A 49,923-nucleotide genomic window follows, 5' to 3' on the forward strand; every position below is an offset into this window, starting at 1 on the left:
GCGCACCCGCCGAGCCCGTGACCATCACGTCCGTCTCCGTCCAGTAGCCGCACCCGCGGCGTCGTCACGGTCCGCCCGCGCGGGGAGTGCAATAGGCTTGTCGTCACTGCCCGTTCGCGGCCGAGCGCGGTCTTCGGCCCTCCGGCCGTCGAGCCCCACCGGCCGACGACGCGACGGGCACCGAGAAGCACGACATCGAACAGCAAGGTGAGGCTCCGAGCGATGAGTGACCAGCAGCCGTGGGGACGGGTCGGCGACGACGGGACGGTCTACGTCCGCGTCGGCGACGGGGAGCGAGAGGTCGGCCAGTACCCCGATGCGACTCCCGAGGAGGCGCTCGCCTACTACGAGCGCAAGTACACGGAGCTCGCCGGGCAGGTCTCCCTGCTCGAGCAGCGCGCCAAGCGGGGCGCACCCGCCGGAGACGTCGCACGCACGGTGCAGTCGCTGTCCGCGGCCATCGCGCAGGCGAACGCGGTCGGCGACCTCGAGTCGCTGCAGACCCGGGTCGACGCGCTGAGCGGCTCCGTCGAGGATCTGACCGAGCAGCAGGCGGCCGAGTCCAAGGCCGCGCTGTCCGAGGCCCTCGCCTACCGCGAGGCCATCGTCGCCGAGGCCGAGGCCCTGGCGGCGGTCGACCCGGCGAAGACGCAGTGGAAGCAGGCCAGCGCCGCTATCGACGACCTCTTCGCCCGCTGGCAGAACCACCAGCAGCAGGGTCCGCGCCTTCCCAAGAACGACGCGAACGAGCTGTGGCGCCGCTTCCGCGGTGCGCGCACCACGATCGAGCAGAACCGCAAGGCGTTCTTCGCCGACCTCGACTCCGCGCACCGCGAGGCCAAGCAGGCCAAGCAGGCGCTGATCGACCAGGCCGAGGCGCTGGTGCCCCAGGGCGCGGACGCCATCCCGGACTACCGGGCGCTCCTCGAGCGCTGGCGTGTCGCAGGCCGGGCCGGCAAGCGGTTCGACGACGCGCTCTGGGCCCGCTTCAAGGCCGCCGGCGACGCGATCTACGGCGCCAAGGCCGAGATCGTCGCGCAGGAGAGCGTCGAGTACACCGAGAACCTCGACCTCAAGCTCGCCCTCCTCGAGGAGGCGGAGCCGCTCCTGCAGGAGCAGGACCGCGAGAAGGCCAAGCGGGTGCTGCTCTCGATCCAGGAGCGCTGGGACGCCGTCGGCCGCGTGCCGCGCGAGCAGGTGCGCACGGTCGAGGACCGCCTCCGCAAGGTCGAGGCGCACGTCCGCAAGCTCGACGAGGAGCACTGGAACCGGAGCAACCCGGAGCGCAAGGCCCGCTCCGAGGGCCTCGCCTCGCAGCTGACCGCCGCGATCCAGAAGCTCCAGGACGAGCTCGACGAGGCGAAAGCGCGCGGCGACCGCGACGCGATCGCCCAGGCTCAGGAGGCGCTCGACGCCCGCAAGGTCTGGCTCGACGCGATCGGCTAGACCCGCTCCGGCGGATCCCTCCACAGATCCGCTCGCGACGCTCCGGAGGGGAGGCGCATCGGCCAGCATGGCCGGATGCGCCTCCCCTCCGTCCTCCTCCCCGGGCATCTCCCCCTCGCAGAGCTGTGCGCCGCACGCCTCGACGGCGAGCTGGTCGCGCTCGACGAGGGCTTCCTCGTCGCGGACCTGCCCCTGGGGGCGTCCGAGCGGGCAGCCTCCCTGCGCTCGCTGCTCCCCCGCGGCGCCGTCGCCGATCGTCTCTCCGCCGCCTGGGTGCACGGAGCGACGCACGACCCGCCGCCGGTGCACAGCGCCTCCATCGACCGGCGGAAGCGCCGACAGGTGCCGTCGAACCCCCGCCTGCGCTGCCATGAAGTGCTGCTCGACGAGGACGACGTCGTCCTCCTCGGCGGGACGCCGGTCACGTCGCCTGCCCGAACGCTGATCGACCTCGCCCGGACGGAGGACGCGGGCTCGATCCTCCGGGCGCTCTCGCGCAGCACCCGGACCGGGCTGGCCGCCGTCGTCGCGAGACTCGAGGAGGGCAGCGCCGTCGCCGGACGGAGGATCGTCGGACGACGGCTGCGGGCGGCACTCGACGAGACGCCGCCCGGAGATCAGCCCCCGTTGACCCGGTAGACGTCGTAGACGGCGTCGATCCGGCGCACGGCGTTCAGCACGCGGTCCAGGTGGGTCGTGTCGCCCATCTCGAAGACGAACCGGCTGATCGCCAGCCGGTCGCTCGAGGTCGAGACCGTCGCCGAGAGGATGTTGACGTGGTGCTCCGAGAGCACGCGCGTCACGTCGCTCAGCAGGCCCGAGCGGTCCAGCGCCTCGACCTGGATCTGCACGAGGAAGATGCTCTTGGAGGACGGTGCCCACTCGACGTCGACGATCCGCTCCGGCTCCTTCAGCAGCTCCTGCACGTTGTGGCAGTTCGCCTGGTGCACGGAGACGCCGGCTCCCCGCGTCACGAATCCGACGATCTGGTCGCCCGGAACCGGGGTGCAGCACTTCGCGAGCTTGACCAGGATGTCCGGCGCGCCCTTCACGAGGACGCCCGACTCGCTGCTCCGGCTCCGCGGCCGGGGCGAGCGCGGGAGGGTGACCTCGTTCTCGTCCGACTCCGGATCGCCCTGGATGGAGGAGACGACCTTCTCGAGCACCGACTGTGTCGAGACGTGGCCCTCGCCGACGGCCGCGTAGAGCGCCTCGACGTCGTTGTAGCGCAGCTGGCTGGCCACCTCGGTGAAGGTGTCCTGGCTCATCAGCTTCTGCAGCGGGAGGTTCTGCTTCCGCATCGCCCGGGCGATGGAGTCCTTGCCCTGCTCGATCGCCTCGTCGCGCCGCTCCTTGGTGAACCACTGGCGGATCTTGTTGCGGGCCCGCGGGCTCTGGACGAAGTGGAGCCAGTCCTGGCTCGGTCCCGAGTCGGGGTTCTTCGAGGTGAAGACCTCGACCACGTCGCCCGTCGTCAGAGCGGACTCCAGCGGCACGAGGCGCCCGTTGACCTTGGCGCCCATCGTCCGGTGCCCGACCTCGGTGTGCACCGCGTAGGCGAAGTCGACCGGGGTCGCGCCGGTCGGCAGGCCGATCACGCGTCCCTTCGGGGTGAAGACGTAGACCTCCTTGGCGCCGATCTCGAAGCGGAGGGAGTCGAGGAACTCGTTCGGGTCGGTGGTCTCCGACTGCCAGTCCGAGAGGTGCGCGAGCCAGGCGAGGTCGGTGTCGTTCGATCCGGAGGTGGGCACCTTGCCGGTGGCCATCTGCTCCTTGTACTTCCAGTGCGCCGCGATGCCGAACTCCGCGTGCTGGTGCATCTCGTTGGTGCGGATCTGGATCTCGACCGCACGGCCCTTCGGCCCGACCACCGTCGTGTGCAGCGACTGGTAGAGGTTGAACTTCGGAGTGGCGATGTAGTCCTTGAACCGGCCCGGCATCGGCGTCCAGCGGGCGTGGATCGAGCCGAGCACGGCGTAGCAGTCGCGCACCGAGTTCACGAGGACGCGGATGCCGACCAGGTCGTAGATCTCGTCGAAATCGCGACCGCGGACGACCATCTTCTGGTAGATCGAGTAGTACTGCTTCGGCCGGCCGACGACGCGACCGCGGATCCGCCCGGCCCGCAGGTCCTCGCTGATCAGGTCGATGACGTTCTGCACGAACTCCTCGCGCTGCGGCGTCCGCCGCTTCACCAGGCTCTCGATCTCGTTGTAGATCTTGGGGTAGAGCACCGCGAAGGACAGGTCCTCGAGCTCCCACTTGATGGCCTGGATGCCGAGGCGGTGCGCCAGCGGCGCGTAGATCTCGAGGGTCTCAGTGGCCTTGCGGGCCGCGGACTCGGCGGGGACGAAGCCCCAGGTCCGCGCGTTGTGGAGGCGGTCGGCGAGCTTGATGATCAGGACGCGGATGTCCTTCGACATCGCCACGATCATCTTGCGGACGGTCTCGGCCTGCGCGCTGTCGCCGTACTTGACCTTGTCGAGCTTGGTGACGCCGTCGACGAGCATCGCGACCTCGTCGCCGAAGTCCGCGCGGAGCTCGTCGAGCTGGTAGTCGGTGTCCTCGACGGTGTCGTGCAGCAGCGCGGCCGCGATCGTCTTCGAGCCGATGCCGAGATCGGCGAGGATCTGCGCGACGGCCAGCGGATGCGTGATGTACGGCTCACCGCTGCGGCGCTTCTGGTTCGCGTGCGCCCGCTCGGCGACCGAGTACGCGCGCTCGATGAGCGCGATGTCGCTCTTGGGGTGGTGCATCCGGACGGTGCGGACGAGGGTGTCGACGGCGCCGGAGGGCTGCGCACGCGAGAAGATCCGCGGGACCAGTCTGCGCAGGGCAGCGGTCGAGGACGTCGTCGTCGTTTCCGTCACGCGAGGATCTCCATCGCCCCATTATCGCCCGTGCGGACGATGCCGATGACCGTTCCGCCCGGGGCGGACGGTACCGGCGTCAGCCGATGCGTCCCGGACGCCCCTCGCCGTCGACCACGTCGCCGCCCGCCGCGGCCCAGGCGGTCATGCCGGCGTCGACGTTGGCGACCTCGTAGCCGGCGCCGTCGAGGGCCTGCGTCACCATCGCGGAGCGGACTCCGGAGTGGCAGACCACCAGGATCGCCGTATCGGCCGGGAGCTCGTCCTGCCGGGCGCCGATCTCCCCCATCGGGATGTGGTGGGCGGCAGGAGCGTGCCCCGCCGCCCATTCGTGCGGCTCGCGGACGTCGAGCAGCCAGACCTCGTCGCGCTGGACGAGTCCGACGGCGTCGGCCGCGGTGACCTGGGCGTAGTCGGCCACGGCTCAGCCCTGGACGGCCGGCGCCGCCGGAGCGGTCGCCTTCGCCCGGGCCGACTCCACGCGCTTGTCGTGCTTCGCGATCTCGCTCTCCCGGCTGCGCAGCTGCGCGTACAGCGGCGCCGCGACGAAGATCGTCGAGTAGGTGCCGACGATGATGCCGATCAGCAGGGCGAGCGAGATGTCGCGGAGGGTGCCCGCGCCGAGGACGAACGCTCCGATCACGAGGATCGCGGCCACCGGGAGGGCGGCGACGATCGAGGTGTTGATCGAGCGCACCAGGGTCTGGTTCTCGGCCAGGTTCACCGTCTCGGAGAAGGTGCGGGTCGTGCTGCCGAGAGCCTCCGCCGTGTTCTCGCGGATCTTGTCGAAGACCACGACGGTGTCGTAGAGCGAGTAGCCGAGGATCGTCAGCAGTCCGATCACCGCCGCCGGCGAGACCTCGGTGCCGGTGATGCCGTAGACGCCCGCGACGATCACCAGGTCGTGAAGGAGCGCGACGATCGCGGCGAGCGACATCTTCCACGTCCGGAAGTACGCCCACATGGCCAGGGCCGCGAGGACGACGAAGATCACCAGGCCGCGCAGGGCCTGCTGGGTCACGTCGTTGCCCCACGCCGCTCCGATGAAGGAGGAGGCGACCTGGTCGGCGGGGACGTCGTACGCCTCCGACAGAGCGTTCTTGACCGCGGTCGACTCGTCGGTCGAGAGCTGTCCGGTCTGCACGCGGATGGAGTCGTCGCCGACGATCGACACGCGCGGAACGGTCTCCGGCGCGACGGTGGTGACGGCGTCCGTGGCCGTCGCCTGCTCCAGGCTCGCCGGTGAGGACACCGTGAACTGCGAGCCGCCGGTGAACTCGATGCCGAAGTTGAAGCCGCCGCGGGCGACGGTCCCGAGCAGCGTGATCAGGATCAGGGCGAGCGAGACGAGGTACCACGTGCGGCGCCGGCCGACGAAGTCGATCGATCGCGCACCGGTGTAGAGGTCGTTTCCGAACTGCGAGAAGCTGGCCATCACGCGTCCTTCCCGTTCGAGTCGTTGGAGTCGCGCAGGCCGGCCGCCTCGGCGGCCTTCCGCTCGGCGATGGTCTGGCGCTTGGCCGCCTCGCGGGACGCGGAGGCGCGCTTGCCGGCGACCACCTGGTCCTGCGGACGGAAGGCCGCACGGCCGCGGTAGACCGCTCCGAGCGCCCGGGGATCCAGGCCCGAGGCCTTGTGCCCCTCGGCGAAGAACGGTCTGGTGGCCATCAGCTGCAGGATCGGGTGGGTGAACAGAGCCACCACGATCAGGTCGATGATCGTCGTGATCCCGAGGGTGAGCGCGAAGCCGCGGACGCTGCCGACGGCGAGGAGGAAGAGCACCACCGCGGCGAGCAGGTTCACCATGTCGGACGCGAAGATCGTGCGCAGAGCGCGCCGCCAGCCGGACTCGACGGCGGACTCGAGGCCGCGCCCGTCGCGCAGCTCGTCGCGGATGCGCTCGAAGTACACGATGAACGAGTCGGCCGTGATGCCGATCGCGACGATCAGACCCGCGACCCCCGCGAGCGAGAGGCGCAGTCCCTCCCGCCAGGACAGCAGCGTGACGACGAGATAGGTGACGATCGCCGCGACGAGCAGCGAGGCGATCGTGACGGCTCCGAGCACGCGGTACTGCGCGATGGAGTAGACGATGACGAGGATCAGGCCGATGAGGCCGGCGAGCAGGCCGCTGGCGAGCTGAGCGGAGCCGAGCGTCGCCGAGATGCTGTCGGAGCTCTGCACCTGGAAGCCGATCGGCAGCGCGCCGTACTTGAGCTGGTCGGCGAGCGACTTCGACGACTCCTGGGTGAAGGAGCCCGAGATCTGCGCGTTGCCGTCGGTGATCGCGGCGTTCGTCGACGGGGCCGAGATGACCCGGCCGTCGAGCACGATCGCGAACTGGTTCTGCGCACCCTGCAGCGCCACGAGGCGCGAGGTCACGTCGCCGAAGGCCTGCGTGCCCTGGTCGTCGAACGAGAGGTTGACGGCCCAGGTGCCGGTGCTGGCGCCGGAGGAGGTCGTCATCAGGCCGTTCGAGGCGTCCGAGATGTCCTCGCCGGTGATCTCCACCGGGCCGAGGACGTACTTGACGGTCCCGCTGTCGTCACAGGTGATGAGCGGCTGGTCGGCCGGCGCGAGGTTCGGGTCCTGGCCGCTGAGGAAGGCGCAGTCGAAGGCGGTGTACTGCGCCTCGAGAGCCGGAGTGAGGTAGGCGAGGTCGCTCGCGTTCGTCGGCGAGGTGGTCGGCTCCGTCGAGAGGGACGGATCCACGGGCGTCGGAGTGGGCGAGGACGTCGCGTCGCCCCCGACCGAGCTGTTGGTGGCCTGGCTCGCGACGAGGACGGGGCGGAAGTCGAGCTTCGCCGACGCCTCGATGCGCTGGAGGGTCTCGTCGTCCGGCGTGCCCGGGATCGAGACGACGATGTTGCTCGAGCCCTGGGTCGTGATCTCGGCCTCGGAGACGCCGGACGCGTCGATGCGCTGGCGGATGATCGAGACGGCCTGCGTCAGCTGCTCCGACGAGACGGTGTCGCCGTCGTTGAGCTGCGGCTGCAGGACGATCTGCGTGCCGCCCTCGAGGTCGAGAGCGAGCTTCGGCGTCCAGGAGCCGCCGCCCCAGAGGACGGCCGCCGTGTTGAGTCCGACGAGAGCGAGGATCAGGACACCGAGCCAGCTCAGGGAGCGGCGGGCCTTCCGGACGGGGGTTGATGCGGCCACCCAGGGCTCAGCTTTCTCTTCGGTCGACGGTGATCGTCCCGGGTTCGCCCGGGCGTGGAGAAGGGCGGGCGGGCGTCGATGCGCCCGGCCCGCCCAGGAGACTACTGCGCGTCGGGACGGCGGTCGCGCTCCACCGGGTCCACCAGCGGGTCGCGGTGGGCGGAGTCGCGCTCGCCGAACTCGGGCGAGCCGGTCGCGCTCAGCGGGTCGGCCTCGTCCTCGGCCTCGACGACGACGGCGTTCTCGCTCGGGTCGATGAGGCGGGCGATCGCCTGACGGTGGATGGTCAGCAGCGTGCCGGGGGTCGACTCGATGACGATCTTGTTCGCCTCGTCGTCGATCGACACGACGGTGCCGAAGAGGCCGGAGCCGGTCATCAGCTCCACCCCCGGCTGGAGGTTGTTCTTCATGCTCTCCGCGTCGCGCTGGCGCTTCTTGTTGTTGCGGAACATGAAGATGATCATCACGGCGAGCAGCAGGACGAGCAGGATGATCGTCGGATCCATGGGTGGGCCTTCCGGAGTGGATGGGCGATCCGCCGCGCGGCCTCAGGTCGAGGCGGAGCGGATCGAGCGGCCCGTCGGGCCTAGAGAATCATAGATCATCGGGGAACAGGGGCGGCTGAGCCGCCGTCCCCCGGGGGTCGATGCCGAAGTGGCGGTAGGCGGCCGGGGTCGCCACCCGGCCGCGCGGCGTCCGCGTCAGCAGGCCGATCCGCACGAGGAACGGCTCGACGACGGCCTCGACCGTCTCGGCCTCCTCCCCCACCGACACGGCGAGGGTGTTCAGACCGACCGGCCCACCGTCGAAACGGGTCAGCACGATCTCCATCACGGCGCGGTCGAGGCGGTCGAGTCCGAGCGCGTCCACGTCGTAGAGCTCCAGCGCCGCGCGGACGGCGATCACGTCGGCACGGCCGCCGTGGACCAGGGCGAAGTCCCGCACCCGCCGGAGCAGGCGGTTGGCGATGCGCGGGGTGCCGCGGCAGCGGCCGGCGATCTCGGCGATCGCGTCCGCGTCGATGTCGAGCTCGAGCAGCCGTGCCGCCCGGGCGAGGACCTGCCGCAGCTCGTCCTCCACGTAGAACTCGAGGTGCGCGGTGAAGCCGAAGCGGTCGCGGAGCGGGTTGGGCAGCAGGCCGGAGCGGGTCGTGGCGCCGACGAGCGTGAACGGGGCGAGATCCAGCGGGACGGACGTCGCTCCCGCCCCCTTGCCGACCATGATGTCGATCCGGAAGTCCTCCATCGCGAGGTAGAGCATCTCCTCCGCGGAGCGCGCCATGCGGTGGATCTCGTCGATGAAGAGGATCTCGCCGGGCAGCAGCGAGGACAGTACGGCGGCGAGGTCGCCCGCGTGCTGGATCGCGGGGCCGCTGGAGAGCCGCAGGGGCGAGGAGCTCTCCTCCGCCACGATCATCGCGAGGGTCGTCTTGCCGAGCCCGGGCGGGCCCGCCAGCAGGATGTGGTCGGGCGTCCGGCCCTGCATGGCCGCGGCCTTGAGCAGCAGCTCGAGCTGGCCGCGCACCTTGCGCTGGCCGACGAACTCACTGAGATTCCTGGGGCGCAGGGCACCCTCGAAGGCGACCTCGGCCTCCGAGGCGACCTCGGCGCCCAGCACCTCGTCGCTCACGAGCGGGCCGCCGGTCCGAGGCGGGCGAGAGCGAGCCGCAGCAGCGCCTGCACGTTCGCGGCGTCGGAGGCCTGCGCGTCGAGCAGGATCTCATCGACCACGTCGGCCGCGGTGCGCTCGGGCCAGCCGAGGCCGACGAGCGCCGCGAGCACGTTCTGCGCGGCGGTGGCGGCGGGACCGGAGCCGCGGGCGGCGCGCGGCCGCACGGTCACCTTGCCGGCGAGCGAGAGGATGATCAGCTTGGCCGTCTTCGGGCCGATGCCGCTGACCTTCCGGAACACCCCGTCGTCCTCGTCGGCGACCGCCTGCGCGATCCGGTCCGGCTCGACCGCACCGAGCACGCCGAGGGCGGACTTGGGGCCGACGCCGGTCACGCCGATCAGCAGCTCGAAGATCTCGAGCTGCTCCTCGTCGGGGAAGCCGTAGAGGGTGAGCGAGTCCTCGCGGACGACGAGCACGGTGCTGACCGTCGTCTCGTCGCCGACGCGCATCTCGAGCGCGTGCTGCGGGGTCACGTTCACCGCGTAGCCGACGCCGTGGACGTCGAGGACGGCGAGGCTCCCGCGGGCGGAGAGGACGGTGCCGCGGAGAGAGGAGATCACCGAGTCAGTCTAGATGCTCGAACAGGCGTTCGACTCGCGGCCTCGGCGGCGCGCCACGCACGCTGTGCTGCTGTGCCGCCCGTCGCCCCGTCGGCACCGGCTCCCGCCGACCCGGAGGTCGGCGCGAGCGGGGTCCGCCAGGCGTGGCAGACGGCCAGGGCGAGGGCGTCGGCCGCGTCGGCCGGCCGCGGGGGGGCGTCGAGCCGGAGGACGCGCTGGATCATCGCCGTGACCTGACGCTTGTCCGCGGCTCCGTAGCCGGTGACGGCGGCCTTCACCTCGCTCGGCGTGTGCATCCCGACCGGGAGCCCGCGCCGGGCCGCCGCGACGAGGGCGACGCCGCTGATCTGCGCGATGCCCATGACGGTGCTGACGTTGTTCTGCGCGAAGACCCGCTCGATCGCGACGGCGTCGGGGCGGTGCTCGTCGAGCAGCGCCTCGAGCCCGTCGCCCAGGGCCAGCAGGCGGCGCTCCAGCGCGTCGTCCGGCGGCGTGCGGAGCACCGTCACGTGCACGAGGGTCGCGCGGCGGTCGCGCGAGACGTCGACGATGCCGACGCCGCAGCGGGTGAGCCCGGGGTCGATCCCGAGGACGCGCATCAGGCCGCCCTCCGGGATCGGGCCGGGCTCACCGCGTCACTCCTCGTTCTCGAGCTCGGCACGCACCTCGGCCGTGATGTCGAGGTTGGTGTAGACGTTCTGCACGTCGTCCGAGTCCTCGAGCGCATCGATCAGGCGGAAGACCTTGCGGGCCGTCTCAGCGTCGGCCTCGACCTGGAGGGAGGCGACGAACTCGATGTCGGCGGAGTCGTAGTCGATGCCCGCGTCCTGCAGCGCGGAGCGGGCCGGGACGAGCTCGCTCGGCTCGACGCGGACCTCGAAGCTCTCGCCGTGGTCGAGGACGTCGTCGACGCCGAAGTCGAGGACCGCGCCGAGCACGTCGTCCTCGGTGACGCTCTCGCCGTGGGGCACGGAGATGACGCCCTTGCGCGCGAAGTTGTAGGCGACGCTGCCCGGGTCGGCCATGGTGCCGCCGTTGCGGGTCATCGCAGTGCGGACGTCCGCCGCGGCGCGGTTCTTGTTGTCGGTGAGGCACTCGACGAGCAGGGCGATGCCGTTGGGGCCGTACGCCTCGTACATGATCGTCGTGTAGTCGATGACCTCGCCGGTGAGACCGGCGCCGCGCTTGATCGCGCGGTCGATGTTGTCGTTCGGCACCGAGGTCTTCTTCGCCTTCTGCACGGCGTCGACGAGCGTCGGGTTGCCGGAGAGGTCGGCGCCGCCGGTCTTGGCGGCCACCTCGATGTTCTTGATCAGCTTGGCGAAGGACTTCGCGCGGCGCGAGTCCTTGATCGCCTTCTGGTGCTTGGTCGTGGCCCACTTGGAATGCCCGGACACGGTGCTCCCTCGGAAATCTCGTTGCGTGCGGCCCCCGAGGGCGCCGCTGATGGCAGGGGCCAGTCTATTCGAGAGCCGGTCCCCGCCCGGCTCTCCGCGGTCGGCCCGACGAAGTGGTCGCGCAGGTGGAGCGGGAAGCGTCCGGCTACGTCGATCCGCTGGCACGCGGATCGCCGGTCCGCCTCGCACACGAGCCGGTCCCCGCCCGGCTCTCCGCGGTCGGCCCGACGAGGTGGTCGCGCAGGTGGAGCGGGAAGCGTCCGGCTACGTCGATCCGCTGGCACGCGGATCGCCGGTCCGCCTCGCACACGTGCCGGTCTCCGCCCGGCTCGGCGAGACCGCCGAGCCGTTCACCCCCGCCGACGAGCTCTCGCCCTCCCGTCGAGCCGCTGCACCGCCGAACCAGCGATCCGCGTGCCGGCGGATCGCGCGAGGCGGACGCGACCCGCTCCACCCGCCCCGCCACCCCCGGAAGCCGACCGCGGCGAGACGGCGGGGACCGGCACGCCGCAAGCACCGCCGAACGCACGATCCGCGTGCCAGCGGATCGCTGTAGGCGGACGCTTCCCGCTCCACCCAGCCCGCCACCCCCGGAAGCCGACCGCGGCGAGCCGGGCAGGGACCGGCTCGCCACAAGCACCGCCGAACCGGCGATCCGCGTGCCAGCGGATCGCTGTAGGCGGACGCGACCCGCTCCACCCAGCCCGCCACCCCAGGAAGCCGACCGCGGCGAGCCGGGCGGGGACCGGCTCGCCACAAGCACCGCCGAACCGGCGATCCGCGTGCCAGCGGATCGCTGTAGGCGGACGCTTCCCGCTCCACCCAGCCCGCCACCCCAGGAAGCCGACCGCGGCGAGCCGGGCGGGGACCGGCTCGCTATTTGAGCAGCCGCGAGAGGACGCGATCGGCGAGGACCTTGCCGCCGGTCTGGCAGGTGGGGCAGTACTGGAGCGTGGAGTCGTGGTAGATCACCTGGCGGATCGTGTCGCCGCAGACGGGGCAGGCCTCTCCTGTGCGGCCGTGGACGCGCATGCCGAGCTTCTTCTCGCGCTTGAGGTCGGCCGCGTGCAGGCCCTCGGCGCGGGCGAGCGCCTCCTCGAGGGTGTAGCGCAGCGCCGCGGAGAGGCGGTCCAGCTCGTCGGCGGTGAGCGCGGCGGGCTTGAACGGCGACATGCGCGCCACATGGAGGATCTCGTCGGAGTAGGCGTTGCCGATGCCCGCGATGCGGGACTGGTCGCGGAGGACGCCCTGCAGCTGCGCCCGGCCCGCCGTAGCGAGGATCGCGCCGAGGATCTCCTCGGTGAACTCCGGGTCCAGCGGATCGGGGCCCAGTCTGGCGACGCCCGGGACGTCGAGCGGATCGGCGACGATCGACAGCGCGAGGCTCTTCTTGGTGCCGGCCTCCGTGACGTCGAACCCCGACCCGTCGTCGAGGACCAGTCGCGCGGCGAGCGGGCCCCGGCCGGGCTTCACCGGCGCTGTCGGCCGCTCGGGCCGCCACCGGACCCAGCCGGCGCGGGCGAGGTGCAGGAGGACGTGGGCCTCGCCGACGGCGATGTCGAGGAACTTGCCGTGCCGCGACACTCCGTGGACGGTCTCGCCGGACAGGGCCGACGGCGGGATGGCCACGGTCTTGAGGGCGGAGATCGCGAACACGTCGAGCCGCTCCAGGACTCGTCCGCCCAGGCGGGCGTCGAGATCGAGCGCGAGGGCCTGGACCTCGGGGAGTTCGGGCATGCGACCACCCTGGCCCGCGGTTCCCGCACCGTCCACCCCTGGCGGACGGGACGGCGACGGCTCAGTCGCCGAAGCGCGTCGCCGCGACCTTCCGCAGGAACAGCTCGTGGAAGCGGTAGTCGCCGGTGATCTCGGGGTGGAAGGCCGTCCCGAGGAGGTTGCCCTGCTCGACCGCGACGACCCGCCCGTCGGCGACGCTGGCGAGAGCGGTCGCCCGCTCCCCCAGCTCCTCCACGACCGGTGCGCGGATGAAGACCGCGTGCACCGGCGGACCGCCGATCGCCGGCACGTCGAGATCGGTCTCGAAGGAGTCGAGCTGGTTGCCGAACGCGTTCCTCCGGACCGACACGTCCAGGCCGCCGAAGCTGCTCTGGCCGTCGATGCGGTCGAGGACCCGGTCGGCCAGCATGATCAGCCCGGCGCAGGTGCCGTAGACGGGCATCCCCGCACTGATCGCCTCGACGACCGGCCCCGCGAGCCCGAAGAGGCGCGACAGCTTGTCCATCACTGTGGACTCGCCACCCGGGATGACCAGACCCGCGACGGTGGCGAGCTCCTCCGGGCGGCGCACCAGCACCACCTCGGCGCCCAGCTCGCGCAGGACGTGCGCGTGCTCGCGGAAGTCGCCCTGCAGCGCGAGGACGCCGACGCGGAGCCCCTCGAGCGACTCCCGCGTCAGTCCAGCGCCGGCGAGCGGCGCGTCGGCGCTACCAGCCACGCTCGGCGAGGCGGTGCGGCGCGGGCACGTCGGCCACGTTGATGCCGACCATCGCCTCGCCCAGACCGCGCGAGGCCTCCGCGACGACCTTCGCGTCGTCGAAGAAGGTGGTCGCCTTCACGATCGCGGCCGCGCGCTTGGCGGGCTCGCCCGACTTGAAGACGCCGGAGCCGACGAACACGCCGTCGGCGCCCAGCTGCATCATCAGCGCCGCGTCGGCCGGGGTCGCGACCCCGCCAGCGGTGAAGAGGACGACGGGGAGCTTGCCGGTCCGGGCGATCTCGACGACCAGGTCGTAGGGGGCCTGCAGCTCCTTGGCCGCGACGTAGAGCTCGTCCTTGGTCATCGCCTTCAGGCGGTTGACCTCGCCGGAGATCGTGCGGATGTGCTTGGTCGCCTCGGAGACGTCGCCGGTGCCGGCCTCGCCCTTCGAGCGGATCATCGCGGCGCCCTCGGTGATGCGGCGCAGCGCCTCGCCCAAGTTGGTCGCTCCGCAGACGAAGGGGACGGTGAAGTTCCACTTGTCGATGTGGTTCACGTAGTCGGCGGGCGACAGGACCTCGGATTCGTCGATGTAGTCGACGCCGAGCTCCTGGAGGATCTGCGCCTCGACGAAGTGGCCGATGCGCGCCTTCGCCATGACGGGGATCGACACGGCGGAGACGATGCCGTCGATCAGGTCGGGGTCGCTCATGCGCGCGACGCCGCCCTGCGAGCGGATGTCGGCGGGGACGCGCTCGAGCGCCATCACGGCGACCGCACCGGCGTCCTCCGCGATGCGGGCCTGCTCGGCGTTGACGACGTCCATGATGACGCCGCCCTTGAGCATCTCGGCGAGACCGCGCTTGACGCGGCTCGAGCCGAACTGCTCGGGAGCGGACGAGGACGGAGTAGTGGTGTCGGTCATGTTCGCGAGTCCTGTTCTGTGCGGCGACTTCCGCCGACGGCAGCTCCGAGTCTACGAGACGGCGCCCGCCGCCCGCGGCGCTGGACAGGGGGCCGGGCGGCGGTCTAGAGGCTCGGCCAGGCCGCCGCGAGGCTCGCCCGCACGTCGCCGAGCAGCTGCGGAAGGGCCTTCGTGCGGGCGATGATCGGGAAGAAGTTCGCGTCGGTCGCCCAGCGCGGGACCACGTGCTGGTGCAGGTGCGCGGCGATCCCCGCTCCCGCGACCGCGCCCTGGTTCATCCCGAGGTTGAAGCCGTCGTTGCGGGAGACCGAGCGGACGACGCGCATCGCCGTCTGCGTGAGCGCTCCGATCTCGGCCACTTCCTCGGGAGTGGCCTCGTCGTAGAGCGGGATGTGCCGGTACGGGCAGACCAGGAGGTGGCCGGAGTTGTACGGGAACAGGTTGAGCAGGACGTAGGCGTGCTCCCCGCGCGCGACGATGAGGGCCTCCTCGTCGCTCAGCGTCGGCGCCACGCAGAAGGGGCAGTCGTCGGCTCCGGGCTGCCCCTTCTGGATGTAGACCATCCGGTGCGGGGTCCACAGGCGCTGGAACTCGTCGGGCACCCCGGCGAGGTGCGCCGAGCCCTCCGCTCCCTCGGGCACGACGCCGTCCGAGCCGTCGCCCACGCTCAGACCTGCGCCTTCGAGGCGACGGCCTCGCGGATGCGTGCGACGGCGTCGGCGACCGGGATCCCGTTCTCCTGCGTGCCGTCGCGGAAGCGGAAGCTGACGGCTCCGGCGTCGCGGTCCTTCTCCCCCACGATCATCTGGAACGGCACCTTCTGCAGCGTGGCGTTGCGGATCTTCTTCTGCATCCGGTCGCTGGAGTAGTCGATCTCGGCGCGGATGCCCGAGCGCTTGAGCTCGCCGACGACCTCCTCGAGGTAGGGCAGGTACTCGTCGGCGATCGGGATGCCCACGACCTGGACCGGCGACAGCCAGACCGGGAACGCCCCGGCGTAGTGCTCCGTGAGGATGGCGAAGAAGCGCTCGATGGAGCCGAAGAGCGCGCGGTGGATCATGACGGGCCGCTTCTTCGAGCCGTCCGAGGCCGTGTACTCGAGCTCGAACCGCTCGGGCTGGTTGAAGTCGAGCTGGATGGTCGACATCTGCCAGGTGCGGCCGATGGCGTCGCGTGCCTGCACCGAGATCTTCGGCCCGTAGAACGCCGCTCCACCCGGATCCGGCACCAGCTCGAGACCGGAGGCGACGGCGACCGCGCGCAGCGACTCGATCGCCTCCTCCCACTGCTCGGGCGCACCGACGAACTTCGGGTTGCCCTCCTCGTTCGTGGACAGCTCGAGGTAGAAGTCGTCGAGGCCGTAGTCGCGCAGCACCTGGAGCACGAACTCGAGGTTGCGGGTCAGCTCGGCCGACACGTCCTCCTGCGCGACGTAGATGTGGGCGTCGTCCTGGGTGAGACCGCGCACGCGGGTGAGGCCCTGCAGGGTGCCGCTCTTCTCGTAGCGGTACACCGTGCCGAACTCGGCCAGGCGCAGCGGGAGCTCGCGGTAGCTCCGGCCGCGCGAGCGGAAGATCAGGTTGTGGAACGGGCAGTTCATGGGCTTGAGGTAGTAGTCCTGCCCCTGACGGGTGACGTTGCCGTCCTCGTCCTGCAGCTCGTCGAGGTGCATCGGGGGGAACATCCCCTCGGAGTACCACTGCAGGTGCCCGCTCGTGAGGAACAGGTCGCCCTTGGTGATGTGCGGCGTGTAGACGAGCTCGTAGTCGTGCGCGAGCAGCTGCTCGCGCATGTACTGCTCGATCTCGTAGCGGATGATCCCGCCCTTGGGGTGGAAGACCGCGAGGCCGGAGCCGATCTCGTCCGGGAAGGAGAACAGGTCGAGCTCGTGGCCGAGCTTGCGGTGGTCGCGGCGCGCCGCCTCCTCGAGGCGGGCCTGGTGCTCGCGCAGCTCGTCCTTCGTGGGCCACGCGGTCCCGTAGACGCGCTGCAGCTGCGGGTTCTTCTCCGAGCCGCGCCAGTAGGCGGCCGCGTTCCGGGTCAGGGCGTAGCCGTTGCCGATCATGCGGGTGTTGGGCAGGTGCGGGCCGCGGCAGAGGTCCTTCCAGACCGTCTCTCCGGAGCGCGGGTCGACGTTGTCGTAGATGGTGAGCTCGGCGCCGCCGACCTCGACGCTCTCGTCCTCGGCGCCGCCGCCCTTGATCCCGATCAGCTCGAGCTTGTAGGGCTCGCCGGCGAGCTCGGCACGCGCCTCCTCCTCGGACACGACGCGGCGCACGAACCGCTGGCCCTGGCGCACGATGCGGTCCATCGCCTTCTCGAGCGCCTTCATCGCCTCGGGCGTGAAGGGCTCCTCGACGTCGAAGTCGTAGTAGAAGCCGTCGGTGACGGGCGGGCCGATGCCCAGCTTCGCCTCCGGGTTGATCTGCTGCACCGCCTGCGCGAGCACGTGAGCCGCGGAGTGGCGGAGGATGTTCAGCCCGTCCGGCGAGGAGATGAGCACCGGCTCGATGCGGTCGCCCGGCACGACGTCGGCGGCGAGGTCCTTGAGCTCGCCGTTGACGCGGATCGCGACCACGGCCCGGTCGGTGAAGTGCGTGAATCCCGTGCCCGCCTCGGTGACGACCGGGTGGGACTCGTTCTCTGCGGGATTCGACGGTTCGTGAGACACGTGCGGGCACTCCTCGGGCTCGGTTGACCCCTCGACTGTAGTCGGCGGCGGCCCCTACCCGAGCGCGTCGCGCACGCGGGCGTCGAGCGCGCGCAGAGCGGAGGCGAGCTCGTCCCGGTCGGCGCCGGGGAGCACGAGCGAGCTGCGCTCCAGCTGGTGCAGGAGGACCTCCTCCAGGCCGGGCGGCAGGGAGTCCACGGCGAGCGCCCCCTCGAGTGCGGCGAGGACGGCGACGACGGCCACCGCGTCCCGTGCCGCGAGTCTGCGTGCGCTGATCTCCATGGTCTCCGTCCGAGTCGTCCGACCCCGTCACCCTGCCGACAGCACGTGCCCCGGACAGGGGCGCGGGGGCGACCGGTGCGCAATCCGTCCAGGTGGCATCCTGGTCCGATGGGTGCCGGTCCTGCTCTGCAGCGCTTCACGCGATCCGGGGCCGACCTGGAGGAGGCGCGGCGCTTCTACAGCGACGGCTACGGCGGGTCGGGATTCCGGACGGAGACGGTCGAGCGGCCCTTCTCCTTCCGCTACGACGTCTCCGGGAGCGAGGGCGTGAGCCTGCGGACGTCCGTGTTCCGCGGCTCCGTGTCCGGGGGGCTGCGGCCGGAGGGCGAGTACATCGTCTCGTGGTTCCTCTCGGGCACGAGCGTTATGGACCCGGAGGGCGATCGGATCGTCCACCGGCCGGGGTGGCCGGTCGTGTTCCCGAGCGCGCGTCCGTTCGAGTTCGTCTCCCGCGACTTCCAGCAGCGGCTCGTGCACGTGGCCGCCGGCCTCCTCGAGCAGGTCGCGTCCGAGTCAGGCGACGGCGTGCCGCTGCCGCTCGTCTTCGACCACCGCTCGATCGCCTCCGCCTCGGCGCTGCCGGGCTGGTGGCGGGCGGTCGACGACTTCGCGGGCGTCCTGCGGTCGGGCCGAGAGGCGACCGCGCTGCAGCTCGTGGCGGCCGAGCGCGGTGTCGCTCTGCACCTGCTCGCGACCTTCGCGCACCGGCCGGTCGTGGTGCCGGCGCAGGTGCTGCGCCCGGGGCTCGAGCACCTCCTGCGGGCGGCGGAGTTCCTGCACGCGTTCGCCGCGTCGCCGATCACCGTGGCCGACATCGCTGCGGCGGCGGGACTGACCCCGCGCGCTCTGCAGGCCGCGTTCCGGCGGCACTTCGACGACACTCCGCTCGGCTACCTGCGCGGCGTGCGCCTCGACCGGGCGCGCGTCGAGCTGCGCGAGGGTGCTCCGGGCGAGGAGACCGTGCGCGCCGTCTCCGCGCGCTGGGGCTTCCTCAACCAGGGCCGCTTCTCGGGGGCGTACCACCGCCGTTTCGGCGAGTACCCGGTGGAGACCCTGCGCCGCTGATCCTCAGGCGCCGGGAGCGAGGTCGCGGGCGTAGCAGACCGAGTGCTCGGACCCGATGTAGGCGCCGAACGGCGGGATGGCGTGGTAGCCCTCCCGGAGGTAGAACCGCATCGCATCGGGCTGGAGCGTCCCGGTCTCCAGCACCAGGCGCGTCGTGCCCAGGGCGGCGGCCCGCTCCTCGAGGGCGCGCAGGACGGCCGTGGCCGCTCCGGTGCCGCGGGCGGCGCGGTCGGCGAACATCCGCTTCACCTCGATGGCGCCCGGTCCGAGGACGTCGTCGTCGAGAGGTCGCAGCCCGCCGCAGGCCACGGCCGTGCCGCTCGCGTCGCGGGCGAGGAGGAAGACGGGCACGTCGTCGGCCGAGGGCGGGGTGCCGGGCTCGTGGTCGTCGCTGCCGTAGCGCTCGTCGAGCTCGCGGCGCTGGGCGTCGCGCAGACGCTCGGCGTCCGGGTGGGTCCACGCCACCTCGTCGATGGTCCAGCTCATGACGGCTCCTCCCGGTCGCGCGGCGGGCGCGGCCGAGGCCATTCTGCCGCGCCCTCTCCCTCTCGTCCGCCCGGTGGCAACCCCTTCCGCGCCCGGCCGCGACAGGCGTCGACTGGAGGACCACCGACGAAAGGACGCACCGTGCTCTCCGACTCCCCCATCGGCCCTGTTCTGCTCTCCCGCGACCTCGCCGCCTCCCGCGCCTTCTACGCCGGCTCCCTGGGACTGGAGGTCCTCGAGGAGAGCGAGTCGGCGATCGCCTACTCCTGCGGCGGCACGCGGCTCACTGTCACCGCCAGCACCACGGGCTCGAAGGACGAGCAGACCAAGGCGGCCTGGCGCGTGGCCGACCTGCGGGCCGAGCTGGACGCGCTGGCGGCCCGGGGCGTCGCTCCGGAGGACTACGACAGCGACGAGCTGCGCACCGAGAACGGCGTGGCCGACCGCGGCAGCGTCTGGGCGGCCTGGATCCTCGATCCCGACGGGAACGCGCTCGGCATCGAGCAGCCGAAGAGCTGATCGGCGCCGCTCTAGACTCGCCCCATGCCCGACGACTCCGCTCCGCTGCCCGCGCCCGGGTGGTATCCGCACCCGGCCGACCTCGGTTCGGAGCTCTACTGGGACGGTGCGGCGTGGACCGACCGGTCCCGCCCGTCCTCCTCGGCACCCGCTCCCGCCTACGGCACGCCCGAGGGCGCTCCGGAGCAGGAGCTGTACGCCTACCCGTCCGCTCCGTCCTCCGCGGCGGGCCGCAACCCGATGGCGATCGCGAGCCTCGTGCTCGGCGTCCTGAGCCTGCTGATCAATCCGCTGCTGATCCCCTCGATCCTCGCCATCGTCTTCTCGGCGAAGGGCCGGGCGGCCGCTCCGGTCGTCGGAGGCGGTCGCGGGCTCGCGACGGCCGGACTCGTCACCGGGATCCTCGGCCTGGTGTCGGGCGTCTTCACCATCGTGGGCAACCTCTCGGCCGGGGTCTCCGGCCTGGCCGGCTGACCGGGGTGCCGCGGCCCTCGACGCCCCGATGACCGTGCGCCGGAGCGCTCCCTGGCTCCTCGTCGTGGCGGTCGCCCTGGTCGCCCTGGTCCTGCGCGGTCCGATCGTCGCCGTCGCACCGATCATCGACGCGGTGCGCGAGGACCTCGCGCTGTCCGCGGGCCTGGCGGGGATCCTCACCAGCATCCCCGTCCTCTGCTTCGCCCTGGCGACTCCGCTCGCCCTCCTGGTGATCCGCCGCGCGGGCCCCGACGCCGCGGTCACCGTCACGGTGATCGGCGTCGCGCTCGGCACGATCGTCCGCTCGATCGGCGACGTGGGGCCGGCCGTCGCGGGCACGATCCTGATCGGCGTCTCCATCACGATCGGCAACGTCGTGCTCCCCGTCGTGATCCGGCGGGACGTCGCTCCCGCGCGCGTCGACCTCACGACGGGCGTCTACACCGCGGCCCTCAACATCGGCTCGACGATCACCTCGCTCGGCACCGCTCCGCTCGCTCTGGCGCTCGGCTGGCGCGGCGGCCTGCTCGTCTGGCTCGCCCTCAACGCCCTCGCGCTGACCGGCTGGCTCCTGGCGGTGGGTCCCCGAGCCGCCCTGCGTCCGGCTCCCCGCCCCTCCCGCGCCGACCGCGCACCGGCCGCACCGGCTCCGCGGATCTTCCGCAGCGCGACCGTGCTGGCGCTCGCGCTCTGCTTCTCGAGCCAGGCGTTCTCGTACTACGGAGTGACTGCCTGGCTCCCCTCGCTGCTCGTCGACCGCAACGGCTTCTCGATCGCGACCGCGGGCGCGAGCGCCTCGGTGTTCCAGCTCGCCGCGGTCGCCGGGGCCCTCGGCGTCCCGCTCCTGGTCCGCAGGCTCGGCCCCCTGGGGAGCATCGTTCTCGTCGGCCTCCTCTGGTGCACGGTGCCGGCGGGGCTGCTGCTCGCCCCGCAGCTCTGGGCGCTCTGGTGCGTGCTGGGCGGCGCGGCTCAGGGCGGAGGCTTCACGGTGGTGTTCGTGCTCGTCGTGCGGCTCTCCCGCTCCGACGCCCACGCGTCGCGGCTCTCGGCCACGGTGCAGGGCATCGGCTACGCGGTGGCCGCCACCGCCCCGACCGTCATCGGATTCGCGCACGACGCGAGCGGCGGCTGGGAGGCGCCCCTGCTGACCGTCCTCGCCGCGACCTGCTCCTTCCTCTTCTTCGGCACCCTCGCCGCCGCGCGCCAGCGCCGAGCCTGACCCCGACACGGTCGGCCCCGCCGTCAAGGGGGCCGTCCGACGACTGTCGGCCCCGTAGCGTGTCCGCATGGCCGAGCAGAGCACGACCCGCGAGAAGACAGCGCCCGATCCCGACGATTCCCGGAAGCCCGACGACGTCACCGACATCACCAGGCGCTCCTGGTTCTACGTCCTCAAGAAGACGGCCCGCGAGTTCGGCGCCGACCAGTGCACCGACCTCGCCGCCGCGCTCACCTACTACGCCGTGCTCGCGCTCTTCCCCGCCCTGCTCGCGATCGTGTCGGTGCTGGGGCTCTTCGGCCAGGCCCAGGCCACCACCGATCTGGTCCTCGACCTGATCGGCAACCTCGCGTCGAGCGAGGTCGTCGACCTGCTGCGCGACCCGATCCAGGCGCTGACCAGCTCATCCGCCGCGGGTCTGGCCTTCGTGACCGGTGTCGTCGGAGCGATCTGGTCCGCCTCCGGCTACGTCGGCGCCTTCGGCCGCGCGATGAACCGCGTCTACCAGATCGACGAGGGACGCCCCTTCTGGAAGCTCCGCCCGACGATGCTCGGCGTGACCGTGGTGACGGTCGTCCTGATCGTGATCGCGGCGCTCATCCTGGTGCTCAGCGGACCGGTCGCGACCGCCGTCGGCGACGTCGTGGGCCTGGGTCCCGCCGCCCTCACCGTGTGGAACATCGCGAAGTGGCCGGTGCTCGTGGTCATCGCGATCGGGATCGTCGCGATCCTCTACTACTGGGCGCCCAACATCCGCCAGCCGAAGTTCCGCTGGATCAGCCTCGGGTCGATCGTCGCCCTCGCGATCTGGCTCATCGCCTCGACCGGCTTCGCGTTCTACGTGGCCAACTTCTCCAACTACAACAAGACCTACGGCTCGCTCGGCGCCGTGATCGTCTTCCTCCTCTGGATCTGGATCACCAACATCGCTCTGCTCTTCGGCGCGGAGTTCGACGCCGAGCTCGAGCGCGGACGCGAGCTGCAGGCGGGCATCGAGGCGGAGGAGACCATCCAGCTCCCCCCGCGCGACACCGCCGCGAGCGACAAGAAGGCGGCCGTGCACGAGAAGGACGTCCGCGACGGGCGCTGGCTGCGCCTGGCGAGCGAGAACCGCAGCGACGACGGCGCGGCCGAGGACGACGAGGCCGCGAAGAAGAAGTGACTCAGGACTCGGACGACCAGAGCGCGCGGTAGTAGGCCGCGCGCTCGTCGTCCGGATCCGCTCCGTACTCCGCGAGGAGAAGCGGGGTGTGACCGGGGCCGTAGTTCCAGCCGAGGCTGACTGCGGCGACCGCCAGATCCGCCCAGCGGTCGCCCACGCCCAGGTCGCCGACGTCGACCGTGCCGCTCCAGCGTCCGTCGTCGTCGACGAGCGTGTTCGGAGCGCACGCGTCGCCGTGCACCACGACCGGATCCACGAGCTCCGGTGCCGCGCCGAGCGCCGACGGCCGGCGCGCGAACCAGGAGTCGCCGCGCAGCTCCTCGGGCATCGCGTCGACGGGGAGCGCGTGGACCGCCCGCAGGCCGGCCGCGATCGCGCGGACGGCCTCCTCCGGCCGGGCCGTCCACTCCGGATCGACGGCGCTCCGCCCGGGCAGCGGCGCGGTGAGGAGCCACTGCCCCTCCTCGTCCTCGCCCGCCTCCAGGATCCGGGGTGCGTCGATCCGCCCCTCCAGCCAGCGCAGACGCGCGAGCTCTCGCCGGAGGTCGACGCCCGTGGACCGGGGATTCCACTTCAGGTACCCGGCGTCCACGCGGAAGGTCAGCCCGTCGAGCTCGTTGCGCCAGACGAGCGCCGGATCGGCGCCGCCGTTCAGGCCCCTCGCCAGCGACGGGATCCGAACGCCCTCGAGCGAGGACTGCCGTGCGAGATCCGGTCCGCTCATGCCCCCAGGGTAGGCGCCGCGATCCTGAGAGGATCCGCATGCCGCGGACCGCGCCACCCGCCTCCTCCGAGCAGCGCGCCCGTACCCTGACGGGCGTGCCGGAGCAGCCGCCCGGCGCGATCCGGTGACGAGGGAGCCTCCGTGACGCAGAGCGACGACGACCGCGGGCCCGCGCAGCCCGACTTCTCGAAGGAGCAGGAGGGCTACCGCCCCGGGCTCAAGCCCCGGCAGCTGCAGATGATCGCCATCGGCGGCGCGATCGGCACCGGCCTCTTCCTCGGCGCCGGCGGCCGCCTCGCCACCGCAGGTCCCTCGCTGGTCGTCGTCTACGCGGTCTGCGGCGTCTTCGCGTACCTGATCCTCCGCGCGCTCGGCGAGCTGGTCCTGCACCGGCCGAGCTCGGGCTCCTTCATCTCCTACGCCCGCGAGTTCCTGGGCGAGAAGGCCGCCTTCGTCGCCGGCTGGATGTACTTCCTGAACTGGGCGATGACCGCGATCGCCGACGTCACCGCGGTGGCCCTGTACGTGAAGTACTGGTCGCTCTTCTCCTCCGTGCCCCAGTGGCTCCTCGCACTCATCGCCCTGGTCGTCGTGCTCTCGCTGAACCTCGTCTCGGTCAAGGTCTTCGGAGAGCTGGAGTTCTGGTTCGCGCTGATCAAGGTCACGGCGCTCGTGGTCTTCCTGGTGATCGGCGTCGTCGTGCTCGCCGCGGGCTGGCCGCTGCAGTCCGGCGGCGTCGCCGTGGACCCCGGGATCAGCCTCTGGAACGACAACGGCGGCATCCTGCCCGGCGGCCTGATCGCCAGCGTCCTGGTCGTCCAGGGCGTGGTGTTCGCCTACTCCGGAGTCGAGCTGGTCGGCACGGCGGCGGGCGAGACCGCGGAGCCGGCGAAGGTCATCCCGCGCGCGATCAACTCGGTCATCCTGCGCATCGCCGTCTTCTACGTCGGCTCGGTGCTGCTGCTGACGCTGCTGCTGCCCTACACGGCCTACTCGAAGGGCGAGAGCCCGTTCGTCACGTTCTTCAGCTCGCTGGGCGACGGCTCCTCGGGCGAGATCGCCGGATCGATCATGAACTTCGTCGTCCTGACGGCCGCGCTCTCCAGCATCAACGCCGGGCTCTACTCCACCGGCCGCATCCTCCGCTCCATGGCGCTCAACGGCTCCGCCCCCGCCTTCACCGGCCGGATGAACAAGCAGGGCGTGCCCTACGGCGGCATCCTGCTCACGGCGAGCATCACCCTGATCGGGATCGTGCTCAACCTCTTCGTGCCGTCCGAGGCCTTCGAGATCGTCCTCAACGTCTCGGCGCTGGGGATCGTCACGGGCTGGGGCATGATCGTCCTCTGCCAGATGCAGCTGCAGCGCTGGGCGGCCCAGGGGCGCCTGGAGCGCCCGTCCTTCCGGATGCCCGGCGCCCCGGTGACCTCGTGGCTCACCCTGGCGTTCCTGGTGATCGTCGTGGTCCTGATCGCCGTCGACTTCCCGACCGGCACCTGGACCGTGGGCATCGTCGCGGTGATCGGGGTGCCCGCCCTGATCGTGGGCTGGCACGTCGCGAAGCCGCGCATCCTGGCGATCGCCTCCGCCCGCGACGGCTTCACCGGCGCCCACCCCGTCATCGCCGCCCGCCCGGCCTCCGAGGCCAAGCGCGACGAGAACGAGCGGCGCCGCGAGTAGGGCGGGTCAGCGCCGGCGGAGGTAGCGCAGGAGCAGCGTGTCGCCGGCGCTGAGCACGTGCGCCAGGTGCTGCGGGCGCGGTCCGGGGACGTCGCCACGGGCGAGCCGCCCGGAGTCCCCCGCCTCGAGCGTCGGAGCGACGGTCAGGCAGAGCTCGTCGACGGCGTCCGCGGCGAGGAGGGTCCCCAGCAGCGACGGACCGCCCTCGCAGTGGATCCGGCCGAGCCTTCGCTCCGCGAGCTGCGCCCGCATCCGCGTCGCGTCGAGCTCTGCGTCGCCGCAGACGAGCACGTCGGCGACCTCGGCGAGCTCCGCGCGGCGGCGGGCCGGTGAGGAGCCGGTGGTCACGACGATCGGGCGCACCGGCGCCTCGGTGAAGATCCGCGAGGCGGGATCGAGGTCGAGCGACCCTGAGACGATCGCGAAGACGGGCTGCGGGGCGAGCCCGCTGCCGAGCCGGGCCTGCACGGACTCGTCGCTCAGCACCATCGGGCCGTAGCCCTCGGTCCGCACCGTGCCGGCCGCGACGAGCACGACGTCGGCGAGCCGGCGGAGCAGGTCGAACACGCGCAGGTCCGCCGCGCCCCCGAGGTCTCCCGAGACGCCGTCGCGGGTGACCGCTCCGTCGACGCTCGCGACGAAGTTGACCCGGAGCCACTGCTCGCCCGCACCGTCCGCGTAGAGGGCCAGCAGAGCCTCGTCGGACAGGTCCTGTCCGGCCGGCGACAGGCCGTCGATGCGGGCGCTCACGCCGTCGGCTCCACGTTGTGGCGGAGGAAGGCGGGCGCTCGCCAGCCGAGCACCGCCTCCGTCATCCGCACGGCGTCGACCGCCTGGCGCACGTCGTGCATCCGCACGATCCGCGCGCCGTTCAGGATGCAGATCACCGCGGCGGCGAGGGAGCCCTCGAGGCGCTCCCCCTGCGGCCGGTCCAGCGCCTCCCCGATGAAGTCCTTGTTGGACACCGCGGCGAGCACCGGGAAGCCGAGCGCGGCCACCTCGCCCAGCCGGCGGGTGAGCTCGAGCGTGTGCAGGGTGTTCTTGTTCAGGTCGTGGCCCGGATCGACGACGATCCTCTCGGCAGGCACCCCACCCGAGAGCGCGCGATCGACGCGGCCGCGCAGGTGGTCGACCACGGTCGCCACGACGTCGTCGTACTCGGGCCTCTCCGGCTCGCTGCGGGGAGCGCCCACGCTGTGGGTGATGACGAGCTGGGCGGAGGAGGAGGCGACGACCTCGAGCATCCGGGGATCGTGCAGCCCGCTCGTGTCGTTGATGACGGAGGCGCCTGCGGCGATGCTCGCGCGCGCCACCTCGGCGCTCGTCGTGTCCACCGAGACGACCACGTCGCTCCGCTCCGCGATGCCCGCCACGACGGGCACGACACGGTCGAGCTCCTCCTGGAGCGTGACGGCGGGGCCGCGGCCGAACGGCACACCGCCGATGTCGACCCAGTCGGCGCCGAGCTCCGCGGCGCGCACGGCGGCCGCGATGGCGCTGTCCAGGGCGAAGGTGGAGCCCTTGTCGTAGAAGGAGTCGGGCGTGCGGTTCACGACCGCCATCACGGCCACCTGCCGCTCGAAGTCGAACTCTCGTCCGCCGATGTGCCGCGTGGTCATGGGCGCGTCCCTCCCGCTCGGAGCGCCGGGAGAAGGCCGGCGCCGCTCACCCTAGACGAGCGGAGTCGGCGGAGGCTGGAGCGGTCCGCCCTCGAGCAGCGCCTGGAAGAGGACGTGGTCCTGCCACTCCCCGGCGATCCGCAGGTAGCGCCTCGCGACGCCGATCCGCTCGAAGCCGTTGCGCTGCAGCACGGTCTGCGAGCCGACGTTGTGGAGGAGCGTCCCGGCCTGCACGCGGTGCAGCCCCAGATCCTCCCGCGCGGTCCGCAGGACGGCTCCGACTGCGCTGGTCATCACGCCGCGGCCCTGCCGACCGCTGTCGAGCCAGTAGCCGAGATCGGCGCTGTCGAAGGCGCCGCGGACGATGTTCGCGAGAGTCAGCCGACCGACGATCACGCCGCCCGCGTCGAGGACGAGCGGGAGCACGCTGCCGGCCCGGTGCGCGGCGAGCGCGTCCGCGACGGCGTCGGTCTGGCCCCCCGCCTCGAAGAAGCGCGACGAGCGCGTCGGCTCCCAGGGCGCGAGGTGCCGGCGGTTGCGCCGGTACGCCGCGGCGAGGGCCGGTCCGTCGTCCCGCGAGACGAGGCGGAGGAGGGTGCCCTGGTCGTCGACGGGGATCGGGGCGGGCATCCTGCGAGGGTAGCGCCGGTGCCGGGAACGACAGAACCCCCGGCCGGGGGCCGGGGGTTCTCGTGGTGGGCGATACTGGGATCGAACCAGTGACCTCTTCCGTGTCAGGGAAGCGCGCTACCGCTGCGCCAATCGCCCGTTGCTCCGTGCGGAGCGCCTCGTTCGGTGAACGATCGAGGTGGATACGGGATTCGAACCCGTGTATACGGCTTTGCAGGCCGCTGCCTCGCCTCTCGGCCAATCCACCGTGTACGGGATTCGGTGTCGGCGGCCCGAGGGCCGACCAGGTGGGAGGCACCCGGAGGTGCCGTCCCGATGACGCCGGTCCGAGGACCGGTGTTCGAGCGGATGACGAGATTCGAACTCGCGACCCTCACCTTGGCAAGGTGATGCGCTACCGCTGCGCCACATCCGCATGTAGGTCGTACTGGTGTTGCCTTCTTACGTGTCGTGCTGTCGTTCTGCCAGTCCGGCGCTTTCGCTGCCCGGCTCGACCTAGAAGAATGTATACGACAGCGGCGCCGGAATCCAAATCGAGCCTGCGCCGATCCCGTCACTCGGAGTCCGATCCGCGTCTTTCCGCGCGAATCCGGCTCGACGCCGTCCGTTCACCCGGGCGTGGCGGGCGTCGGCGGTGCATCCGGACCCCGCGGATCCGCTACGATCGTCTCTCGGGTCGTCCAGCACGTCCCCCTGGGCGATTGGCGCAGTTGGTAGCGCGCTTCCTTCACACGGAAGAGGTCATCGGTTCGAGTCCGGTATCGCCCACCCTCACCCCCGGTCCGTGCTCACGCACGCGGCCGGGGGTTCTCTCGTCCCGCCGCGGCCGTCCTCCGTCGTCGCCGCGCCCAGTCGAAGGAGCCGACCCGCGATGATGGGCCGCTCGCACGCCGTCTCCGGTGCGCTCGCCTGGGCCGTCGCCGCCTCCGTGCCCACCGTCGCCGGGCCCCTCGGCCTCGCGGGTCTCCCGCTGGACCTCCGGCTGGTCGGCCTCGGAGTCGCCGCAGGCTGGGCCCTGGTGCCCGACGCGGACCACGCGAGCGCGACGGTCTCCCGATCGGCGCCAGGTGCCTCCCTGCTCACGGCGACCGCGGGCCGGATCAGCGGAGGGCACCGGCACGGGATGCACTCGCTGCTCGCGGTCGCCGTCGTCTGGTACCTGGTGCCGGTGCTCACGGCGCTGCGCTTCCCGGTGCCGGTCGTCGGCCCCGTCGCCGTGGCCGCCGTCCTCACTCTGCCCGCCCTCGCCTTCGCCGCGAAGGCCGTCCGGGCCGCCCCCTCCTGGCGCATCGCGTGGGCCGGGGCGACCGTCGTCACGGTCCTCCTCGTCGCGCTCGCCGACGGCACCTGGGCGTGGCTCCGGGTCGCCGCGACGCTGGGCTACCTCGTGCACGTGGCCGGCGACGCCCTCACGACCGGCGGGATCAACTGGCTTTGGCCGCTGCGCGTGCGCCTGCCGCGGCGCCTGCGCCGGACGCCGCTGCGCCACGTCTGGACCACCGGCGGCTACGCCGCGCTGCCCGTCCTCGGCTCCGCCGGCTCCTGGCGCGAGACGGTCCTCTACTGGCTGATGTCCGCGGCGACGGTCGTGCTCACCGCCTCGATGATCACGGCCGAGCTGCTGTAGCCCCGGGCGCTCCCCTCAGAAGACCTTCCCCGGGTTCATGATCCCCAGCGGGTCGAACACGGCCTTGATCCCGCGCTGGAGCGCCAGCGAGTCCTCGCCCAGCTCCTCCGCCAGCCAGCGCCGCTTGAGCAGTCCCACGCCGTGCTCGCCCGTGAGCGTGCCGCCGAGGGCCAGGGCCGTGCGGAAGAGCTCCGCGGCGGCCTCCCAGACGTCCTCCCCCACGGGTCCGTCCCCCGCGGGCAGCACGAAGTTCGGGTGCAGGTTCCCGTCCCCCGCGTGGGCGACGGTGGGGATGCTGAGCCCCGTCCGCTCCTCGATGCCGCGGATCGCCGCGAACATCGCCGGCAGCGCGGAGCGGGGCACGCAGACGTCCTCGATCAGCACGCGGCCCTCCGCCTCGAGCGCCGGGTGGAAGGCCCGGCGGACGGCCAGCAGAGCCTCGCCCTCGGCCGGGTCCTCGGTCGCCTCGGCGGCGCCCCCGGAGGCGGTCAGGATCTCGAGGACGCGCTGCGACTCCGCCACCGCTCCTCCGCCGTCCGTCTGGACGAGGAGGTACGCGGCGCCGCGGTCCAGTGCAGCTCCGGTGTAGCGCGAGATCGCGGCGAGCGCCGCCTCGTCCATCAGCTCCATCACGGCGGGACGGAGCCGCGCGGCGGTGATCGCGGCGGAGGCGGCGGCCGCGGCGACGACGCTCGGGAAGTACGCGCCGACGGTGACCACGCGCCCGCTCGGGATCGGGCGGAGCTTCACGGTGGCCTCGACGATGACGCCCAGGGTTCCCTCGGAGCCGGTCAGGAGCGCGGTGAGGTCGTACCCGGTGACTCCCTTCACGCTGCGACGGCCGGTGCGGAGCAGGCGTCCGTCGGGGAGGACGACGGCGAGCCCGAGCACCGCCTCCCGGGTCACGCCGTACTTGGCGCAGAGCAGTCCCCCGGCGTTCGTCGCGATGTTGCCGCCGATGCTCGAGATCGCTCGGCTCGCGGGGTCGGGCGAGAAGACGAGGCCGTGAGGCGCGACGGCGTCCGACAGCGCCTGATTGACGACCCCGGGCTCGACGACCGCCAGCTCGTCCTCGAGCGACACCTCGAGGATGCGGTCCATCGCGGCGGTCGAGAGGACGAGCGCTCCCTCGCTCGCCACTCCCCCGGCAGCGAGGCCCGTTCCCGCTCCCCGCGGCACGACCGGGAGCCGGTGCTCGGTCGCGATGCGCAGCGCCGCCTGCACGTCCTCGACCGAGCGGGCCGCGACGAGCGCGAGCGCGCGACCCGGTGCGGCGAAGCCCGACTTGTCGGTGTGCACGGCGTCGAACTCGGAGCCCTCGGTCAGGACCGCGTCTCCGAGTGCGTCGCACAGCTGTCGGAGGATCTCGTGGTCGTGCATGGTTCACTCCGTGCGGTCGCGGGCGGGTCCTCCCGATCCTTCCACGGGCGGGAGGCAGGATGGCGGGATGACCGGAGAGACGCGATGGCCGCGGTGACGAGCGCGGGGATCCTGCTGCACCGCGAGGGCCCCTCCGGCACCGAGGTGTTCCTCGGGCGGATGGGCGGCCCCTTCTGGACCCGGCGCCCGCGGGCGTGGTCGATCCCGAAGGGCGTGCACACGAGCGACGAGACGCCGCTCGACGCCGCGCGAAGGGAGTTCGAGGAGGAGATCGGTGCTCCTCCGCCCGTCGGGGAGCTGACCCTCCTCGGCGCGTTCCGGCAGAGCGCGGCCAAGACGGTCACGGTCTTCGCCGGGCGCGGAGACGCGGACACGGTCTTCGTCGCGAGCAACACCTTCCAGCTGGAGTGGCCGCGGGGCTCCGGCGTGCTGCGCAGCTTCCCCGAGCTGGAGGACGCCCGGTGGCACCCGATCGACGAGGCCCGCGCGCTGGTGGTGGCCGGGCAGGTCGCCGCCCTCGACGCGCTGGCCGAGCTGCTGGCGGATGCGGACGGCGGGGACCGGGCCGGTACCGCCCCCTAGTCGGCGGTCGCGTAGACGCGCAGGCCCAGCGGCACGATCCGCACCACGGCCTCGTCGAAGCCGTCGCGGGAGCCGTCGAAGCACTCGGTCTCGCCGTCGTGCGCCCACTCGGGGTCGTCTCCCGCGGGCCGGCGCGCGCCGACGGTGATCTCCGGCGTCGAGAACGACTCGACCACGGGTGCCCGCCAGCCGGGCACACGGCCGACCACCGGTGTCGCGGTCCGCCCGAGCAGGAGCGAGAGCGCGCCCCGGGTGCGCGGAGTGCGCCCCGAGTGCAGGATGCGCACGTCGAGGTGTCCGTCGTCGAGACGTCGCCGGGCCAGCGGGGCGGCCGTGCGCGGGTGCTCCTGGTTCACCCCGACGAAGTACGACCAGACGAGCTGCGTGCTCCCGTCGCGCCGGAGCTCGAAGGGGTCGGTGCGCCGGACGACCGAGAGGGCCGCGATCACGGCGGCGAGCGGCTTGCCGATCCGCTTCTCGCGCTTCTCCCGGGCCGCGACGAACTCCGGGTAGACGCCGATCGAGACCGTGTTGAGCACCGTCACCGGGTCTCCTCCGTCCGCGACGACCTCGGCCACGTCGACGTCGCGGCGCTCGCCGATCGTCGCCGCGTCGAGCGCGTCCTGGACGGTCAGCAGCCCCAGCGCCTTCGCGAAGTGGTTCATGGTCCCGCCCGGCAGCACGAGCAGCGTCATCCCCTCGGCTCGGGCGAGAGCGGCACCGACCGACATGGTGCCGTCCCCGCCGTAGATCCCGAGCACCCGGGGCGGAGAGTCCCCCGAGCGCGCCTCGCGCACCACGTCGGCGAGGTCCTCGCCCTCGGTCAGCCGGTGCACGCGCGCCTTCGGGAACCGGGCGCGGACCAGCGGCTCGGGATCGGGGCGGTGCGAGTCCCGGCCCGCGCCGGGGTTGAGGACCACGAGGAGTGCGGCACCGTCCCCCAGCGGGCTGCGGTCGACGGGGGGCCGGGTCGCGCGCTCCGAGACGGGCACGTGGCGCGGCTCGGCCGGCAGGACGGCTCGGCCTATGACCGCGACCGCCGCGCCGAGCGCCGCGCCGCCGAGGACGTCCGAGAGCCAGTGGACGCCGACGTGCAGGCGGGAGAAGGCCACGGCGGCGGCGAGCGGGGCGACCGCCGCCCCCACTCGGGGCGACTCGAGCGCGACCCCGGCGGCGAAGGCGGCGGCGCTCGCCGCGTGCCCCGAGGGGAAGGACGCGGACGTCGGCACCGTCGCCAGGCGCCGGCCGACCGGGACGTCGACGAGGAGCGGCCGGTCGCCGCCGAACACGCGCTTGCCGACCAGGTTCGCGAGCGCGCTGGCCGCGGCGAGCGAGGCGGTCCCCCGCAGAGCCTCGCGGGGACGGCCCGCCAGGAGCAGCAGAACGCCGACGCCGGCCCAGAGGACTCCGTGGTCCGCGGCCCGGGAGAGCCCCACGAGCGCCCCGTCGACGACGGGCGACGGGCGACGGGCGTTCAGCCGCCGCGCCGCGCGCGCGTCCGCCCGGCGCACGACGCGCGGGACGGTGACGAGTCGGCGGAGCAGGACGGACGGGGGTCGGGTTCCGCGGAGTGCCATGCGCTCAGCGTAGGAGGAGGCGCCTCCGCGGTCCCTGGACCGGTCGACGTCGCGCTAGACCTCTCCGAAGCCCGACTCGACCAGATCGACGAGGCGGCCGACCGCCTCCCGGGCCTGCGGCCCCGTCGCCGAGAGGACGACCTCGTCCCCGCGGTCGAGCCCCAGGGACATCACGCCGAGCAGGCTCGTGGCGTCCTTGCCGTTCGCGTCGATCCGGGCGTCGAAGGTGGCGGCGAGCGTCACGAAGTCGGCCGCGGGACGCGCGTGCAGGCCGTTCGGGTTGATCAGGCGGACACGGCGCTGCACGCGCTCGTCATCGGGCGCGGTCTCCTCGTCGGGAGCAGCGGGCGCCTCGCCCCGGGCCGACTCCGCGGCGGCGAGCACCTCGTCCAGCGACGCCCCCGTGCCCGCGGCGACAGCGGCAGCGACGGCCCCCTCCACCAGCGGGGCGTCGGCGATCCGGACCCGGGCGCGCGCGTCGTCGTCCAGGAACTCCACCGCGGTCTCCGCCGTCATGATCGCCGAGCCGAGGTCGCAGAGGACGACGACGCCCTCGCCGGAGTCGGCCTCCGTCAGGGCCGCCGTGATGCGGTCGAAGCTGGTGCCGATGCCGCCGTCGTCCGTCCCGCCCGCGGCGACCAGCGCGACCGAGGCCGCCATCTGCTCCGCGAGCTCGACCAGCCCCTCCGCCAGTCGCGCGCTGTGCGAGACCAGGACCAGCCCGACGCTCACGCCGCCGCCTCGGCCGCCGCGCGGAGCAGGAGCACGGTCGACACGCTTCCGGGGTCGCGGTGCCCGATGGCGCGCTCTCCGAGGTAGCTGGCGCGTCCCTTGCGGGCGACCAGCGGGTCCGTCGACTCCGCTCCGCTCTGCGCCGCCTCCGCCGCCGCAGCGAGGACGTCGGCCGGTGCCGCTCCCTCCTCGGCGGCGGCCGTCGCCGCGTCGACCGCCGGCGTCCACGCGTCCACCATCGTCTTGTCGCCCACCTCGGCCTTGCCGCGGAGCACGATGCCGTCCCTCGCCGCGGCCAGGAGCGCTGCGACGTCCGCGCCCTCGAGCGCGTCCCTGCCCGCGACCGCGGCGGAGGCCTTCAGGAACGCCGTGCCGAACAGCGGGCCCGAGGCGCCGCCGACGGTCGAGATGAGCGTCGTCGCGACCAGCTTGAGCACGTCCGCCGGGACCCCCTGCTCCGGCGCGGCGTCCAGCTTCGCGACCACGGCCTGGAAGCCGCGGTCCATGTTCTCGCCGTGGTCCCCGTCGCCGATCGCCCGGTCGAGCGTGATCAGCTCGACCCGGTGCTCCGCGATCGCCTCGGCGGCGCGGCGGATCCACGCCGTCGCCCACGCCGCGTCGAGCCCGGCTCCCTGTGCGTCCTGCATCGTCGTCTCCTCCTCGTGCGCCGCTCCTGCGGCCGTCGTCCCGGTCATGGTGTGCGCGCTGGCGCTCAGCGTCCCCACCGCAGCGCCGCGGTCTGCACCGGGGAGTCCCACAGCTCGGTCAGGGCGTCGTCGAGCTTGAGGACGGTGAGCGAGAAGCCCTGCATCTCGAGCGACGTCGTGTAGTTGCCGACGAGGCTGCGCGTGACGGTGATCCCCTTCTCGGCCAGCGCTTCGGCTGCGCGGCGGTAGGCGAGGTACAGCTCGATCTGCGGCGTGCCCCCCATGCCGTTCACGAGGAGGAGCACGTCGTCCCCGGAGGAGAACGGCAGGTCCTCCAGGATCGGGCCCAGGATCCGGTCGACGATGCGGTCGGCCGGCTCCAGCGCGATCTTCTCCCGGCCGGGCTCGCCGTGGATGCCGATGCCGATCTCGATCTCGTCCTCGCCCAGCTCGAAGCTCGGCTCGCCCGCGTGCGGGACGATGCACGGCGTGAGCGCGACGCCCATCGAGCGCACGTTCGCGATCACCGTCTCTGCGATCGTCGCGACCTCGTCGAGGGAGTCGCCCCGCTCGGCAGCGGCGCCCGCGATCCGCTCGACCAGCACGGTGCCGGCCACGCCGCGACGGCCCGCGGTGTAGAGCGAGTCCTTCACCGCGACGTCGTCGTCGACGATCACGCTGCGCACCTCGATCCCCTCGGCGCCGGCGAGGTCGGCCGCGGTCTCGAAGTTCAGGACGTCGCCCGTGTAGTTCTTCACGATGTGCAGCACCCCTGCGCCGCCGTCGACGGCCTGCGTGGCCGCGACGATCGGGTCGGGCGTGGGCGAGGTGAAGACGGGACCGGGGACGGCGGCGTCCAGCATCCCGAACCCGACGAAGCCCGCGTGCAGCGGCTCGTGCCCGCTGCCGCCTCCGCTGACGATGCCCACCTTGCCCGAGCGGGGCGCATCGGCCCGCACCACGAACAGGGGATCGGACACCACCCGCACCAGGTCGGCGTGCGCCAGGCCGAAACCGGCCACCGACTCCATGACGACGTTCTTCGGGTCGTTGATGAGCTTCTTCATCGAGGTCTCCTCCAGGATCGGGCCACCACTCGGGCGTCCCGTGACCTGCGGGCGATCCGGCGCGTGGTGGATCGCCGCCCGCACCGTCGCGGACAGCAGCCCCACGTTACGCCCTGCGCTCGCGCCTACGGCAGCGGGACGACGGCGCGCTGCGTCTCGCGGACCCACTCCTCGAGCTTGGCCGTGGCGGCCCCGGAGTCGACGGCCTCCGCCGCGCGGTCCATCGACGTCCGCAGGCGCTCCAGGATGGGCGTGCGCACCAGGTCCGGGTCGCGCGCCAGGTCGAACGCCGCGAGGCCCGCGGCTGCGTTCAGGAGGACGATGTCGCGGACGGGGCCGCCGTCCCCCGCGAGCACCGAGCGCACCACGCTCGCGTTGTAGGCGGCGTCGCGGCCGCGCAGCTCGTCGATGCGCGCCCGGGGCAGACCCAGGTCGCGCGGGTCGAGGTCGTGCTCGACCACGGAGCCGCGCGACACCTCCCAGATGTGGCTGTGACCCGTGGTCGTGAGCTCGTCGAGGCCGTCGTCCCCGCGGAACACCAGAGCCGTCGCCCCGCGCGTCTGGAACACGCCGACGACCAGCGGCACCCGGTCGAGGTGCGCCACACCGACCGCCGACGCCTCGGGACGCGCCGGGTTGCAGAGCGGGCCGAGGAAGTTGAACACCGTCGGCACGCCCAGCTCGGCGCGCACCGGGCCGGCGTGCCGGAAGCCGGGGTGGAAGAGGGACGCGAAGACGAAGGCGATCCCCGTCCGCCGGAACACCTCGGCCACCCTCTCGGGAGAGAGGGAGAGGTCGACCCCGAGTGCCGCGAGCACGTCGGACGACCCGGAGGAGGAGGACGCGGCCTTGTTCCCGTGCTTCACGACGGGCGTGCCGGCGGCGGCCGCGATGATCGAGGCGGTGGAGGAGATGTTGACGGTCCCGAAGCGGTCCCCGCCCGTCCCGACGATGTCCAGGGCCATCGGATCCACGTCCAGCGGCACCGCGTGGTCGAGGATCGCGTCGCGGAAGCCGACGATCTCGTCGACCGTCTCGCCCTTCGCCCGGAGGGCCACCAGCAGTCCCGCGAGCTGCGCCGGAGTCGCCGCGCCCTCCATCACCTGCTCCATGGCCCACGTCGCGTCGGAGACGCTCAGATCGGAGGACTCGAGGAGTGCGCTGAGAACGTGCGGCCAGGACAGGGTTTCCGACATGGCTCCCAGATTATGCGACGAGGATCGCCTCCCGGCTAGTGCGACTTCCCTCCCCTGCCATCGGCCATAATGGTCTGTGTGACGAGCACCTCTCTCTCCCCCACGGCCACCGCGCCCGTAGTGAACCGACCCAACCCGGTCGCGGTCGGAACGATCGTCTGGCTGGGCAGCGAGGTCATGTTCTTCGCGGGCCTCTTCGCGATCTACTTCACCCTGCGCAGCACCTCCCCCGAGCTCTGGGGCGCCGAGACCCAGATCCTCAACGTCCCCTACGCGGGCGTGAACACGGTGATCCTCGTGGCCTCGTCGTTCAGCTGCCAGTTCGGCGTGTTCGCCGCCGAGCGCCTGCAGCCGCGCGCGACGGGCCTCAGCCCGTTCAAGTGGGGGATGGTCGAGTGGTTCTTCCTCACCTACGCCCTGGGCGCGGTCTTCGTCTCCGGCCAGGTGCTCGAGTACGCGACCCTCGTCTCCGAGGGCGTCACGCTCTCCAGCAACGCCTACGGCTCCGCCTTCTACCTGACGACCGGCTTCCACGCCCTGCACGTCACCGGCGGCCTCATCGCGTTCCTCCTCGTCATCGGCCGCGGCTTCGCGGTCAAGAACTTCGGCCACAAGGAGGCGACGAGCGCCATCGTCGTCTCGTACTACTGGCACTTCGTCGACGTCGTCTGGGTCGGCCTGTTCGCCGTCATCTACTTCCTCAAGTGACGCGCCCGCCGATGCCCCACTCCACTCCCGACCCCCGCAGGAAGGACGCCTCGATGGCCTCCCCGAAGACGAAGAGCCGAGCCAAGAAGGGTCGCCGCCACCCGCTCGCCACCCTGGCCCTGATCGCCATCGGCCTCGGGCTCACCGGCGGGACCTACGCCGCGGTCGGCGTCGCGACGTCCGCCTCCGCGGAGACGTCGTCCACCAGCCAGCAGACGATCGACGAGGGCTCGAAGCTCTTCGCCGCGAACTGCGCCACCTGCCACGGACTCGACGCCGCGGGCACCGACAACGCTCCCTCCCTCATCGGAGTGGGCGCGGCGTCGGTCGACTTCCAGGTCGGCACCGGCCGCATGCCGATGCAGATGCACGGCCCCCAGGCGCTCGAGAAGCCGGTCCAGTTCACCGACGAGCAGGTCGGCGAGCTCGCCGCCTACGTCGCGTCGCTGGCCCCCGGCCCCGCGATCCCCGAGGGCGAGGTCCTCGACGGACAGGGCGACGCCGCGAACGGCGCCGAGCTGTTCCGCATCAACTGCGCCATGTGCCACAACGTCGCCGGAGCCGGCGGCGCGCTCACCGAAGGGAAGTTCGCTCCCCCGCTGGGCGGCGTGACCGAGGCTCACATCTACGAGGCGATGGTCACCGGCCCGCAGAACATGCCGGTCTTCAACGACCTGAACATCTCGCCCGAGGACAAGCGCGACATCATCTCGTACCTCAAGTACATCGAGGCCAACCCGTCCCCGGGCGGATTCGCGCTCGGCTCCCTCGGGCCGGTCGCGGAGGGCCTGTTCCTCTGGATCTTCGGCCTCGGCGCGATCGTGGCCCTGACGGTGTGGATCACCGCCCGATCCAACTAGACGACTGCAGCGCCCTGACGGGCGCGACTGACCCACGGCACCGACTGGTGCCGACACGGCGTGAAAAGGAGAACCATGGCAGAGCACGATGAGGGTGGCACGGACCTCGCCACCTCGTCGGCCACCGGGCACGGAACGGCTCCGGCCGGCACCGCGGTCGTGACGCGGGACCGCGTCCAGGACCCGGGCCTCCCGCCGCACCGCCCCCGGATGACCGACCTCGACCCCAAGGTCGAGAAGCGTGCCGAGCGCACGGTGTACACGCTCTTCTACCTCTCCTTCGCGGGCTCGATCTTCGCGGTCGCCGCCTACATGGCGTTCCCGATCACCGAGGACGTCGCGTCGGTCCGGCTGAACACGCTGTTCATCGGCCTGGGCATGTCCCTCGCGCTCCTGGGCATCGGCATCGCCGCCGTCCACTGGGGCAAGCAGCTGATGTCGGACCACGAGGGCATCGACATCCGCCACCCCGTCCGCAGCGCGGAGCCCACCCGCGCCCGTGCGCTCGAGATCTTCGACCAGTCCGACAAGGAGTCCGGCTTCGGCCGCCGCTCCCTCGTCCGGAACAGCCTGATCGCCTCCCTCGTCGTGTTCCCCCTGCCCGCCGTGATCCTGTTCCGGGGCCTCGGCCCGCAGGACCAGAACCCCGTCGCCCTCCTCAAGACCACGCTGTGGGAAGAGGGAACGAGGCTCACCCTGGACCCGTCGGGAGCGCCGATCCTCGCATCGGACGTCACCCTCGGATCCGCCTTCCACGTCATCCCCGAGGGCCTCAACGACGCCGAGGGCAAGCTGGAGGAGAAGGCCAAGGCCGCCGTCCTCCTGATGCGCCTGAAGCCCGAGGACCTCATCGTCAGTGAGGGTCGCGAGACCTGGAACTACGACGGAATCGTCGCCTACTCCAAGATCTGCACGCACGTCGGCTGCCCTGTGGCGCTGTACGAGCAGCAGACCCACCACCTGCTGTGCCCGTGCCACCAGTCGCAATTCGACATCACGCGCGAGGCCGCCGTCATCTTCGGCCCGGCGAAGCGTCCGCTTCCGCAGCTCCCCATCACCGTCGACGCCGAGGGTTACCTGGTCGCCAGAAGCGACTTCACGGAGCCCGTCGGACCGTCCTTCTGGGAGCGATGACTCACATGTCCACCACCACCCCCTCACGCCCCTCCAGCTCCCCCGCGGAGCCCGAGGACGGCGTCATCCTCGGATCCGGCAAGTTCCAGAAGGGGTACGTCGGAGCGGCGTCGAACTACATCGACGAGCGCACGAGCATCTCCGCGGTCGTCAAGGAGTTCGGTCGCAAGATCTTCCCCGACCACTGGTCCTTCCTGCTCGGCGAGGTCGCGCTCTACAGCTTCGTCATCATCCTGCTGTCGGGCACCTTCCTCACCTTCTTCTTCCAGGCCTCGATGGTCGAGACCCATTACGAGGGCAGCTACCTCCCCCTCAAGGGCATCGAGATGTCGGCGGCGATGTCGTCCTCGCTCGACATCTCCTTCGACATCCGCGGCGGCCTGCTGATGCGGCAGATCCACCACTGGGCGGCGCTGCTGTTCGTGGCCTCGATCGGCCTGCACATGCTGCGCATCTTCTTCACCGGTGCGTTCCGCAAGCCCCGCGAGCTCAACTGGGTCATCGGCTTCGTCCTCTTCATCCTCGCGATGGCCGAGGGCTTCACCGGCTACTCCCTCCCCGACGACCTGCTCTCGGGCAACGGCCTCCGCATCATCGACGGCATGGTCAAGGGCATCCCGATCGTCGGCACCTGGATCTCGTTCCTGCTCTTCGGCGGCGAGTTCCCGGGAACCGACATCGTCGGCCGCCTCTACACGCTGCACATCCTGCTGCTGCCGGCGCTGGTGCTCGCGTTCATCGCCCTGCACCTCGTGTTCGTGGTCGTCCACAAGCACACCCAGTTCCCCGGCGCGGGCAAGACCGAGCAGAACGTCGTCGGCTACCCGGTGCTGCCGGTCTACGCCGCGAAGGCCGGTGGATTCTTCTTCATCGTCTTCGGCGTCGTCGTCCTCATCGCCTCGCTGTTCACGATCAACCCGATCTGGAACTACGGCCCGTACGACCCCTCGCCCGTCTCCGCGGGAACCCAGCCCGACTGGTACATCGGCTTCGCCGACGGCGCCCTGCGCCTCGTCCCGCCGGGACTCGAGTGGGCCATCCCGGGCATCGGAACCCTGTCGTTCAACATCCTGATCCCGCTCGTCGGTCTCGGACTGTTCATCGCCGTGGTCATGCTCTACCCGTTCCTCGAGGCGTGGATCACCGGTGACAAGCGCGAGCACCACCTGCTCGACCGCCCGCGCAACGCCGCGACCCGCACCGCGATCGGCGCCGCCGGAGTCAGCTTCTACGCCGTCCTCTGGGCTGCCGCGTCGTCCGACCTCATCGCGACGCACTTCCACCTCACGATGGAGGGTGTGATCCACGGCCTGCAGTTCCTGCTCATCGCGGGTCCGTTCATCGCGTACTTCATCACCAAGCGCATCTGCCTGGCGCTGCAGAAGAAGGACCGCGAGATCGCGCTGCACGGCTTCGAGTCGGGCCGCATCGTCCGCCTCCCCGGCGGCGAGTTCATCGAGGTGCACCAGCAGCTCGACGAGTACGAGCGCTGGAAGCTCGTCGGTCAGGACGAGTACGAGCCGCTGATGATCCGTCCGGACTCGCGTGGCCGCATCACCGCCCCGCAGCGCGTCCGCGCCGGCCTCTCCCGCTGGTTCTTCGAGGACCGGATCACCCCCGTCACCCAGAAGGAGCTCGAGAGCTCGCACAGCGAGCACTGACCCTCCCCCGAAGGGCCCGGACGTTCATTCGTCCGGGCCCTTCGTCGTTCCCTGGACGGTCACCCCAGCGCCTCGACGCCGCCCGCCCGTTCGACCCTCCAGAAGTTGTCGCACTCGGCGTCGAGTGCGACAACTTCTGGACAGTCGAACCGGTCCCGTCCCGCCGTGCTCGGCCGCCGACGACGATCCCGTGCTCGAAGCCCGCGGCCCTGTCGACGCACGGGAGCTCTGCGCCCGGAGTCGTCCGTGGCACAGCGACTCGTACATCCCCTGACGACCGGACACGGCATCCACGCGGAAGGGGCAGGTGACGAGTGCACGCACACCGGACGTCACGCAGGAACCAGTCGTGCCGCTCGAGCGGACCTCCTGCCATAACAGGGGCGTCACCAGCGGTCGACGGAGCGCCTCCAGCCTCTCAGGACGCGCTCGTGCTGCGGAGGGGCCTGGAGTCGCGCGGAAGGGCCCTCCCCACATCGGAGGGCTCGTCGCCCCTGAAGAGAGCTCGTGGTGACACGTGCACCGCTGTGACACCGAGGACGGCCACGTACCCCCGCCGAGGGCCTCGTTGATGCGTCAGAGGGTCTCGTCCTGTGCATGAGGCCTCGTGCCGCGTGGTGGGCTGGTCTCGCGCAGGAGACGCCACACGGCCGCCGAGACCAGACCCTCCGACCGAGGCGGCCCTCACGGACGCGCGCGAGCAGGTTCCGGCCGCCACCGACAGGTCCCACCCGGGCACCGAGGACGATCCGTGCGGGCTCGTGCGACTCCGGCGTCGTCCTCCGAGCGCCGGACCGCCCGACACCCGACGACGGCCTCAGCGCCTGCCCGGTCGGATCCGATCCCTGGCCCTCCCCGGACGCTGGATCGGGAGGAGGCATGGTGACGCATGCGTCGGCCCGACGGATGCTCCTCCGCCGGTCGAGACACCGAGGCGGCCCCCCTCCACCTCCGAGCCGGCACCTCGCCCTCCCCCGGGCACACGAGAGGGCCGGGTGCCCGGAGCGTCCGCCCTCGTGCACCCGGCCCTCAGCCGTGCGGTACGCCCTAGCGGGCGAAGTATCCGCGGTAGTACTCGTACACCCAGCCGGCGATGGCGACCAGGAAGAGCCCGACGGCGATGTAGGTGATCCAGAACCCGACGGCCAGGCCGAGGAACCCCAGGGCGGCGGAACCGCCCAGGATGAGCGGCCACCAGCTCCAGGGGCTGAAGAAGCCGAGCTCGGGATCTCCGTCGTCGATGTCCGCGTCGAGGCGGTCCTCGGGGAGCTCGGCACCCTGCGCCTTGTGGACGCGGCCGACGTAGAACGCGATGAACGCGCCCAGGACGGACGACAGGCCGATGCCGACGGTGCCGACCCATTCCACCTGGCCCGTGTCGAGCAGCGACCACACGATGTACGTGATGTCGGCGAGGAGGAAGAAGCCCGCGAGGAGCCAGAAGAGATTGACGTTGGCGCGCATGGCCCTACTTCACCGTGCCTTCGGACTTGTCGTACGTGGGGGCGTCCGGAGCGTCCTTCGCCGGACCGATTCCGACGGGGATGCCGGCCTCGGGGTGGTTGAGGTCGAACGCCGGGGCCTCGCTGCGGATGCGCGGGATCGAGGTGAAGTTGTGGCGGGGCGGCGGGCACGAGGTGGCCCACTCGAGCGACCGGGAGAAGCCCCACGGGTCGTTCACCGTCACCTTGGGCGCCTTGCGGGCCGTGATGTACACGTTCAGGAAGAACGGGATCAGCGACACCGCGAGGATCATCGCTCCGACCGTCGACACCTGGTTCATCCAGGTGAAGCCGTCCTCGGGCAGGTAGCTGGCGTAGCGGCGCGGCATGCCGACGACGCCCAGCCAGTGCTGGATGAGGAAGGTGGTGTGGAAGCCGATGAACAGCAGCCAGAAGTGCCACTTGCCCAGCGTCTCGTTCAGCATCTTGCCGGTCCACTTGGGCCACCAGAAGTAGAAGCCCGAGAACATCGCGAAGACGACGGTCCCGAAGACGACGTAGTGGAAGTGCGCGACCACGAAGTACGAGTCGGAGACGTGGAAGTCGAGCGGGGGCGACGCGAGGATGACGCCGGTGAGTCCACCGAACGTGAAGGTGATCAGGAAGCCGATCGCCCAGATCATCGGGGTCTCGAAGGTCACCGATCCGCGCCACATGGTGCCGACCCAGTTGAAGATCTTCACGCCGGTCGGGACCGCGATGAGCATCGTCATCAGCGAGAAGAACGGCAGCAGGACCGATCCCGTGACGTACATGTGGTGGGCCCACACCGTCACGGACAGGGCGGCGATCGCGATGGTCGCGTAGATCAGCGTCTTGTAGCCGAAGATCGGCTTGCGACTGAAGACCGGGAAGACCTCGGACACGATGCCGAAGAACGGCAGCGCGATGATGTACACCTCGGGGTGGCCGAAGAACCAGAACAGGTGCTGCCAGAGCAGGACGCCGCCGTTGGCCGCGTCGTAGATGTGGGCGTCGAACACGCGGTCGGCGCCGAGGGCGAACATCGCGGCGGCGAGCACCGGGAACGCGAGCAGCACGAGGATCGACGTCACCAGGATGTTCCAGGTGAAGATCGGCATGCGGAACATCGTCATGCCGGGGGCGCGCATCGTGATGATCGTCGTGATGAAGTTCACCGCGCCGAGGATCGTGCCGAAGCCCGAGAGCGCGAGGCCGAAGACCCAGAGATTGCCGCCGAGCCCTGGTGAGAAGGTCGTGCTCGACAGTGGCGCATACGCGAACCAGCCGAACGACGCCGCGCCCTGCGGGGTGACGAATCCGGCGACCGCGATGAGCGAGCCGAAGCTGTAGAGCCAGTACGCGAAGGCGTTGAGGCGGGGGAACGCGACGTCCGGAGCGCCGATCTGCAGCGGCATCAGGACGTTCGCGAACCCCGCGAAGAGCGGCGTCGCGAACATCAGCAGCATGATCGTGCCGTGCATCGTGAACAGCTGGTTGTACTGCTCGCGGGTCTCGACCACGTTCAGGCCGGGCTCGAACAGCTGGGCGCGGATGACCAGGGCCATCACGCCGGCGATGCAGAAGTAGATGAAGGACGTGATCAGGTACATGTACCCGATGACCTTGTGGTCGGTCGACGTCATCCAGCGGACGAGGACGTTCGCCTTGCGCTGGACCGGCGGAATGCCGGCGGTGCGCGTCGGGCGGGGTGCCGTGGCGGTGCTCATGCTCCCTTACTCCTCGTTCTCGCGGGCCGGCGCGCCGGTTCCGGGAAGGTTCGAATTGCGGTTGTACTCCGCGCCGAGCTGACCGGTCTGGCCCGCGTCGCGCAGCGACTGGATGTAGTCGTCGTACTCGCCCTGCGAGACGACCTTGACGTTGAAGAGCATCGCGGAGTGGTACTCGCCGCAGAGCTCGGCGCACTTGCCGGCGTAGGTCCCCTCCTTGAGCGGAGTGACGTACATGTAGTTCGTCTTGCCGGGGATCATGTCCTTCTTGTAGAGGAAGTCGACGACCCAGAAGGAGTGGATCACGTCGCGCGCGTCGAGCTGGATCTTGATCTTCTGTCCGACGGGCAGGTAGAGCGTGGGGATCTCGGACTCGACGAGCGAGCCGGCCGCGTCTCCGCCCTCCTGGTACTGGCCCTGGATGCCGGCGGAGTAGACGTCCTCGTCGACGTAGTTGAAGTCCCACGCCCACTGCTTGCCGTACACCTGGATGGTCTCGTCCGGGTCGTCGTAGGGCTGCTCGATGGCGGCCTGGTCGCGCGCGGTGAAGGCGAAGAAGCCGATCACGAGGATCAGCGGAACGATCGTGTAGAAGATCTCGATCGGCATGTTGTAGCGCAGCTGGACCGGCAGGCCGGTCTGCCCCTTGCGACGGCGGTAGACGACCACCGCCCAGATGGTGAGACCCCACGTGACGACGCCGACGGCGAGCAGGACGATCCAGGAGGTGACCCAGAGTCCGATGACGCGGTCGACGTGGTTCGTCGTGCCGGGTTCGGTGGGGAGCCAGCCCTGGAGCTGCTCTTGCGTGCAGCCCGCGAGGACGAGAGCGAGGGCTCCTGCGACGGGGGCAGCGACCCATCTGCGGATTCGGCGATTGAAGCGCACCGGTGACCTTTCGGAAGACTGGGGACCAGTTCACACGAAACTGTATTAGACCGGCTCCAGCCTACCCTTCCGCTCCGGCGGCCCGGTGCACGACGACCCGCTCTTGACGTCCCGGCCGAGTGGTGCAGTCACGACGAACGGCGCCCGACGGGCCACCGGAGTGGACTGTCGGACGCCGTTCGGACGCGCTGCGGCCCGGGACCGCGCGGTGTCAGTGGAAGCTGTCGCCGCAGGCGCAGCTGCCGCCCGCGTTGGGGTTGTCGATGGTGAAGCCCTGCTTCTGGATGGTGTCCTCGAAGTCGATCGAGGCGCCGTCGAGGTAGGGGACGCTCATCTTGTCGACGACCAGGCCGACGCCCTCGAACTCCACCGCGGCGTCGCCGTCGAGGGTGCGCTCGTCGAAGTAGAGCTGGTAGATGAGGCCGGAGCAGCCTCCGGGCTGCACGGCGACGCGCAGGCGCAGGTCGTCGCGGCCCTCCTGCTCGAGCAGGCTCTTGACCTTGGCGGCAGCGGTCGGGGTCATCGAGACGCCGTGGGCCGCGCTGGACGGGGTGGCGAGGGGGGTCGCCGTCTGGTCGGTCAGTGTGTCTGACATGTCACTCCTCAGGGGACGGGCGGAACGGTCGTCGTGCCTACCGGGATTCTACGGCTGCAACCCGGATGGTCACCGGGGTATTCCACGACCCGTGGTCAGTCGCGGTGAGCGGCGGCGCGGAGCAGGAAGAGGGCCTCGGTCTGCGCGGCGCGCTTGAAGACGCCCAGGTGCAGCGACTCGTTGGGGCTGTGCGCGCGCGAGTCGGGGTCCTCGACACCGGTGACGAGGATCTGCGCCTCGGGGAACTCGCGCACGAGGTCGGCGATGAACGGGATGCTCCCGCCGATCCCGGTCTCGAGGGGCTCGCGTCCCCAGGCGTCCGCCATCGCGCCCTTCACCAGGTCCACGGCCCAGCCGGTCGCGTCGACCAGGAAGGGGCTGCCGGTGTCGACGTCCTCGATCGCGAGGTGAGCGCCGAACGGGGAGTTCGCGCGCAGGTGGCTCTCGATCGCGGCGAAGGCCTCCTCCGCGTCCTGGCCGGGGGCGATGCGGGCGCTGATCTTCACGCGAACGGACGGGACGAGGGTGTTGGAGGCGTCGACGACGCTGGGCGCGTCGATCCCGGTGACCGTGACGGCCGGCTTCGACCACAGGCGCGAGAGGATCGCGCCGGTGCCGATCGGCGAGACCCCGTCGAGCAGCCCGGAGTCGCGGCGGAGGTCCTCCTGGGTCGTCTCGGGGACCGCCCCGTCGTGCTCCGTGAGGCCGGCGACGGCGACCGAGCCGTCCTCGTTCCAGAGCGTCGCGAGGAGGCGGACCGCCGCGAGCATCGCGTCCGGGACCGCCCCGCCCAGCATGCCCGAGTGCGAGGCGTGCGCGAGGGTGCTGACGGTGAGGGTGAAGGTGACGTTGCCGCGCAGGCCCACCGTCAGCGCGGGCGTGTCGACGTCCCAGTTGTCGCTGTCGGCGACGATGATCGCGTCCGCCCGGAGCGCGTCGTGGTGCTCGCGGAGGAAGGTGGGGAACGAGCGCGACCCGAACTCCTCCTCCCCCTCGATGAAGAGGACCAGCCCGAGGTCGTGGTCCTCGCCCGCGATCTCGCGCAGTGCGCGCACCGCGGCGAGGTGGGAGACGACTCCGGCCTTGTCGTCGGCGGCGCCGCGCCCGTACAGGCGGTCGCCGCGCACGGTCGGCTCGAACGGAGGCGTCTCCCACGCCGACTCCGCGCCCTGCGGCTGCACGTCGTGGTGGGCGTAGAGGAGGACGGTCGGCGCTCCGTTCCGGGCGGCGCGGGTGGCCAGGACGGCCGGCTGGCCGAGCACGTCGGTCCCGTCGATCGTGGCGCTGTGGATCGCGACGTCGTCGAAGACGCCCGTCTCGCGGGCGAGCTCGGCGATGGCCTCGGCACTCGCGGCCACGCGGGTGGCGTCGAAGCCGTCCCACGAGACGGACGGGATCCGCACGAGCTGCCCGAGCTGGGCGAGCGAGCGCGGCAGATCGTCGCGGACGGCGGCGAGGACGGCCTCCTCGACGGAGGAGAGTGCGGGCGGAGTCGGAGCGTCGTGAGCCATGGAGGTAATCTTAAGAGACCCCCGATTCCAAGGACGTTCCCCGTGGCCAAGCACCCGATCGCAACCGACACGCCCGACGACGCCGGCTCCCCCGGCTCCGGGAAGGGCCGGCCGACGCCGACCCGGCGCGAGCAGGAGCTGGCCCGCAAGCGTCCGCTGGTCGTCACCGACCGCAAGCAGGCCGCCCGCGACGCCCGCGAGAAGGCCGCCGTGTCGCGCGAGCAGGCCCGCATCGGCCTCGCCGCCGGCGACCAGCGCTACCTGCCCCTGCGCGACAAGGGTCCCCAGCGCAAGTTCGTGCGCGACTGGGTCGACGCGCGCTTCAGCCTCGGCGAGTTCCTCATCCCGGTGATGGTCGTCGTCCTGCTGCTGAGCTTCTTCCCGCAGCCGGAGCTGCAGTACGCGACGCTCGTCATCCTCTGGGTGTTCTTCCTCCTCGCGGTGATCGACTGCATCCTCCTCGGCATGCGCATGCGCCGGAAGCTCGCCGAGCGCTACGGCGCCGACAAGGTCGAGAAGGGCATACGCTGGTACGCCGCGATGCGCGCCCTCCAGCTGCGCGTCATGCGCCTGCCGAAGCCCCAGGTCAAGCGCCGCGCCTTCCCCGAGTAGTCGGACGGCGGACCACGAAGGGCCCCTGTGGCCGCGCCTCGCGCGGCTCCGGGGGCCCTTCGTCGTGCGCGGCGGGTCAGGAGGCGCGGGCCAGTCCCCGGTTGATCGCCCGAGCCCACAGAGGCCCGCGGTAGATGAAGGCGGTGTAGCCCTGCACGAGGGTGGCACCCGCGTCGAGGCGCTCGCGCACGTCGTCCGCCGTCTCCACTCCTCCGACGGAGACCACGCAGAAGGCCGCAGGGACGACGCCCCGGATCACGCGGAGCACCTCGAGCGAGCGCGCGGCCAGCGGAGCTCCGGAGAGGCCGCCGGCTCCGGCCGCCTCGACCACGGCACGACCGGTCGAGAGGCCCTCCCGCGAGAGCGTCGTGTTGGTCGCGATGATCCCGTCCAGCCCCAGGCGGACGGCGAGCTCGGCGACGCGGCCGACCTCGTCGTCGGAGAGGTCGGGGGCGATCTTCACCAGCAGGGGCGTCGTGTCGGCCGCGTCCTTGACGGCCGCGAGGAGCGGCTCGAGGCGGTCGATCTCCTGCAGGCCGCGGAGCCCGGGGGTGTTCGGCGAGCTGACGTTCACGACGAGGTAGTCGGCGAGCGGCGCGAGCAGGCGCGTGCTGATCAGGTAGTCCTCGATCGCGTCGTCCACCTCGACCACCCGGCTCTTGCCGATGTTCACGCCGATCACGGGGCGGCGGCGCGCGCTGCGCAGCCGGATCAGCCGCTGCGCCGCGGCCTCGGCACCGTGGTTGTTGAAGCCCATCCTGTTGACGACGGCGCGGTCCGCGATCAGCCGGAAGAGGCGCGGCCGGTCGTTGCCGGGCTGCGCCCGAGCGGTCAGGGTCCCGACCTCGACGTGTCCGAAGCCGAGCGCGCCGAAGCCCAGGACCGCGGTGGCGTCCTTGTCGAAGCCGGCCGCGACGCCGAACGGGGTCTCGAAGCGGAGCCCGAGCGTCTCGACCGCAGGCGTTCCGCGCGGAACGGTGGCCCGGCGCAGGACCGGCGCGAGGGCGCCGAGGGCCCGGATCACCGGGAAGCTCAGGTGGTGCGCCCGCTCCGGGTCGAGGCGGCGCAGGACGGTGCGGAACAGGAGCGGGTACACCCGGGCCTCAGATCTCGTCGGCGCTGTGGGGCACGGAGGTGCGCTCGGCGCGGAGCAGGGTGATCGCCGACTCGAAGTCGTCCAGCGAGTCGAACGCCTGGTAGACGCTCGCGAAGCGGAGGTAGGCGACCTCGTCGAGCTCGCGCAGCGGCGGCAGGATGGCGAGCCCGATGTCGTTCGCGTCGATCTGCGAGGCGCCCGTGGAGCGGATGCTCTCCTCCACCCGCTGCGCGAGCACGGCCAGATCGGTGTCGGTGACGGGCCGGCCCTGGCAGGCCTTCCGGACGCCGCTGACGATCTTCTCGCGGCTGAAGGGCTCCACGACTCCGCTGCGCTTGATCACGACGAGGCTCGCCGTCTCGGTCGTCGAGAAGCGCCGGCCGCACGACGGGCACTGTCGGCGGCGGCGGATCGAGAGGCCGTCGTCGCTCGTGCGCGAGTCGATCACTCGGGAGTCGGGGTGCCGGCAGAAGGGGCAGAACATCGAGGGCCTCTCGGTCTCAGGCGAAGCGGGCGTCGACGGCGTCGCCGTGGGCGGGCAGCGCCTCGGCGTCGCTGAGAGCGCGGATGTGCGGGGCGACGCGCTCGAGCGCACCGCGGTCGTACGAGATCAGCTGCTGCGGCCGGAGGAAGGTGTAGGCGCCGAGCCCGGAGGAGAAGCGCGCCTGCCCCAGCGTCGGGAGCACGTGGTTGGAGCCGGCGAGGTAGTCGCCCAGGCTCACCGGGGTGGTCGGGCCGAGGAAGATCGCGCCGGCGTCGTGGATCCGCTCGGCCGTCGCGACGGGGTCGGCCGTGTGCAGCTCGAGGTGCTCGGGGCCGTAGGCGTCGCTGAACGCGCAGGCGAGCTCGAGGTCGTCGACGATCACGAGCGCGGACTGCGGGCCGTCGAGCGCGATCGCCACGCGCTCCGCGTGGTGGGTGGCGGCGGCCTGCACCGCGACCTCGCGCTCGACCGCGGCGGCGAGCTCGGCGCTGTCGGTGACCAGGACCGCGGAGGCGGCCTCGTCGTGCTCGGCCTGGCTGACCAGGTCTGCGGCGACCAGGCGCGGGTCGGCGGAGTCGTCGGCGATCACGAGGATCTCGGTCGGGCCCGCCTCCGAGTCGATGCCGACCTGGCCGAGCACCTGGCGCTTCGCGGTGGTGACCCAGACGTTTCCCGGTCCGGTGATGATGCTGACGGGGTCCAGCCCGATCGAGTCGACGCCGTAGGCCAGTGCGGCGACGGCTCCGGCGCCTCCGACCGCGTAGACCTCGTCGATGCCGAGCAGCGCGGCGGCCGCGAGGATCGTGGGGTGCACGGAGCCGCCGAACGCCTTCTGAGGAGGCGAGACCAGGGCGATGGAGGCGACTCCGGCGGCCTGCGCGGGCACGGCGTTCATGACGACGCTCGACGGGTAGACCGCCTTGCCGCCCGGGACGTAGAGGCCGGCGCGGGCGACGGGCTGCCAGCGCTGGGTGACCGTGGCGCCGTCGTCGAGCTCGGTGGTGCGGGGCGGGGGGATCTGCGCGGCGCTGGCGAGGCGAACGCGCGCGATCGCCTCCTCGAGTGCGCCGCGGATGGCCGGGTCGAGGCGGTCGAGAGCCTCGGCGATCTGCTCGGCGGGCACTCGGAGGTGCGGGGGGCGCACGCCGTCCAGCCGCTCCGCCTGGTCGAGGAGCGCCTCCGCGCCGCGTTCGCGGACGTCGGCGATCAGCTCGGCGACGACGGGCCCGACGGCGGCCGACGTGCCCGGATTGCGGGGTACGAGGGCGAGGAGCTCGGCGGAGGAGGGACGACGGCCGCGGAGGTCGAGAGTCTGGATCATGGCCGCCCCAGTCTACGCGCCGCCCTCCCCCGCTCCCTCGCCGCCCGGCACTCGTC

50 protein-coding genes and 4 tRNA genes (1 of these 54 running past the window's edge) are annotated in these 49,923 nt (G+C 71.8%); 17 read left to right on the forward strand and 37 right to left on the reverse strand.

The window, feature by feature from the left end:
- The 3 genes from C5D44_RS01810 to C5D44_RS01820 all read left to right on the forward strand — a co-directional run.
- Positions 1 to 47, forward strand: partial view of a peptidylprolyl isomerase gene (locus C5D44_RS01810; protein ID WP_104277672.1) — the final stretch only. 742 nt of this gene lie to the left of the window's left edge; the window shows 47 of its 789 coding nt (coding positions 743-789); the start codon falls outside the window, past its left edge; the stop codon is at positions 45 to 47.
- Positions 48 to 222: 175 nt separating this feature from the next.
- The gene (locus tag C5D44_RS01815; protein ID WP_104224762.1) at positions 223 to 1,446 is read left to right on the forward strand and encodes a DUF349 domain-containing protein; all 1,224 of its coding nucleotides are present in this window, start codon (positions 223 to 225) and stop codon (positions 1,444 to 1,446) included.
- A 75-nt stretch (positions 1,447 to 1,521) separates the two neighbouring features.
- Complete coding sequence (locus tag C5D44_RS01820) at positions 1,522 to 2,085, forward strand: type IV toxin-antitoxin system AbiEi family antitoxin (protein ID WP_104277671.1); 564 nt, start codon at positions 1,522 to 1,524, stop codon at positions 2,083 to 2,085.
- On the opposite strand, the gene C5D44_RS01825 is transcribed toward C5D44_RS01820, so the two are convergent.
- The 15 genes from C5D44_RS01825 to C5D44_RS01900 all read right to left on the reverse strand — a co-directional run bounded on the left by C5D44_RS01825 (position 2,064) and on the right by C5D44_RS01900 (position 17,418).
- Positions 2,064 to 4,316 (reverse strand): bifunctional (p)ppGpp synthetase/guanosine-3',5'-bis(diphosphate) 3'-pyrophosphohydrolase, encoded by a 2,253-nt coding sequence (locus C5D44_RS01825; RefSeq protein ID WP_104280656.1) that lies wholly within the window; start codon positions 4,314 to 4,316, stop codon positions 2,064 to 2,066. The two genes, C5D44_RS01820 and C5D44_RS01825, sit on opposite strands and share 22 nt — an antisense overlap.
- Positions 4,317 to 4,395: 79 nt before the next feature.
- Entirely contained in the window at positions 4,396 to 4,737 is a 342-nt protein-coding gene (locus tag C5D44_RS01830) for a rhodanese-like domain-containing protein (protein WP_104277670.1), read from the reverse strand.
- A 3-nt stretch (positions 4,738 to 4,740) separates the two neighbouring features.
- Positions 4,741 to 5,751: a protein translocase subunit SecF gene (gene secF, locus C5D44_RS01835; protein ID WP_104280657.1), complete on the reverse strand. Its 1,011-nt coding sequence runs from the start codon at positions 5,749 to 5,751 to the stop codon at positions 4,741 to 4,743.
- Positions 5,751 to 7,475 (reverse strand): protein translocase subunit SecD, encoded by a 1,725-nt coding sequence (gene secD / locus C5D44_RS01840; RefSeq protein ID WP_104280658.1) that lies wholly within the window; start codon positions 7,473 to 7,475, stop codon positions 5,751 to 5,753. The genes secF and secD overlap by 1 nt, the downstream gene beginning before the upstream one ends.
- Before the next feature lie 101 nt (positions 7,476 to 7,576).
- Positions 7,577 to 7,981 (reverse strand): preprotein translocase subunit YajC, encoded by a 405-nt coding sequence (yajC, locus tag C5D44_RS01845; protein WP_104280659.1) that lies wholly within the window; start codon positions 7,979 to 7,981, stop codon positions 7,577 to 7,579.
- 88 nt (positions 7,982 to 8,069) lie between these two features.
- Entirely contained in the window at positions 8,070 to 9,104 is a 1,035-nt protein-coding gene (ruvB, locus tag C5D44_RS01850) for a Holliday junction branch migration DNA helicase RuvB (protein WP_104280660.1), read from the reverse strand.
- Entirely contained in the window at positions 9,101 to 9,706 is a 606-nt protein-coding gene (ruvA, locus tag C5D44_RS01855; RefSeq protein WP_104225337.1) for a Holliday junction branch migration protein RuvA, read from the reverse strand. Before ruvA ends, ruvB begins: the two co-directional genes overlap by 4 nt.
- Positions 9,703 to 10,305 (reverse strand): crossover junction endodeoxyribonuclease RuvC, encoded by a 603-nt coding sequence (gene ruvC / locus C5D44_RS01860; protein ID WP_104277665.1) that lies wholly within the window; start codon positions 10,303 to 10,305, stop codon positions 9,703 to 9,705. The genes ruvA and ruvC overlap by 4 nt, the downstream gene beginning before the upstream one ends.
- A 36-nt stretch (positions 10,306 to 10,341) precedes the next feature.
- A complete protein-coding gene (locus tag C5D44_RS01865; RefSeq protein WP_104277664.1) occupies positions 10,342 to 11,103 on the reverse strand; it encodes a YebC/PmpR family DNA-binding transcriptional regulator in 762 nt (253 codons plus the stop codon).
- A gap of 876 nt (positions 11,104 to 11,979) precedes the next feature.
- Complete coding sequence (locus tag C5D44_RS01875) at positions 11,980 to 12,840, reverse strand: DNA-formamidopyrimidine glycosylase family protein (protein ID WP_104280662.1); 861 nt, start codon at positions 12,838 to 12,840, stop codon at positions 11,980 to 11,982.
- A 61-nt stretch (positions 12,841 to 12,901) separates the two neighbouring features.
- On the reverse strand, positions 12,902 to 13,519 hold the full coding sequence (gene pdxT / locus C5D44_RS01880) for a pyridoxal 5'-phosphate synthase glutaminase subunit PdxT (protein ID WP_104280689.1): 618 nt from the start codon (positions 13,517 to 13,519) through the stop codon (positions 12,902 to 12,904).
- A 28-nt stretch (positions 13,520 to 13,547) separates the two neighbouring features.
- Positions 13,548 to 14,465, reverse strand: a complete 918-nt coding sequence (gene pdxS, locus C5D44_RS01885; protein ID WP_104276412.1) for a pyridoxal 5'-phosphate synthase lyase subunit PdxS — start codon at positions 14,463 to 14,465, stop codon at positions 13,548 to 13,550.
- A 104-nt stretch (positions 14,466 to 14,569) separates the two neighbouring features.
- Positions 14,570 to 15,130 (reverse strand): HIT domain-containing protein, encoded by a 561-nt coding sequence (locus tag C5D44_RS01890; RefSeq protein ID WP_308471628.1) that lies wholly within the window; start codon positions 15,128 to 15,130, stop codon positions 14,570 to 14,572.
- 2 nt (positions 15,131 to 15,132) lie between these two features.
- On the reverse strand, positions 15,133 to 17,043 hold the full coding sequence (thrS, locus tag C5D44_RS01895; RefSeq protein ID WP_244230674.1) for a threonine--tRNA ligase: 1,911 nt from the start codon (positions 17,041 to 17,043) through the stop codon (positions 15,133 to 15,135).
- Between the two features lie 147 nt (positions 17,044 to 17,190).
- Complete coding sequence (locus C5D44_RS01900; RefSeq protein ID WP_104261680.1) at positions 17,191 to 17,418, reverse strand: hypothetical protein; 228 nt, start codon at positions 17,416 to 17,418, stop codon at positions 17,191 to 17,193.
- Positions 17,419 to 17,526: 108 nt separating this feature from the next.
- Here C5D44_RS01900 and C5D44_RS18245 point away from each other — a divergent pair, with 108 nt between their 5' ends.
- Complete coding sequence (locus C5D44_RS18245) at positions 17,527 to 18,483, forward strand: AraC family transcriptional regulator (RefSeq protein WP_219815315.1); 957 nt, start codon at positions 17,527 to 17,529, stop codon at positions 18,481 to 18,483.
- A 3-nt stretch (positions 18,484 to 18,486) separates the two neighbouring features.
- Here the strand turns inward: C5D44_RS18245 and C5D44_RS01910 are convergent, their stop codons facing one another.
- The gene (locus C5D44_RS01910; protein ID WP_104280691.1) at positions 18,487 to 18,969 is read right to left on the reverse strand and encodes a GNAT family N-acetyltransferase; all 483 of its coding nucleotides are present in this window, start codon (positions 18,967 to 18,969) and stop codon (positions 18,487 to 18,489) included.
- Between the two features lie 141 nt (positions 18,970 to 19,110).
- On the opposite strand from C5D44_RS01910, the gene C5D44_RS17855 reads away from it, so the two are divergent.
- From C5D44_RS17855 to C5D44_RS01930, 4 genes are all read left to right on the forward strand, one after another.
- Complete coding sequence (locus tag C5D44_RS17855; protein WP_104256165.1) at positions 19,111 to 19,488, forward strand: VOC family protein; 378 nt, start codon at positions 19,111 to 19,113, stop codon at positions 19,486 to 19,488.
- A gap of 24 nt (positions 19,489 to 19,512) precedes the next feature.
- Positions 19,513 to 19,962, forward strand: coding sequence for a DUF2510 domain-containing protein (locus tag C5D44_RS01920; RefSeq protein ID WP_104280663.1), 450 nt, complete (start codon positions 19,513 to 19,515; stop codon positions 19,960 to 19,962).
- 28 nt (positions 19,963 to 19,990) lie between these two features.
- On the forward strand, positions 19,991 to 21,181 hold the full coding sequence (locus tag C5D44_RS01925) for a CynX/NimT family MFS transporter (RefSeq protein ID WP_104280664.1): 1,191 nt from the start codon (positions 19,991 to 19,993) through the stop codon (positions 21,179 to 21,181).
- A gap of 67 nt (positions 21,182 to 21,248) precedes the next feature.
- Positions 21,249 to 22,343 carry a YihY/virulence factor BrkB family protein gene (locus C5D44_RS01930; RefSeq protein WP_104276418.1) on the forward strand — a complete coding sequence of 365 codons (1,095 nt, stop codon included), beginning with the start codon at positions 21,249 to 21,251 and terminating at the stop codon, positions 22,341 to 22,343.
- A gap of 1 nt (position 22,344) precedes the next feature.
- On the opposite strand, the gene C5D44_RS01935 is transcribed toward C5D44_RS01930, so the two are convergent.
- Positions 22,345 to 23,067: an aminoglycoside 3'-phosphotransferase gene (locus C5D44_RS01935; RefSeq protein ID WP_104280665.1), complete on the reverse strand. Its 723-nt coding sequence runs from the start codon at positions 23,065 to 23,067 to the stop codon at positions 22,345 to 22,347.
- Between the two features lie 141 nt (positions 23,068 to 23,208).
- Here C5D44_RS01935 and C5D44_RS01940 point away from each other — a divergent pair, with 141 nt between their 5' ends.
- The gene (locus C5D44_RS01940) at positions 23,209 to 24,747 is read left to right on the forward strand and encodes an amino acid permease (RefSeq protein WP_258067344.1); all 1,539 of its coding nucleotides are present in this window, start codon (positions 23,209 to 23,211) and stop codon (positions 24,745 to 24,747) included.
- Positions 24,748 to 24,753: 6 nt separating this feature from the next.
- On the opposite strand, the gene C5D44_RS01945 is transcribed toward C5D44_RS01940, so the two are convergent.
- The 6 genes from C5D44_RS01945 to C5D44_RS01970 form a co-directional block, all read right to left on the reverse strand.
- Positions 24,754 to 25,497, reverse strand: coding sequence for a pyrimidine reductase family protein (locus tag C5D44_RS01945; protein WP_104280666.1), 744 nt, complete (start codon positions 25,495 to 25,497; stop codon positions 24,754 to 24,756).
- Positions 25,494 to 26,366 (reverse strand): dihydropteroate synthase, encoded by an 873-nt coding sequence (gene folP / locus C5D44_RS01950; RefSeq protein WP_104280667.1) that lies wholly within the window; start codon positions 26,364 to 26,366, stop codon positions 25,494 to 25,496. Before folP ends, C5D44_RS01945 begins: the two co-directional genes overlap by 4 nt.
- A gap of 51 nt (positions 26,367 to 26,417) precedes the next feature.
- A complete protein-coding gene (locus tag C5D44_RS01955) occupies positions 26,418 to 26,996 on the reverse strand; it encodes a GNAT family N-acetyltransferase (RefSeq protein WP_104276422.1) in 579 nt (192 codons plus the stop codon).
- 63 nt (positions 26,997 to 27,059) lie between these two features.
- Positions 27,060 to 27,134, reverse strand: a tRNA-Val gene (locus tag C5D44_RS01960).
- Between the two features lie 38 nt (positions 27,135 to 27,172).
- Positions 27,173 to 27,243: transfer RNA gene (locus C5D44_RS01965), tRNA-Cys, on the reverse strand.
- Between the two features lie 96 nt (positions 27,244 to 27,339).
- Positions 27,340 to 27,411: transfer RNA gene (locus tag C5D44_RS01970), tRNA-Gly, on the reverse strand.
- 280 nt (positions 27,412 to 27,691) lie between these two features.
- On the opposite strand from C5D44_RS01970, the gene C5D44_RS01975 reads away from it, so the two are divergent.
- Positions 27,692 to 27,764 (forward strand) — tRNA-Val (locus C5D44_RS01975).
- Between the two features lie 103 nt (positions 27,765 to 27,867).
- On the forward strand, positions 27,868 to 28,623 hold the full coding sequence (locus C5D44_RS01980) for a metal-dependent hydrolase (protein WP_104276423.1): 756 nt from the start codon (positions 27,868 to 27,870) through the stop codon (positions 28,621 to 28,623).
- A 15-nt stretch (positions 28,624 to 28,638) separates the two neighbouring features.
- Here the strand turns inward: C5D44_RS01980 and C5D44_RS01985 are convergent, their stop codons facing one another.
- Positions 28,639 to 30,003 carry an FAD-binding oxidoreductase gene (locus C5D44_RS01985; protein ID WP_104280668.1) on the reverse strand — a complete coding sequence of 455 codons (1,365 nt, stop codon included), beginning with the start codon at positions 30,001 to 30,003 and terminating at the stop codon, positions 28,639 to 28,641.
- A gap of 84 nt (positions 30,004 to 30,087) precedes the next feature.
- On the opposite strand from C5D44_RS01985, the gene C5D44_RS01990 reads away from it, so the two are divergent.
- Positions 30,088 to 30,585, forward strand: coding sequence for an NUDIX domain-containing protein (locus C5D44_RS01990; protein WP_104280669.1), 498 nt, complete (start codon positions 30,088 to 30,090; stop codon positions 30,583 to 30,585).
- Here the strand turns inward: C5D44_RS01990 and C5D44_RS01995 are convergent.
- The 5 genes from C5D44_RS01995 to trpD form a co-directional block, all read right to left on the reverse strand.
- The gene (locus tag C5D44_RS01995) at positions 30,582 to 32,162 is read right to left on the reverse strand and encodes a bifunctional phosphatase PAP2/diacylglycerol kinase family protein (protein ID WP_104276426.1); all 1,581 of its coding nucleotides are present in this window, start codon (positions 32,160 to 32,162) and stop codon (positions 30,582 to 30,584) included. The two genes, C5D44_RS01990 and C5D44_RS01995, sit on opposite strands and share 4 nt — an antisense overlap.
- Positions 32,163 to 32,216: 54 nt before the next feature.
- Positions 32,217 to 32,894 carry a dihydroxyacetone kinase phosphoryl donor subunit DhaM gene (gene dhaM / locus C5D44_RS02000; RefSeq protein ID WP_104280670.1) on the reverse strand — a complete coding sequence of 226 codons (678 nt, stop codon included), beginning with the start codon at positions 32,892 to 32,894 and terminating at the stop codon, positions 32,217 to 32,219.
- Positions 32,891 to 33,541, reverse strand: coding sequence for a dihydroxyacetone kinase subunit DhaL (gene dhaL, locus C5D44_RS02005; RefSeq protein ID WP_104280692.1), 651 nt, complete (start codon positions 33,539 to 33,541; stop codon positions 32,891 to 32,893). The genes dhaM and dhaL overlap by 4 nt, the downstream gene beginning before the upstream one ends.
- Positions 33,542 to 33,606: 65 nt before the next feature.
- The gene (gene dhaK / locus C5D44_RS02010; protein ID WP_104276428.1) at positions 33,607 to 34,608 is read right to left on the reverse strand and encodes a dihydroxyacetone kinase subunit DhaK; all 1,002 of its coding nucleotides are present in this window, start codon (positions 34,606 to 34,608) and stop codon (positions 33,607 to 33,609) included.
- 125 nt (positions 34,609 to 34,733) lie between these two features.
- Entirely contained in the window at positions 34,734 to 35,804 is a 1,071-nt protein-coding gene (gene trpD, locus C5D44_RS02015; RefSeq protein ID WP_104276429.1) for an anthranilate phosphoribosyltransferase, read from the reverse strand.
- 69 nt (positions 35,805 to 35,873) lie between these two features.
- On the opposite strand from trpD, the gene C5D44_RS02020 reads away from it, so the two are divergent.
- The 4 genes from C5D44_RS02020 (at position 35,874) to C5D44_RS02035 (ending at position 40,167) form a co-directional block, all read left to right on the forward strand.
- A complete protein-coding gene (locus C5D44_RS02020) occupies positions 35,874 to 36,512 on the forward strand; it encodes a heme-copper oxidase subunit III (RefSeq protein WP_104224647.1) in 639 nt (212 codons plus the stop codon).
- A 53-nt stretch (positions 36,513 to 36,565) separates the two neighbouring features.
- A complete protein-coding gene (locus C5D44_RS02025; protein WP_104224648.1) occupies positions 36,566 to 37,372 on the forward strand; it encodes a c-type cytochrome in 807 nt (268 codons plus the stop codon).
- Between the two features lie 75 nt (positions 37,373 to 37,447).
- Positions 37,448 to 38,506: a ubiquinol-cytochrome c reductase iron-sulfur subunit gene (locus C5D44_RS02030; protein WP_104225358.1), complete on the forward strand. Its 1,059-nt coding sequence runs from the start codon at positions 37,448 to 37,450 to the stop codon at positions 38,504 to 38,506.
- Positions 38,507 to 38,511: 5 nt separating this feature from the next.
- A complete protein-coding gene (locus C5D44_RS02035; RefSeq protein ID WP_104276430.1) occupies positions 38,512 to 40,167 on the forward strand; it encodes a ubiquinol-cytochrome c reductase cytochrome b subunit in 1,656 nt (551 codons plus the stop codon).
- Positions 40,168 to 41,214: 1,047 nt separating this feature from the next.
- Here C5D44_RS02035 and C5D44_RS02040 read toward each other — a convergent pair.
- The 5 genes from C5D44_RS02040 to C5D44_RS02060 form a co-directional block, all read right to left on the reverse strand.
- Positions 41,215 to 41,631: a cytochrome c oxidase subunit 4 gene (locus C5D44_RS02040; RefSeq protein WP_104276431.1), complete on the reverse strand. Its 417-nt coding sequence runs from the start codon at positions 41,629 to 41,631 to the stop codon at positions 41,215 to 41,217.
- Positions 41,632 to 41,635: 4 nt separating this feature from the next.
- Positions 41,636 to 43,360 (reverse strand): cytochrome c oxidase subunit I, encoded by a 1,725-nt coding sequence (gene ctaD, locus C5D44_RS02045; RefSeq protein ID WP_104276432.1) that lies wholly within the window; start codon positions 43,358 to 43,360, stop codon positions 41,636 to 41,638.
- Positions 43,361 to 43,366: 6 nt separating this feature from the next.
- Entirely contained in the window at positions 43,367 to 44,248 is an 882-nt protein-coding gene (gene coxB / locus C5D44_RS02050; RefSeq protein WP_104224653.1) for a cytochrome c oxidase subunit II, read from the reverse strand.
- Between the two features lie 211 nt (positions 44,249 to 44,459).
- A complete protein-coding gene (gene erpA / locus C5D44_RS02055; RefSeq protein WP_104276433.1) occupies positions 44,460 to 44,843 on the reverse strand; it encodes an iron-sulfur cluster insertion protein ErpA in 384 nt (127 codons plus the stop codon).
- Between the two features lie 95 nt (positions 44,844 to 44,938).
- Positions 44,939 to 46,354 (reverse strand): dipeptidase, encoded by a 1,416-nt coding sequence (locus tag C5D44_RS02060; RefSeq protein ID WP_104280671.1) that lies wholly within the window; start codon positions 46,352 to 46,354, stop codon positions 44,939 to 44,941.
- Between the two features lie 42 nt (positions 46,355 to 46,396).
- Between C5D44_RS02060 and C5D44_RS02065 the strand changes: the two genes are divergently transcribed.
- Positions 46,397 to 46,966 (forward strand): DUF3043 domain-containing protein, encoded by a 570-nt coding sequence (locus C5D44_RS02065; RefSeq protein WP_181027102.1) that lies wholly within the window; start codon positions 46,397 to 46,399, stop codon positions 46,964 to 46,966.
- A 76-nt stretch (positions 46,967 to 47,042) separates the two neighbouring features.
- Here the strand turns inward: C5D44_RS02065 and C5D44_RS02070 are convergent, their stop codons facing one another.
- The 3 genes from C5D44_RS02070 to hisD are packed head-to-tail and all read right to left on the reverse strand — an operon-like array spanning position 47,043 to position 49,867.
- The gene (locus C5D44_RS02070) at positions 47,043 to 48,062 is read right to left on the reverse strand and encodes a quinone-dependent dihydroorotate dehydrogenase (RefSeq protein ID WP_104280672.1); all 1,020 of its coding nucleotides are present in this window, start codon (positions 48,060 to 48,062) and stop codon (positions 47,043 to 47,045) included.
- A 7-nt stretch (positions 48,063 to 48,069) separates the two neighbouring features.
- The gene (gene nrdR / locus C5D44_RS02075; protein ID WP_104224657.1) at positions 48,070 to 48,546 is read right to left on the reverse strand and encodes a transcriptional regulator NrdR; all 477 of its coding nucleotides are present in this window, start codon (positions 48,544 to 48,546) and stop codon (positions 48,070 to 48,072) included.
- Between the two features lie 16 nt (positions 48,547 to 48,562).
- Complete coding sequence (hisD, locus tag C5D44_RS02080) at positions 48,563 to 49,867, reverse strand: histidinol dehydrogenase (protein ID WP_104276436.1); 1,305 nt, start codon at positions 49,865 to 49,867, stop codon at positions 48,563 to 48,565.
- Between the last annotated feature and the right edge of the window lie 56 nt (positions 49,868 to 49,923).

Origin of the sequence: Rathayibacter sp. AY1B5 (genome assembly GCF_002932795.1) — a bacterium.
GTDB lineage: Bacteria > Actinomycetota > Actinomycetes > Actinomycetales > Microbacteriaceae > Rathayibacter.

Coding starts and splice junctions, on each gene's coding strand:
- C5D44_RS01815 (WP_104224762.1), top strand. CDS start 223: ATGAGTGACCAGCAGCCGTGGGGACGGGTCGGCGACGACGGGACGGTC.
- C5D44_RS01820 (WP_104277671.1), top strand. CDS start 1,522: ATGCGCCTCCCCTCCGTCCTCCTCCCCGGGCATCTCCCCCTCGCAGAG.
- secF (WP_104280657.1), bottom strand. CDS start 5,751: ATGGCCAGCTTCTCGCAGTTCGGAAACGACCTCTACACCGGTGCGCGA.
- yajC (WP_104280659.1), bottom strand. CDS start 7,981: ATGGATCCGACGATCATCCTGCTCGTCCTGCTGCTCGCCGTGATGATC.
- ruvC (WP_104277665.1), bottom strand. CDS start 10,305: ATGCGCGTCCTCGGGATCGACCCCGGGCTCACCCGCTGCGGCGTCGGC.
- C5D44_RS01875 (WP_104280662.1), bottom strand. CDS start 12,840: ATGCCCGAACTCCCCGAGGTCCAGGCCCTCGCGCTCGATCTCGACGCC.
- pdxS (WP_104276412.1), bottom strand. CDS start 14,465: ATGACCGACACCACTACTCCGTCCTCGTCCGCTCCCGAGCAGTTCGGC.
- C5D44_RS01900 (WP_104261680.1), bottom strand. CDS start 17,418: ATGGAGATCAGCGCACGCAGACTCGCGGCACGGGACGCGGTGGCCGTC.
- C5D44_RS18245 (WP_219815315.1), top strand. CDS start 17,527: ATGGGTGCCGGTCCTGCTCTGCAGCGCTTCACGCGATCCGGGGCCGAC.
- C5D44_RS01910 (WP_104280691.1), bottom strand. CDS start 18,969: ATGAGCTGGACCATCGACGAGGTGGCGTGGACCCACCCGGACGCCGAG.
- C5D44_RS01920 (WP_104280663.1), top strand. CDS start 19,513: ATGCCCGACGACTCCGCTCCGCTGCCCGCGCCCGGGTGGTATCCGCAC.
- C5D44_RS01925 (WP_104280664.1), top strand. CDS start 19,991: ATGACCGTGCGCCGGAGCGCTCCCTGGCTCCTCGTCGTGGCGGTCGCC.
- C5D44_RS01930 (WP_104276418.1), top strand. CDS start 21,249: ATGGCCGAGCAGAGCACGACCCGCGAGAAGACAGCGCCCGATCCCGAC.
- C5D44_RS01935 (WP_104280665.1), bottom strand. CDS start 23,067: ATGAGCGGACCGGATCTCGCACGGCAGTCCTCGCTCGAGGGCGTTCGG.
- folP (WP_104280667.1), bottom strand. CDS start 26,366: ATGACCACGCGGCACATCGGCGGACGAGAGTTCGACTTCGAGCGGCAG.
- C5D44_RS01955 (WP_104276422.1), bottom strand. CDS start 26,996: ATGCCCGCCCCGATCCCCGTCGACGACCAGGGCACCCTCCTCCGCCTC.
- C5D44_RS01980 (WP_104276423.1), top strand. CDS start 27,868: ATGATGGGCCGCTCGCACGCCGTCTCCGGTGCGCTCGCCTGGGCCGTC.
- C5D44_RS01985 (WP_104280668.1), bottom strand. CDS start 30,003: ATGCACGACCACGAGATCCTCCGACAGCTGTGCGACGCACTCGGAGAC.
- C5D44_RS01990 (WP_104280669.1), top strand. CDS start 30,088: ATGGCCGCGGTGACGAGCGCGGGGATCCTGCTGCACCGCGAGGGCCCC.
- C5D44_RS01995 (WP_104276426.1), bottom strand. CDS start 32,162: ATGGCACTCCGCGGAACCCGACCCCCGTCCGTCCTGCTCCGCCGACTC.
- dhaL (WP_104280692.1), bottom strand. CDS start 33,541: ATGCAGGACGCACAGGGAGCCGGGCTCGACGCGGCGTGGGCGACGGCG.
- dhaK (WP_104276428.1), bottom strand. CDS start 34,608: ATGAAGAAGCTCATCAACGACCCGAAGAACGTCGTCATGGAGTCGGTG.
- trpD (WP_104276429.1), bottom strand. CDS start 35,804: ATGTCGGAAACCCTGTCCTGGCCGCACGTTCTCAGCGCACTCCTCGAG.
- C5D44_RS02020 (WP_104224647.1), top strand. CDS start 35,874: ATGGTCTGTGTGACGAGCACCTCTCTCTCCCCCACGGCCACCGCGCCC.
- C5D44_RS02025 (WP_104224648.1), top strand. CDS start 36,566: ATGGCCTCCCCGAAGACGAAGAGCCGAGCCAAGAAGGGTCGCCGCCAC.
- C5D44_RS02030 (WP_104225358.1), top strand. CDS start 37,448: ATGGCAGAGCACGATGAGGGTGGCACGGACCTCGCCACCTCGTCGGCC.
- C5D44_RS02035 (WP_104276430.1), top strand. CDS start 38,512: ATGTCCACCACCACCCCCTCACGCCCCTCCAGCTCCCCCGCGGAGCCC.
- C5D44_RS02040 (WP_104276431.1), bottom strand. CDS start 41,631: ATGCGCGCCAACGTCAATCTCTTCTGGCTCCTCGCGGGCTTCTTCCTC.
- ctaD (WP_104276432.1), bottom strand. CDS start 43,360: ATGAGCACCGCCACGGCACCCCGCCCGACGCGCACCGCCGGCATTCCG.
- erpA (WP_104276433.1), bottom strand. CDS start 44,843: ATGTCAGACACACTGACCGACCAGACGGCGACCCCCCTCGCCACCCCG.
- C5D44_RS02060 (WP_104280671.1), bottom strand. CDS start 46,354: ATGGCTCACGACGCTCCGACTCCGCCCGCACTCTCCTCCGTCGAGGAG.
- nrdR (WP_104224657.1), bottom strand. CDS start 48,546: ATGTTCTGCCCCTTCTGCCGGCACCCCGACTCCCGAGTGATCGACTCG.
- hisD (WP_104276436.1), bottom strand. CDS start 49,867: ATGATCCAGACTCTCGACCTCCGCGGCCGTCGTCCCTCCTCCGCCGAG.